The following is a 55,952-nucleotide window of genomic DNA, read 5'->3' on the forward strand; positions in this document are numbered from 1 at the left end:
ATGGCCCAGACCCGCGAGCACGTTCTGCTCGCCCGTCAGGTCGGCGTGCCCACCATCCTCGTCGCCCTGAACAAGGCCGACATGGTTGATGACGAAGAAATGCTGGAGCTCGTTGAGGAAGAGGTCCGTGACCTCCTGTCCTCGCAGGGCTTCGACGGTGAGAACGCTCCCGTCATCCAGGTTTCGGCTCTGAAGGCCCTCGAGGGTGACCCCGAGTGGACCGCCAAGGTCGAAGAGCTCATGGACGCTGTGGACGACTACGTCCCCACCCCCGAGCGCGACATGGACAAGCCCTTCCTCATGCCGATCGAAGACGTCTTCACGATCACCGGTCGTGGCACCGTCGTTACCGGTCGTGTCGAGCGTGGCAAGCTGCCGATCAACTCCGAAGTTGAGATCCTCGGTATCCGCGAGCCCCAGAAGACCACCGTCACCGGCATCGAAATGTTCCACAAGTCGATGGACGAAGCATGGGCAGGCGAGAACTGTGGTCTGCTTCTCCGTGGCACCAAGCGCGACGAGGTCGAGCGTGGCCAGGTTGTGGCCGTTCCCGGCTCCATCACGCCTCACACCGAGTTCGAGGGCCAGGTCTACATCCTGAAGAAGGAAGAAGGCGGACGTCACAACCCGTTCTTCTCCAACTACCGTCCTCAGTTCTACTTCCGTACCACCGACGTGACCGGCGTCATCACCCTCCCCGAGGGCACCGACATGGTCATGCCTGGCGACACCACTGAGATCACCGTTCAGCTGATCCAGCCCATCGCCATGGAGCCCGGCCTCGGCTTCGCAATCCGTGAAGGTGGCCGCACCGTTGGTTCCGGTCGTGTGACCAAGATCCTGAAGTGACTTTGTTGATCGCCTAGCGATCGCTGAATCTTCAGTAGAGCAGGTCCGTTCTTTTGAACGGGCCTGCTCTTTTGTTATTGACCTGTGGGGGAGCGTTGTATGTGAAGGTGACCGATCTGACTTTGCGACACGCCCGAGTGCGGTGTAGTGTAGATATCCGGTGCGCAACGTACCTCCATTGGAGCAATGCATGCGCACGTCTTCTATGTCAGTGGATTCACACGGGTTTCCTTGGCCTCGAGCTTGAGGAAGCCTGCGTATTTCTGCCAAAATAGAAGGGTTGCCCCGCTAGAGGTGGGGCGGTTAGGTAGTGCAATCACTGCTTAATCGGGCAAAATGCCCAAGATCTTTGGACAAGACGCCGGTCCGAACTGGGCGCTCTCGCTAAGAGCGACACGCCCGGATACGGGTACCGGCGCCGAATCTGTACGAGAAGAGGTAAGACGGCATGGCGGGACAAAAGATCCGCATCCGGCTCAAGTCGTATGACCACGAGGTCATCGACAGCTCCGCGCGCAAGATCGTGGACACCGTGCAGCGAGCAGGTGCCACTGTCGTGGGCCCGGTGCCGCTGCCGACCGAAAAGAACGTGTTTGTCGTGATTCGGTCGCCCCATAAGTACAAGGACAGCCGCGAACAGTTTGAAATGCGTACGCATAAGCGGCTCATCGACATCATCGACCCGACTCCGAAGGCCGTCGATTCGCTCATGCGTCTCGATCTGCCCGCGGACGTCAACATCGAGATCAAGCTCTGAGGACATCTGCAATGACAAAGAATAAGCAGCACGCTGCTGCGCCTGTTAAGGCGCTGCTCGGCCGCAAGCTCGGTATGACCCAGGTGTGGGACGCCGACGGCCGCCTCGTGCCCCTGACTGTCGTGCAGGTTGGCACCAACGTTGTTACTCAGCTCCGTACTGAGGAAACCGACGGATACACCGCTATTCAGCTTGGCTTTGGCGATATCGATGCACGCAAGGTGACCAAGCCCCTGGCTGCTCACTTCGCAAAGGCCGGGGTTGCTCCCCGCCGCCATCTCGCCGAGGTCCGCACCTCCGAGGCCGACAACTTCGAGCTCGGCCAGGAACTGGATGCCTCAATCTTTGAAGCTGGACAGAGCGTCGATGTTTCGGGTAACACCAAGGGCAAGGGATTTGCCGGTGTTATGAAGCGTCACGGTTTCGCTGGCGTGTCCGCATCTCACGGTTCTCACCGTAACCACCGTAAGCCCGGTTCGATCGGTGCTTGCGCAACCCCCGGTCGCATCTTCAAGGGTCAGCGTATGGCTGGCCGTATGGGTGGTGTCCGTCGTACCGTCCAGAACCTGCGCGTTCAGGCCGTTGATGTGGAAAAGGGTCTGCTCCTGATCTCGGGTGCGATTCCCGGACCTAAGAACGGCATCGTGCTGGTTCGCTCCGCTGTGAAGGGTGCGTGATCATGTCTGAAATCCGTACCATCGATGTTCTTGACCTGAAGGGTAAGAAGGCCGGCACCGTCGACCTCCCCGCAGAGGTCTTTGACGTTGAGACCAACATCCCGCTGATGCACCAGGTCGTCGTCGCTCAGCTTGCTGCAGGCCGTCAGGGCACGCACGCAACCAAGACGCGCGGCATGGTTTCCGGTGGCGGTAAGAAGCCGTTCCGTCAGAAGGGCACCGGTAACGCTCGTCAGGGCTCCATCCGTGCGCCTCACTTCACTGGCGGTGGCATTGTCCACGGTCCTCAGCCTCGCGATTACTCGCAGCGCACCCCCAAGAAGATGAAGGTTGGCGCTCTGCGTTCGGCTCTTTCTGACCGTGCACGCAATGGTCGCATTCACGTCGTGACCGCTCTGTTCGAAGGCGAGAAGCCCTCGACCAAGCAGGCACTGGCCGCGGTTCGCGCACTCGTTGCTGACCGTCCGGCACTTGTCGTGCTCGAGCGCGGCGATGAGCTTTCGGCTCTGTCGCTCCGCAACGCTCGCGAGGTTCACGTGCTGTGGGCAGATCAGCTCAACACCTATGACGTCCTCGACAACGAAGATGTCATCTTCACCCAGGGCGCCCTCGAGGCATTCCTTGGCACCAAGGAGGAAACGAAGTGAGCTCGATCGAAGCCGCTAAGAACCCCCGCGATATCATTCTGCGTCCGGTTGTCACCGAGAAGTCCTCGATCCTGATGGATCAGGGCAAGTACACCTTCGAAGTTGATCCTCGTTCGAACAAGACCGAGATCAAGATGGCCGTCGAAGCGATCTTCGGCGTGAAGGTTGCCTCCGTGGCTACGCAGAACCGCAAGGGCAAGGTTTACCGCACTCGCAATGGAATCGGTACGCGCAAGGATGTCAAGCGCGCCATCGTGACCCTGCGTGAAGGCACCATCGACATCTTCGGCGAGCAGGCCTGAGCGTCGGAGAACTAGAGGAAAATCATGGGAATTCGCAAGTACAAGCCCACGACCCCGGGTCGTCGCGGTTCGAGCGTCTCCGACTTCGTCGAGATCACTCGTTCCGAGCCCGAAAAGTCGCTGGTGCGTCCGCTGCACAAGACTGGCGGCCGTAACAACAACGGCCGTGTGACTGCTCGCCACCGTGGCGGCGGCCACAAGCGCGCCTACCGCGTGATCGACTTCCGTCGTCACGACAAGGATGGCGTGCCCGCACGGGTCGCTCACATCGAGTACGACCCCAACCGCACCGCTCGTATCGCCCTCCTGCACTACGCAGATGGCGAGAAGCGTTACATCCTGGCACCTGCCAAGCTCAATCAGGGCGATGTTGTCGAGTCCGGCCCCGCGGCCGATATCAAGCCCGGCAACAACCTGCCCCTGCGCAACATCCCCTTGGGTACCGTTGTCCACGCTGTGGAGCTCTACCCCGGTGGCGGCGCAAAGATTGCACGCTCTGCTGGAACCTCGGTTCAGCTCGTCGCAAAGGAAGGCCGCTTCGCTCAGCTGCGTATGCCCTCCGGTGAAATTCGCAACGTCGAAATCACCTGCCGCGCCACCATTGGTGAGGTCGGCAACGCCGAGCAGTCCAACATCAACTGGGGCAAGGCCGGCCGTATGCGCTGGAAGGGCAAGCGCCCGCACGTCCGTGGTGTTGTTATGAACCCGGTTGACCACCCGCACGGTGGTGGTGAAGGCCGTACCTCTGGTGGTCGTCACCCCGTGTCGCCTTGGGGCAAGCCCGAGGGACGCACCCGTCGTCCGAACAAGGCCAGCGACCGCATGATCGTGCGTCGTCGCAAGACCGGCAAGAATCGCTGAGTAGGAGCTGGGAATGCCTCGTAGTTTGAAGAAGGGCCCCTTCGTCGACGATCACCTCATGAAGAAGGTTGACGCCGCGGTCGAATCCGGCTCTAAGAACGTTATCAAGACTTGGTCGCGCCGTTCGGTCATCACCCCGGATTTCCTGGGTCTGACCATTGCCGTGCACGACGGTCGTAAGCACGTGCCCGTTTTCGTCACTGAGTCGATGGTGGGCCACAAGCTCGGAGAGTTCGCTCCCACGCGTACTTTCCGTAGCCACGACAAGGACGATCGCAAGGGACGTCGGCGCTGAGCCGGCCTTGCGTAACGAAGAAAAGGCAGGATTTCATGGAAGCCAAGGCGCAGGCGCGTTTTGTCCGCGTCACGCCCCAGAAGGCACGCCGTGTCGTGAACGAGGTTCGCGGCAAGGCTGCTTTGGAGGCAGCCGACATTCTGCGGTTCGCCCCGCAGGCCGTCGCCACCGATGTCCGCAAGGTGCTCTTGAGCGCAGTCGCTAACGCGAAGGTTAAGGCTGAAGCCGCTAAGGAGACCTTCAATGAGGCGGATCTTTTGATCCTCGAAGCCTACGTTGATGAAGGTCCTACGATGAAGCGCTTCCGCCCCCGCGCTCAGGGCCGTGCAGGACGCATTCTTAAGCGCACCAGCCACATCACCGTTGTGGTTGGCACTAAGGAAGATCAGAAGAAGGGAGACCGGTAAATGGGCCAGAAGGTTAACCCCACCGGGTTCCGCCTGGGAATCACAACTGATCACCGGTCTCGCTGGTTCTCCGATTCGACGACTGCTGGTCAGCGCTACGCCGACTACGTTGCAGAAGACGTCGCAATTCGCAAGAACCTGACTGAGAACCTTGAGCGCGCAGGTATTGCAAAGGTCGATATCGAGCGTACGCGTGACCGCGTTCGCGTTGATCTGCACACCGCTCGCCCCGGTATCGTTATTGGTCGCCGCGGAGCAGAAGCAGATCGTCTTCGTCAGAACCTGGAGAAGCTCACCGGCAAGCAGGTTCAGCTGAACATCCTCGAGGTCAAGAACCCCGATCTGGATGCACAGCTGGTCGCACAGGGAATTGCTGAGCAGCTCGCTGCTCGTGTCTCTTTCCGTCGCGCAATGCGTAAGGGCATTCAGTCCGCACAGCGTGCGGGAGCCAAGGGCATCCGTGTCCAGGTCTCCGGCCGTCTGGGTGGCGCTGAAATGAGCCGTAGCGAGTTCTACCGCGAAGGCCGTGTCCCGTTGCAGACCCTGCGTGCAAACATCGACTTTGGATTCCACGAGGCCCGTACGACCTTTGGTCGTATCGGCGTCAAGGTGTGGATCTACAAGGGCGATATCACCGAGCGTGAGTTTGCCCGCCAGCAGGCTGAGCAGGCCAACCGTGGTGGACGTGGACGCGGCGATCGTCGCAACCCCCGTCGCGGACAGCGTGGCCAGCAGCAGCACGAGAACACTCAGCAGCAGGCAGCTCAGGCTGAAGCACCTGCCGCTACCGAGACCGGAACGGAGGCCTGAGCCCAATGCTCATTCCCCGTCGTACTAAGTGGCGCAAGCAGCACCGCCCGCACCGCACCGGTTTTGCTACCGGCGGCACGGAGCTCGCATTTGGCGATTACGGGATTCAGGCACTCGAGGGTGCCTACGTCACCAACCGTCAGATCGAAGCTGCTCGTATCGCAATGACCCGTCACGTTAAGCGTGGTGGCAAGGTGTGGATCAACATCTTCCCGGATCGCCCGCTGACCAAGAAGCCTGCCGAAACTCGTATGGGTTCCGGTAAGGGCGCCGTCGAGTGGTGGGTTGCTCCCGTTAAGCCGGGACGCATCATGTTCGAGCTGGCCGGTGTGCCCGAGAGCCTTGCTCGCGAGGCAATGCGCCGTGCCCAGCACAAGCTTCCGATGAAGACCCGTTTCGTGGTCCGCGAGGGTGGTGACAACTGATGGCAGATAAGGGTCTGACCACCGCCGATCTCGATGCCATGGACGATGCACAGCTGTCCAAGGAGCTTGAGAAGGCAAAGGCTGAGCTCTTCAACCTCCGCTTCGCGCAGGCAGTTGGCTCCCTTGAAGACAACGGTCGTATGAAGACTGTTCGTCGCAATATTGCCCGCATTTACACCATCGCGCGTGAACGGGAGCTCGGCTACCGCACCGCACCAGGCACTGAGGAGTGACTAACATGGCAGAAACCACTGTGCGCAACGAGCGCAAGGTCCGTCGTGGATACGTCACCAGTGACAAGATGGACAAGACCGTTGTCGTCGAGATCGAGGACCGTGTGAAGCACGCCCTCTACGGCAAGGTTATGCGCAAGAGCAAGAAGGTCAAGGTTCACGACGAGCACAACGAGTGCTCCGTTGGCGACCTCGTCCTGATTATGGAGACTCGTCCGCTCTCCGCCACCAAGCGGTGGCGCGTGGTCGAGATTCTCGAAAAGGCGAAGTAACCTTCGCCTAACAGACCGAAATCCGTTCGGCAAGGCTCGGCCCCGGAGGTAACTCCGGGGCAGAGAACCGGCTCGACGACAGGAGTCAGTAGAAAATGATCCAGCAGGAGTCGCGACTGAAGGTCGCCGACAACACAGGTGCCAAGGAAATCCTCACCATCCGTGTTCTCGGCGGATCTGGTCGGCGTTATGCCGGAATCGGCGACGTGATCGTCGCCACCGTCAAGGATGCAATCCCCGGCGGAAATGTTAAGAAGGGGGACGTCGTTAAGGCGGTCGTCGTGCGTACGCGCAAGGAGACCCGTCGCCCCGACGGTTCCTACATCCGTTTCGATGAAAACGCGGCAGTCATTCTGAAGAATGACGGTGAACCCCGCGGTACGCGTATCTTCGGTCCCGTGGGCCGCGAGCTGCGCGAAAAGAAGTTCATGCGAATCGTTTCTCTCGCACCGGAGGTGATCTGATGGCAGCGAAGATTCGTAAAGGTGACTTGGTCGAGGTCGTTCGCGGACGTACCTCGGACGAAAAGGAACTCGCAAAGCGCAACGCACGCCGTGCCGAGCAGGGCCTCGAGCCCCTCAAGCCTGGCGACAAGGGCAAGCAGGGTCGCGTTATCCGCGTCTTCCCCGCTCAGGAGAAGGTCCTCGTTGAGGGCATTAACCTGAAGACCCGCCACGTGCGTCAGGGACAGACTCAGGGCCAGGCCGGTGGCATCATCACCGTTGAGGCTCCTATCTCGCTGTCGAAGGTTGCTCTGGTTGATCCTGAGACGAAGCAGCGCGTTCGCGTTGGCTTCCGTGAGGACACCGTTGAGCGTGACGGCCGTACGCGCACCGTTCGCGTTCGCGTCACCCGTGGCGGAGCCCGTCGCGGCATCGAGCAGGGCAAGGAGATCTGATTATGGCCCCGCGTTTGAAGGAAAAGTACAACTCCGAAATTCGCGATGCTCTGCGCGCTGAATTCAAGCACGCAAACCCCATGGAGGTGGGCGGTCTGACCAAGATCGTCGTCAACATGGGCGTCGGCGAGGCTGCCCGTGACTCGAAGGCACTTGAGGGCGCGATCCGCGACCTCACCGCCATCACCGGTCAGAAGCCTCAGACGAGCAAGGCGAAGAAGTCCATCGCACAGTTCAAGCTGCGCGAAGGCCAGGTTATTGGCGCATATGTCACCCTCCGCGGCGACCGTATGTGGGAGTTCCTGGACCGCCTTCTCTCGACTGCGCTCCCGCGTATTCGTGACTTCCGCGGTCTGTCCTCGAAGCAGTTCGATGGACACGGCAACTACACCTTTGGCCTGACGGAGCAGTCCATGTTCCACGAGATCGATCAGGATTCCATCGACCGCGTTCGCGGTATGGACATCACGGTCGTTACCTCGGCCTCCACCGACGAAGAAGGCCGTGCTCTTCTGCGTCACCTCGGCTTCCCGTTTAAGGAGGACTGACCATGGCTAAGACGTCACTGAAGATCAAGGCTGCGCGTAAGCCCAAGTTCGGCGTGCGTGGCTACACCCGGTGCAACCGTTGCGGTCGTCCCCGCTCGGTGTACCGCAAGTTCGGACTGTGCCGTGTGTGCCTGCGTGAGCTCGCCCTTCGTGGCGATCTCCCGGGTGTCACCAAGAGCAGCTGGTAAAACTGACGTCGTAGGTCCCGGTTTTCCGGAGAAACCGCGACGAGGAAGGGGAGAATCCCCAAATGACAATGACTGATCCGATCGCAGACATGCTGACGCGTCTGCGTAACGCGAACCACGCGCGCCACGAGTCGGTTTCCATGCCGTACTCGAAGCTCAAGGCCGCGATCGCGAAGATTCTCGTCGAGGAAGGCTACATCGCTTCCATCGACGTCGAGGATGCCAAGGTCGGCCAGACGCTGATTCTTACTCTCAAGTACGGCTCGCACCGCGAGGCCGCTATTGAGGGTCTGCAGCGCGTCTCCAAGCCCGGTCTGCGCGTCTACGCCAAGTCCACCAACCTGCCCAAGGTCCGCGGCGGCCTCGGCGTGGCAATTCTGTCCACGTCTTCCGGCCTGCTTACCGACCGTCAGGCAGCCGAGAAGGGTGTGGGTGGGGAAGTCCTCGCCTACATCTGGTGATGAGGAGGCTGAAGAATGTCGCGTATTGGTAAGAATCCGATCGAAATTCCCGCGGGCGTCGATGTCACTATCAATGGTGCAGACGTTACCGTTAAGGGCCCCAAGGGAACGCTGAGCCACGTTGTGCCTGAACCCATCAGCGCCGCCATCGATGAAGGCAAGGTCGTTGTGACCCGTCCTTCCGATGATCGTGTTGCTCGTTCGCTCCACGGCCTGACTCGCACCCTGATCGCAAACATGATCGAGGGCGTGACGAAGGGCTTCTCGAAGCAGCTTGAAATCGCCGGTACCGGTTACCGTGTCGTTGCAAAGGGCAAGGACCTCGAGTTCTCCCTCGGCTTCTCGCACACCGTGCTCGTTGCGGCGCCCGAAGGCATCGAGTTCTCCGTCGAATCTCAGACGAAGTTCACCGTGTCGGGCATTGACAAGCAGCTCGTTGGAGAGACCGCCGCTCGCATCCGTAAGCTCAAGAAGCCTGAACCCTACAAGGGCAAGGGTATCCACTACGTGGGCGAGACCATCCGTCGCAAGGTCGGAAAGGCTGGTAAGTGATGGCGTACACAGTCAAGGGCAAGGGCAAGTTCGTCGCTCGCAAGCGTCGTCACCTGCGCCTGCGCAAGAAGGTTCAGGGCACCCCTTCGCGTCCGCGTTTGGTTGTCACCCGTTCGAACCGCCACATGGTCGCACAGGTTGTGGACGATACCATCGGTCACACCCTGGTCTCCGCTTCGACCAAGGAAGCAGCACTCGTTGCCGCTGAAGGGACGAAGAAGGACAAGGCCTACCAGGTCGGCACTCTCATTGCAGAGCGCGCAAAGGCCGCAGGCATCACCGCTGTGGTCTTCGACCGCGGTGGCAATAAGTACCACGGCCGCGTTGCGGCAGTCGCAGAAGCCGCCCGTGAGGGCGGACTTGAGCTGTGACTGAGCCTCGAGGAAAGAGAGATCAACTGATGGCTGCATCGCAGCGAGGCAGGAACGGTCAGGAAGGCGCCGAGCGCTCTGGCGACGGCGAACGCCGTGACCGCCGCTCCGGTCGCGAGAACCGCGACACCCGTCGGGGCGAAAGTAAAGATCAGTACATCGAGCGTGTTGTCACCATCAACCGCGTCTCCAAGGTTGTGAAGGGTGGACGTCGTTTCTCCTTCACCGCTCTGGTTGTCGTCGGTGACGGTGAAGGCACCGTCGGTGTCGGCTACGGAAAGGCCAAGGAAGTTCCCCAGGCTATTTCCAAGGGTGTTGAGGAAGCGAAGAAGAACTTCTTCCGCGTCCCGATGATCCGCCGAACCATCACCCACGTTGTTCAGGGCCGCGACGCGGCAGGTGAAGTTCTCCTTCGCCCCGCCGCCCCCGGTACCGGCGTTATCGCCGGCGGCCCCGTCCGTGCAGTCCTCGAGGCTGCAGGCGTCCACGACGTGCTGACGAAGTCGCTCGGTTCTGACAACGCAATCAACATTGTTCACGCAACTGTTGCTGCACTGAAGCTTCTGGAACAGCCTGAAGCAGTCGCAGCTCGCCGCGGTCTTCCGCTCGAGCGCGTTGCTCCCGCATCCATGCTCCGTGCACGCGCAGAAGGCGAAGCTGAAAAGCGCGCTGCCGCAGAGGCAAGCGAAGCTGAGAAGGCTGCTGCGGGGGTGACTGAGTGATGGCAAAGCTGAAGATCACGCAGGTCAAGTCCAGCATCGGCGCAAAGCAGAACATGAAGGACACACTGCGCACCCTCGGGCTGCGCAAGATCGGCCAGAGCGTCGTTCGTGAGGATGCAGAAACCGTTCGCGGTGCCATCCACACCGTTCGTCACCTGGTTACAGTTGAGGAGGTCGACTGACCATGGCGGACTCCACGAAGAACACCGGTGAGGAGCAGGGTCGCGTCGTTCGACTGCACCACCTGCGTCCCGCCGCTGGTGCAAAGACCGCGAAGACCCGCGTCGGTCGCGGTGAAGGTTCAAAGGGTAAGACCGCTGGACGTGGTACCAAGGGCACGAAGGCTCGTTACCAGGTTCCGGCAGGCTTCGAGGGTGGCCAGATGCCCATCCACATGCGCCTTCCCAAGCTGCGCGGCTTCAAGAACCCCTTCCGCGTTGAGTACCAGGTCGTCAACGTCGGTCGTCTGCAGGAGCTCTTCCCCGAAGGTGGAAAGGTGACTGTTGAGGATCTCGTTGCACGTTCCGCAGTGCGCGACGGTTGGGCAGTGAAGGTGCTTGGCACTGGTGAGCTCACCGTTAAGCTCGATATCGAGGTCGACTCCTGGTCGGCTTCGGCAGAAGCGAAGATTACTGCCGCTGGCGGTTCTATCAAGACCCGCTGAGTGGTGATTGCGCCACGGGGGTGGCTCGGTTTCCGGGCTACCCCCGTTTCGCATTCTTGCACGTCGAGGCCGTTCCCCAGCCGCTGAAGCCCCCGATTTCAGTGACTTCCCATCTGGGAGAGGGCCTTTACCCACATCACAGTTTCTCAAGTTCTCTACTTTTGATTCACAGTATCCCTGTCATTTCAGGTAGTCTTTTGAGAGTCGTGCGATCGGAATGGTCGCAATTATTTCGTTACGTAGGAGGAAGCCTTGCTCAGTGCGTTCGCGCAGGCATTCCGTACCCCAGATCTTCGACGGAAACTTCTGTTCACGCTATTTATCATGGCGATGTTCCGTCTGGGTTCTTTCATCCCAACTCCGGGCGTTGATTCGCAGGCAGTAAGCAAGTGTCTTGCTCAACAGAATGACGCTTCGCTGCTGGACTTGGTGAATCTCTTTTCTGGTGGTGCGCTCCTCCAATTGTCGATCTTTGCGCTGGGTATCATGCCCTACATCACCGCGTCGATCATCATTCAGCTTCTGCGCGTCGTAATTCCTCGTTTCGACGATCTGCACAAAGAAGGTCAGACCGGCCAAACGAAGCTCACTCAGTACACGCGTTACCTCACAATCTTCTTGGGTATTCTCCAGTCAACGACGATGATCTCGCTGGCCCGCTCCGGCAACCTTTTTGCCGGATGCGCCGAGAAGGTTATCCCCTCAAACTCCGTGGGGACCTTCCTTCTCATGATGATCGTCATGACGGCCGGTACCGGCGTCATCATGTGGCTGGGTGAATTGATCACCGAACGCGGTATCGGTAACGGTATGTCGCTGTTGATCTTTACTTCTATTACCGCGCGTATGCCTTCACAGCTTCTCACCATCGGACAGAGTGGTAAGTGGGGAGCGGTCTTCGAGATCCTCGGTCTGATGCTTGTTGTCTCGATTGTGGTCGTCTACGTCGAGCAGGCGCAGCGCCGAATTCCGGTTCAGTACGCAAAGCGCATGATCGGCCGACGCCAGTACGGTGGTACTACGACTTACATCCCGCTCAAGATCAACATGTCCGGCGTTATCCCGGTCATCTTCGCATCTTCTCTTCTTGCATTCCCCCCGATGCTCGCACAGTTTGGTCGCCAGGATTCCGAGTGGGTCCAATGGATCGGTGCTAACTTCCGCCAGGACGCGTGGCCATACTTGGCCACCTACGCCCTGCTCACGCTCTTCTTCACCTTCTTCTACACCGCGATCACCTTCGATCCCGATGAAGTTGCGGACAACATGAAGCGCTACGGCGGCTTCATTCCCGGATACCGCGCAGGTCGTCCGACGGCCGAATATCTGCGCTACGTGATCAACCGAATCACCACCGCCGGTGCTCTCTACCTGGTGATCGTCGCGCTCATTCCTTCGTTGGCGATCATTCCGCTGCATATTTCTCAAGGACAAATGCCCTTCGGTGGTACAACCCTTCTGATTATCATCGGCGTCGGCCTGCAGACGGTGAAGGAAATTAATACACAGCTTCAACAGCACCACTACGAAGGATTCTTGCGATGACCGCTATCGTTCTCCTCGGCCCTCCCGGAGCGGGCAAGGGCACACAGGCAGCACGTATCGCTGAGCGTTTGGGTATTCCTGCGATCTCGACCGGAGAGATCTTCCGCGCCAACATGTCCGAGGGTACCGAGCTGGGCAAGCGTGCCAAGGAGTACATGGAACGCGGCGAGTTCGTTCCCGACTCTGTCACGAACCCCATGGTGAAGGTGCGTCTTTCGGCACCGGATACCGCCAACGGTTTCCTCCTCGACGGCTACCCCCGTACCCTGGACCAGGCGCATGTTCTGCGTGACATGCTTGCTGAACTTGGTGTGAGCCTGGATGTCGTCATGGAGATTCAGGTTGATGAAGATGAGGTCGTGGCGCGCATGCTCAAGCGTGCAACCGAGCAGAACCGCTCGGATGATACTGAGCCAGTGATTCGTCACCGCCTTGAGATCTACCACGAGCTGACTGAGCCCATGGCAACCTACTACGCCGATCAAGACCTCCTTCAGGTCGTTGACGGACGCGGTTCGATCGACGAAGTGAGCGAGCGTATCTTCGCCCTTCTCGACGGTCTCAACAAGTAAGCAACACGTACCCTGGCGCTGCTCAGCGCTGATACGGAACCGGGGCGCGGTGGTGAAAGCCATCGCGCCCCGGAGTTTCATCCAAAGGAAGCACAATGTCCCACATTGAATACAAGACCCTTGATCAGATCAAGTGGATGCGAGAAGCCGGGCTGGTTGTTGCAGAAATTCACCGAAGCCTGCGAGAGGCGGCTCGTCCCGGCGTAACAACCGCTGAGCTGGACGAGGTAAGCGCAGATGCGATCCGTCGATGCGGTGCGCGCTCGAACTTCCTCAATTACTACGGCTATCCCGCAACTGTGTGTATTTCCCCCAATGACGTGATCGTTCACGGCATCCCCGGGAAGCGCAAGCTTGCTGTCGGTGACATTGTGACCTTCGACTGCGGGGCATGGCTTGAGCGCAGTGGTCAACAGTGGCACGGAGATGCGGCATTCTCAATGATCGTTGGAGATGAATTCACTTCCGACGAAGAGTTTGCGCGTTCATGGGTTCGTCGTCACCAAGGTCCGGGCGCAGGAAAACGCTGGGGGAATGCAATCCCTTCAGCCCCTCAGGGAGAGGCGGGGGAAACCAACGCGGCCTCGGCAGGGGAAGTTTCAAAGCAGGGGAGCGTTGCGCGCAGGCGCGAGCTCGACCTCGTAACTCGTGAGGCGCTGTGGGCGGCGCTTGCCTCGGTTGCTCATGGAAAGCGCGTGAGCGCAGTTGGCGAGGCCGTCGAGCGCGTCGTTGCCGAGCGCGCGGAAGACCTTGGCTGGGAAGCGGGAATTATCGAGGACTTCACCGGACACGGGATTGGCACCGCGATGCACCAGGACCCGGAAGTCCTCAACTATCGCGTGCGTGGCTTGATGCCTAAGCTGCGTCCCGGAATGGTTCTGGCCGTTGAGCCGATGCTGACCAGCGGGGATATTGAGAATGTCACTGAGAATGATGACTGGACAGTTCGCACCGTTGATGGCTCGGATGCCGCTCAATGGGAGCACACCATCGCAATTTTGGATGATGGTGTCGCAATCTTGAGTGCAGTTGACGGGGGAGTAGCAGGGCTCGCACCCTTTGGTGTCACGCCTGTTTTGCTGGATTGATTGCGTCACTGCAAAGGATGGGGTGCATGGCTGAGTGAAGGCTGTGTACCCCATTTTGTGAGTTGGGGTACAGCGTGCTATTCTCAAAACAACTTAATTCGGAGTCCGAAGAAAGTGTGTGACGGTGCGCAAAAAAGATCTTTCTTCCCTTAGACAGGCAAATCGGCGCCTGATTCTGAGCCATTTGGCTCAGGGGCAGCCTTTATCTCGCACCGAACTCGCCGAACGAACCGGACTTTCAGCTTCAACCGTTTCTGCGATTGTTAGCGGACTGGTAGCGGATTGTATTGTCCACGAAACCGGAGATACAGCATCGACAGGAGGAAGAGGACGGCGCCTTTTAGATATCGACCCAACAAGTGGAGCGATCCTGATTGTCGAAGTCCGCGGATGCAGCGCTGTTCTTACCTTTAACGATATGAGCCTGGCCCCAAGGCGACAGCTTTCGATAGAGCTAAGTATGCTTCCCGACGCCGGAGAAAAACTCTTCAATGCAATTTCGCGAGCTATTGAGCAATATACGAGTGCTGAAGATGCTGAACCACTAGTGGGCATTGGACTTCTAGTGGACGACCAGACTGTTGCTTCTTTCCTGACCCTTCTGTATTCAACGGGGTTCGACGAGGCATCGATCGGACTGCGTCAAGCACTTATGACGCGATTTAAAGTTCCCGTTCTTGAGGAATCGATTCAAGAGTGTTCAGCACGTGAACTTGTCGCCCGACACGTTGAAGACGCGCATTCCTGGGCACACATTGCAATTGGATCGCGAATCACACTATCGATAGCCGCCAACGATAAGAGCATACTGAGCGGCGATCATAACTGGGCCGATCTCACGGAATCGGTGATGCCCGGAGTTGAACACCCGGAGGCAGTGCTCTCCAAACTCACCGAAGAATCTGGCCGAACGCAACCCGTGTGGACACGCTTCCTCAGTCGCCTTGGAGACACACTGACCACTGTCATCTCGCTGATCCCACTAGATGTCCTACTGGTTTCCGGAGAAATCGCGCAAACAACTGGATTTACTGAACTTCTGGCAAATTGTCTGAAGCCTCGCCTGCATGAGAAAGTCCCGCAAGTAATTCCCGTGACAAGCCATGACTCGAAGGCAGTCGCCCAACTAGCAAACAACCTACGAACCGCAGTGCTTACTGCATAAACAATCCCGCGGCAATGCTGCCGCACCAAACCCTGAGAGGAAAAGAAATGGTTCAAGGAATCTTGATCCTCTTGACCTTCGTCGTGATTGCCGCACTGATGATGGCCAAGAAAATGCCGACTTTGCTCGCACTGCCGCTGATGGCAGTAATCATTGGCATTATTGCCCGAGTCCCGTTGATTGCAACGAATGACAACGGCGTCGCTACCGGCCTGCTGAACGGTATTTTTGAGGCAGGTACTGTGCGCATGAGTTCGGCGATCATCGCCGTGATCTTCGGTGCATGGCTTGGACAGCTTATGAATCGAACAGGTGTCACTGAAACGATTATCAAGAAGAGTGCCGAGCTGGGTGGTGGACGTCCCTTGGTCGTTACCCTGATCATGGCCGTTGCAACAGCCCTATTGTTCACCACTCTGTCAGGCTTGGGCTCGATCATTATGGTTGGATCGATCGTCCTGCCAATCTTGATCTCTGTCGGAATCCCAGCGGCATCAGCAGCCTGTATCTTCTTGATGTCCTTTACGACCGGTTTAGCGTTGAACGTTGCAAACTGGCAAATCTTCTCTAAGCTTTTCTCGCTGGATATTGCCGTGATTCAACGCTTCGAACTCTATTTGGCTGCAGCGACTGCAGTTGCAACCATCATCTTCATCGTCGTTGAGTTCGCGCGAAACGGAATTAGGTTCGGCTTTTCTGCTCCTGCTGCCCCTGCTGCGAACACGTCTTCGGAGACTCGCGCACTTAAAGGCGTTACCGGTGCCCTTGCCATGCTGACCCCAATCATCCCGATTGTTCTGGTCGCCTTGGTGAAGCTCCCCGTTACTGTCGCATTCACTATTGGCATCGCATGGTGCTTAATCTTCACTGCGCGCGGTTTCGGGCGGGCAATGAACACTCTCACAAAGACCTGCTATGACGGAATCACTGACGCTGGACCGGCAATCATTCTGATGGTCGGTATTGGTATCCTCTACCTGTCTGTAACCCATGCGCAGGTTAAAGCCGTTCTTGACCCGATTTTGCTGGCGGTTGTCCCGTCAAGTCGCTGGGCATACATCCTGTTCTTCATTTTGCTGGCGCCGCTTGCCCTGTACCGCGGCCCCATGAACATGTTCGGTCTTGGTTCTGGCATTGCAGCACTGATCACCGGTCTTGGAACGATGAACCCGCTGGCTGTTATGGCAGCGTTCCTCTCTGCAGAGCGTATTCAGGCTGGTGCAGACCCGACGAATACTCAGAACGTGTGGACCGCGAACTTCTGTGAGGTCGATGTCAACACCTGCACCAAGAAGATCCTGCCCTACCTGTGGGGCGTATCCGCGGTTGGTGTCCTGTTGGGCAGCGTCCTCTACTTCTGATTGGTTGCGTAGCCGTCGCCGTTACCTGCATCGCGCTTTAAGGCAGCGTTACAGCTGAGTCGACAGTGAAGACCAGAATCCAGAGTGCCCAAAAGAAAAGGATTGAGAAATTAGAATGTCTGTTCGAATTGGAATTGACGTCGGCGGAACTTTCACGGATGCAGTTGCAATTGATAACGACAGCTTTGAGCTGATCGGCAGTGCCAAAGTTCCCACGACTCACAATGCTCCAGAAGGTGTTGCGGCGGGAATTGTCCAGGCGCTTCATCAAGTGCTGGAAACGCAGAACATCGCGCCCGAGGATGTTGTCTTCATTGCTCACGGGACGACTCAGGCAACGAATGCTCTTCTTGAAGGCGATGTCGCAACCGTCGGCATCCTTACACTGGGTTCTGGTCTTCAAGGCGCGAAAAGTCGTTCGGACACAACCATGGGCGATATTGAACTAGCCGAAGGAAAGAAGCTTCCCTCTGTTAATCAATATACCGATGCTGGCGAAGAAGGCTTGGAGAGCCGCATTGAGGCGTGCTTGGACGAACTGAAAAACCAAGGCGCGCAGGCAGTCGTCGCCGCCGAGGCATTTAGCGTTGACGATCCAAGAAACGAATCAATGGTTGTTGAGGTCTGCTCGACGCGTAATATCCCCGCCACGGCAACGAATGAAATTTCGAAGCTCTATGGTCTCAAGGTTCGCACGCGCACGGCTGTCATCAACGCCTCGATCATGCCAAAAATGCTGGAAGCTGCGACCATGACCGAGCGTTCAATTCGCCAAGCGAAGATCGCGAGCCCGCTGATGGTCATGCGCTGCGATGGTGGCGTTATGACCGTCGATGAGGTCCGCAAGCGCCCTATTCTGACGATTTTATCCGGTCCGGCTGCTGGCGTTGCGGGTGCGCTTCGCTATGAGCGTCTAACCGATGGCCTCTTCTTTGAGGTGGGCGGGACATCAACGGATATCTCGTGTGTCAAAGACGGTCAGGTTATGGTGACCTACGCCGAGGTCGGTGGACACAAAACCTACCTGAATTCGCTGGATGTCCGTACGGTGGGCATTGGCGGTGGCTCAATGGTTCAGCTTCGCGATGGTAAAGCCGTTGCGACCGGACCGCGAAGCGCGCATATTGCGGGTGTGGATTACGAGGTCTATACCGATCCAGAAAAAATTGTTAATCCGCGCCTGGTTGCGCTTCGTCCTTTGGCAGGTGATCCTGAGTACGCCGTCATCGAGTGCGATGGGGGAGTGCGTGTGTGCCTGACTATGGCTGGGGCTGCGAACATTGCCGGTTTCGTCCACGATGGTGACTATGCGCGCGGTAACGTCGAGGCCGCGCGTCGAGCCTGGGAACCCCTAGCACAGTCCATGGGATGTTCCGTTGATGAGGCTGCGCAGAAGGTTTTGGGATTCGCGAACCAAAAGAATGCTGCGGTTGCTGCTCAATTGATGAAGGATTACCACCTTGACCCGCGCACTACCGTCTTTGTAGGGGGCGGTGGAGGTGCTGCTGCGGTCGTCCCTCACCTTGCGAAGACCATGGGGCATCAACATCGAATTGCCCGTAATGCGGCTGTGATCTCAACGATTGGTGTGGCCATGGCAATGGTGCGGGATATGATCGAGCGTTCCGTTGTGAATCCAACGCAAGATGATGTGATCGCGATTCGCAGGGAAGCCGAGCTCAAGGCGATTGAGTCGGGCGCGGCTCCTGGAACTGTTGAAGTGACCGTTGAAGTTGACTCGCAGCGTAATGTTGTACGCGCGATTGCTGTTGGTGCGACAGAGATGCGCACCAAGAGTGGTAGAGGGGGAACGCTTGGTGACGATGATCTATTGAAGATTGTTGCCGAAAACTTGGACGTTCCCGCGGATACTTTGAGCCTTGCGGCTCGCACGGATCAGATGCTCGCAGTGACCGCGCAGGTCAAACAGAAGCGCTTTTTTGGTTTGCTCTCAACAACGAAGAATCCGCTTCGCTTGATTGATACGACGGGAGTTATTCGACTGCAGAAGGCGCAGGCTAAGGTGTGGCCCTCAACGGTTGCTTCCGCGGTCAATACGATTAACGAGGCCATTGATCAGTTGACCGTTTACAACGATGGTGGTGCGAATTACCCGAACCTGCATCTGGTTGTGGGCGGAAAGATCATCAATCTTTCGGGGCTTTCCAGTGAGGAACAGATTCGTTCACTGGCGGCTGTAGAACTTCAAGGTTATGACGCTCAGACCTCGCTGATCGTCGTTGGAACCGAAAGGCTTGAAGGGTAGCAGTGTGAGCGGTGACCACATGCGGGCTCTGTCTGATCAATTCCCATTCCCCAGTCTTGAGTGTGCTCGTAACGAGTTATTGCGGGATCCTTCCGTGAGACGGATCCCTCATGATGAACAAGAACGCATCCTCAAAATGGTATGGGAGCGAGGGCGGGAAGTGGCCCGTGATTTTTTCCCGCGTGTGGTTGCTGCCGACTTCTTTTCAGTGTGTTCACATGCGGGGTTGAGAGTAGTGCAGGAGGACAGCAAACCTGTTGCCGGGCGACGCTTCTTTGCGCACTATCAGCCCAAACATTCATTGATCACCCTAAATACACCATCGCTACAGCTGTGGGCAGATTACTATTCGATGGAGCTTCAGCAGGCCAGCAATATGGCACTGTGCCATGAGTATTTTCATTTTTTGGAGTGGACACGGATTGGACTGATGTCAAGGGAGCTGGATATTCCATTGTTTCGTTGTGGTGCACTGCGAATCGGTCGTGTCCGTTTTCCCTCACTGAGTGAAATCGGTGCCTACGGTTTCACTTATCAATGTTTCTATTCCTCCGCGCAAGGAGAGGAAAACTAATGACGACAACTATTAACTACGCGGGGCATGATGTTCCGGTTCTCGGAAGCTACGATGTCGCAATCGTCGGTGGCGGCTCATCGGGTGCTGCTTGTGCGATCCGATGTGCTCAGCTGGGGCTTTCAGTCATCATCATTGATCGCTTCACTATGCTGGGAGGAACCGCGACGAATGCAACCGTGTGCCCGATGATGCCAACGTACGTGGCTCACCGGCAAGTCTTCGCGCAGGTTGAGGAGGGACTCAAGGCCTCGGGAGAAGTAACACGTGATGGAACCACGACGATGGTGTGGTTTGCGCCGGAGCGTCTGGGGCGGGTCTATGAAGACCTTGTAACCTGCTCGGGCGGCACTATCCTCTATGACGCGACGCTGGTTGATGTGCTTGATGACCGAGCTCAAGATGGCCCTCGAACTCTTCAATCGCTGATCGTCATGACTGCACAGGGGTTGGTTGCCATTGATGCGCAAACTATGGTCGATGCTTCAGGTGACGCGGTACTTGCGCGCGCCGCAGGTGTTTCTACCGAAAGTGGAGATGAAACAGGAGCAAACCAGGTGTGCTCGCTACGTTTCATCATGGGTGGAATTGATGTTGACGCCTACAGAGATTACTGTCTGTCGCTTGGAGATGACTTTTCCCCTCTTAAAACCGGATATTTCTGGGAATCGGCCATGGTTGCCGGGCGTGATTTTGTCCTTGAGTCGATCTTCCGCGAGGGCGTTGCAGATGGACTTCTTGAAGAAGGAGACCTGAGGTACTACCAGACTTTCTCAGTTCCCGGGAAGCCGGGAGCCTTGGCCTTCAATTGCCCGCACATCCCCAGCCTGGTCACGAATACCTCAGCGATGGGGCGCTCAGAGGCGATTATCGAAGCGCACGCGACCATTGATAGGCTCACTCGATTCCTGCAGACAAAAATGCCGGGATTTGAGCATTCATATCTCATAGGAATCGCCCCCATGCTTGGCGTTCGTGAATCGTGGAGAATCAATGGGGTCTACCGGCTCACGGAAGAAGATTATGTGAACCAGGCCCGATTCGAGGATGGGCTGGTTCGGGGCGATTGGTTTATCGATGTCCACTCGCAGTCAAAGGGACTGTTCCATAAGAAGGGATATCAACACGGTGACTATTACGAGATTCCGTATCGCTCACTGATTAACCCTCAGGTTTCTAACCTTTTGACGGTTGGAAGGTGTATCTCGACTACTTTCTTGATGCAGGCCTCGGTACGTATTACTCCGACCGTGATTGATATGGGCGATGCAGCCGGATGTGCCTGTGCTCTGTCAAAGTCTGAGCACATACCGGTCCTTGAGCTGTCAGGGGCAAAGGTTCGGTCTTATGCCGATGAGGTCTCACCTTTATCCTGAAGCTGCGGTGCCTATCAGCAAGTGAGGCGATAGACACCGCATCCAGCTTTCCAAGAGGGGCCAAAATAGCGTAGGCTCAACCCTTGGACGTGTCTTTGGGGGCAGTATGCCTGTTTCCGAGGACAATCCCGAGCGGCCTCAGGCCGTTCGAATCCGAAAAAGTAGTAGAGGATAGACGGAGGATATGGCGAAGAAGGACGGCGTCATCGAAATCGAAGGCACGGTTATCGAAGCCTTGCCGAATGCGATGTTCCGCGTGGAATTGAGCAATGGACACATCGTGCTTGGCCACATTGCCGGCAAGATGCGTCAGCACTACATTCGCATTCTGCCCGAGGACCGAGTGGTCGTCGAGCTGAGCCCCTACGACCTCTCTCGAGGCCGCATCGTCTACCGCTACAAGTGAACACACCGACACAAGCTACCTGCGGGTAGCGGAGGTACACACCATGAAGGTCAAGCCGAGTGTCAAGAAGATCTGTGACAAGTGCAAGGTGATTCGTCGCCACGGCAACGTCATGGTCATCTGTGACAACCCCAGGCACAAGCAGCGTCAGGGCTGAACCCTCGCTGCGATAACGCCGGAGTAATCCGGCAGCATCATTCCACACGCGCTTGCGCGACCCTCGGTTCGGAGGCCGGGGCCGGGTGGCTCACCCGGGAGGAGTGGTGACGACCTCCGATGAACAATTTGGAGCATAAACATGGCACGTATTTCCGGCGTCGACCTCCCTCGCGAAAAGCGTATGGAGATCGCGCTCACGTACATTTATGGAGTTGGACGCACCCGCGCCAAGGAGACCCTCGAGGCCACCGGCGTGAGCCCCGATCTTCGCGTGAAGGATGCCACCGAGGAAGACCTCGTCAAGCTTCGCGAATACATCGAGAACACCTTTAAGGTGGAAGGCGATTTGCGTCGTGAGGTCCAGGCAGATATCCGTCGCAAGATTGAGATCGGATCCTACCAGGGACTTCGTCACCGTCGTGGCCTGCCGGTCCACGGTCAGCGCACCAAGACCAATGCGCGTACCCGTAAGGGCCCCAAGCGCACCGTTGCAGGTAAGAAGAAGGCCAAGTAAGGCCGCTAAGTCCAGCGTGGACTTTTAACACACGACTTCGAAGGAACTGAAACACATGGCTGCAAAGACCACTCGTTCCGGCGCGGGACGCAAGCCGCGCCGCAGGATTTCAAAGAACGTCACTCACGGACACGCGTACATCAAGTCGACGTTCAACAACACTATCGTTTCCATTACCGACCCTACCGGTGCGGTGATCTCCTGGGCCTCCTCCGGCCAGGTGGGCTTCAAGGGTTCGCGTAAGTCGACCCCCTTCGCTGCTCAGCTTGCTGCCGAGGCCGCCGCGCGTCGCGCACAGGAACACGGCATGAAGAAGGTCGACGTCTTCGTGAAGGGTCCCGGCTCCGGCCGTGAGACCGCGATCCGTTCGCTTCAGGCTGCTGGCCTGGAGGTCGGCTCGATTCAGGACGTGACGCCCCAGGCATTCAACGGCGCTCGTCCCCCGAAGCGTCGTCGCGTCTGAGCCCCGGAGGGTGGAGATCCCACGGAAATCCACCCCCCACGTCTGGGCGGGATCACACAAGAATACGTGGCCTCGTCCTTACCTTTTCCCCGCAATGCGGGACCCCGATCCGGCGTCATATGGCGGGCGCCGGGAAGAAAGGACTAAGACGTGCTCATTGCAGAGCGACCCATCCTGACCGAAGAGAAGGTCAGCGAACTGCGCTCCCGTTTCATCCTGGAGCCCCTTGAGCCCGGTTTCGGCTACACGCTGGGTAACTCCCTGCGCCGAACCCTGCTCTCGTCGATCCCCGGCGCTGCCGTGACCTCCATCCGCATTGATGGTGTGCCCCACGAGTTCCGGACGATCGAGGGCGTGAAGGAAGACGTTGCCGAGATCATCCTGAACATCAAGCAGATCGTTCTCTCCTCCGAGAACGACGAGCCTGTTGTTATGTACCTGCGTAAGGCAGGCCCGGGAGAGGTCGTCGCAGGGGACATCACCCCTCCGGCCGGCGTTGAGATTCACAACCCCGATCTGCATCTGGCGACCCTCAATGAAAAGGGCAAGCTTGAGATCGAACTGACCGTCGAGCGTGGCCGCGGCTACGTATCGGCTGCTCAGAACAAGGATCCCCAGGCTGAAATTTCCCGCATCCCGATCGATTCGATCTACTCTCCCGTTGTCAAGGTGACCTACAAGGTTGAGGCAACTCGTGTTGAGCAGCGCACCGACTTCGATCGCCTGATCATTGATGTTGAGACCAAGCCGGCAATCACCCCGCGTGACGCCGTTGCCTCCGCTGGCAAGACCTTGGTTGAGCTCTTTGGCTTGATGCGTGAACTGAACGAGGAAGCCGAAGGCATTGAAGTCGGTCCCTCGACCACGGATGCCACCCTCGCTGCCGACCTCGCGCTGCCCATTGAGAACCTCGGCCTGCAGTCGCGTTCCTACAACGCACTGCGTCGTCGTGGAATCCTCACTGTTGGCGAGCTCGTGGCTCACTCCGAGGCGGATCTGCTTGACATTCGCAACTTCGGTACGAAGTCGATTGAAGAAATCAAGGAAGCTCTTGCAACCCTTGGGATGACCCTGAAGGATTCTGTGCTGCCCTCCGGCGAGGCTAGCGAATCCGGTTCCATCCACTTCAGCGACGATCAGTCCATCTGACATGCTGCGTCCGATGGACGCATAAATTCCTAGGAGACAAAATGCCCACCCCCAAGAAGGGTGCTCGTCTGGGCGGAAGCCCGGCACACCAGAAGCTGATCCTCAAGAACCTTGCGACTCAGCTCATCGAACACCGCTCGCTCACCACGACCGAGGCCAAGGCTAAGGCCCTGCGCCCCTTCGTTGAGAAGCTCGTGACCAAGGCAAAGCGTGGCGATATGCACGCTCGCCGTACCGTGGCTCGCGTCATCACCGACAAGAACGCCCTGTACACCCTGTTCGACGTGATCGCTCCCGCGCTTGATCCCGAGCGTCAGGGCGGCTACACCCGCCTGACCCGCGTGGGTAACCGCAAGGGCGACAACGCTCCTCTCATGCAGATTGAGTTCTGCATGGAGGCCGTCGAGAAGAAGGCAGTCGTGAAGTCTGCTGAGAAGACCGCCGAAAAGGCCGCTGCAGCTGAGGTTGCAGCAGAGGCTGAGGAAGCTGCAGAGGCCGCTTCTGAGCGCGCCGAAGAGGCTCGCGAAGAGGGCGATCTCGCCAAGGCTAACGAGGCTGAGGAAATCGCAGCCGAGGCCGGCGAAGAGGCTGACGCCGCTGAGCAGGTCGAAGAAGAGAAGTGATCTCTTTCGCGTAAGCGACTTGAAAGGGGCCGGTACCACACGTGGTACCGGCCCCTTTGTCGTGTCAATCGTCGCCTTCATATTTCTTGCTTTTTCAGGATGAAAGTCATCGGTGGCGGTAGCCTGTACCTATGACTCGCGAGATGACACTGGCAGTGGATTGTGGCGGTGGCGGAATTAAAGCGTCCGTCCTTGATGGGCAGGGGACAATGGTTGCCCCGCCAAAACGGACGCCCACGCCCTACCCTCTTCCCCCTGAATTGCTGGTTCAGACAATCGCCGATCTTGCAGCTCAGCTTCCAGAAGCTCATCGCGTGACCGTTGGTATGCCGGGGATGATTCGCCATGGGGTTGTGATCGCAACTCCGCACTACATCACGAAGGATGGCCCGCGATCGCGTGCTCTTCCCGAACTCGTAGAGAAGTGGGATCACTTTGACATGGGGCAGGCGGTTGAGAGCGCTCTTGGCATTCCGACCAAAGTTCTCAATGATGCTGAAGTTGCGGGAGCCGGTGTGATCACCGGACGTGGCCTAGAAATGATCATCACGCTGGGCACGGGGCTTGGAAACGCGGTCTTCGATGGTGGGCATCTTTCTCCACACGTCGAGGTCTCACAGGGGCCGATTCGTTGGGGCCTGACCTACGATGACTATATCGGCGAGCATGAGCGACTTCGCCTCGGTGACGTCCATTGGTCTCGCCGCGTTCGCCGAGTCGTGGATGGCCTGCGTCCCATGTACATGTGGGATCGTCTGTATCTGGGCGGTGGCAATTCAAAACGAATTGTCCCAACCTCCCGCGATCGTCTTGGGGAGGACGTGATCATTGTCCCCAATGATGCTGGCATTATCGGAGGGGTGCGCTCGTGGGAGCTCTAAGTACTTCCCAGCTACGGATCCGTCTGGATCTTGCCTACGATGGCACTTTCTTCCACGGATGGGCTGCACAAGATGGCCTTCGCACTGTTCAGGGCGTTCTCACCCAAGCGCTTTCGACAATTTTGCGCCGTCCTGTGATCCTGACCGTCGCTGGGCGAACTGATGCCGGAGTTCACGCTCGCCATCAAGTCGCCCATTTTGATTGCGCTTCTGATGTCTTCCACTCTTTGATACGAGAATCCGACCGCCCCGAAAACGACGAGGACCTCAACCAGGCCTGCTGTCGCGCGCTGTTGCGACGGGTGAATTCGCTTCTTGGTCGCGAATACATCGAACATATGGCGACAACAGGTATCAAAGTGCCCCGGGGGACTGCTGATGCCCGTCTTTCCGAAGTACGCGTGGTATCCGCAGACTTTGATGCGCGTTTCGCAGCGCTTGAGCGTTCCTATACCTATCGCCTGGCCCCCGAGGGGCAACTGCCACTGGCGCGGCGTTGGGATGTGTACGAGGTCGCCCACGCCCTTGACGTCGAGGCTATGAACCGATCAGCGCAGCCTCTACTGGGTGAGCACGAATTCCTTGCCTTCTGCCGCCCGCGCGAGGGTGCGACGACGATTCGTGAACTGCGTGAGTTACGTATTATTCCCGAGGCCGGGGGGACTGGGGTCCTCGAGTGTCATGTGCGCGCTGATGCCTTCTGCCATTCCATGGTTCGTTCTCTTGTTGGCGCTTTAATTGAGGTGGGTAGGGGAGCGCGTGAGGAAAGTTGGCCTACGCAGCTGCTTGAGAAGGCCTCGCGCCAAGAGGCGGCACCGATTGCCCCCGCGCATGGGCTGACCCTGGAATCCGTGAGTTATCCCGACGAGGCCGAGTGGAGCGATCAGGTTCACCGAGCACGCCGTATGCGTGGTTTTGCCTTTGACGGAAGCCTTGAAGAATGGGCGATGGGCGGCAATTGCTGCGCTGGTTGATTCAGAAACGATATGAGGAATAAGCCACACTCTGGTCTGTGCTTTGACCCCGCTGCCTTTTGGCGCATAAACTAGCAGGTGCTGTGTGTCAGCTGGACCTTCGGTGCCTTCCCACTCGCCGGAGAAGAAATTCGGCTGATGCCTCGCGGAACCGTTTCATAGCGGGCCGGTGCGTCGAATACTCGATGCTAGGCCCCATGACAGAAAGAATTGAAGGTTACGCCCGTGCGCACCTATTCACCTAAGCCGGCGGATGCCGACAAGCAGTGGTACGTCATCGACGCCACTGACGTCGTCCTCGGCCGCCTGGCGGCTCAAGTTGCCGCTATCCTTCGTGGGAAGCACAAGCCGACGTTTGCCCCTCACCTCGATATGGGCGATTACGTCATCATCATCAATGCGGACAAGGTTGCCCTCACCGGTAAGAAGCTTGACCAGAAGATGGCCTACCGCCACTCCGGTCGCCCCGGTGGTCTGAGTGCAACACGCTATCGCGATCTCATGGCTGAGCGTCCTGAACGTGCAGTCGAGAAGGCAGTCCGCGGCATGCTTCCTCACACCAGCCTCGGCCGCGCGCAGTTCAAGAAGCTGCACGTCTACGCCGGAGCTGAGCACCCGCACATCGGCCAGCAGCCGATTCCCTACGAAATCACCCAGGTCGCCCAGTGAGCGCGTCGCGCTTCTGAGCCCAACGAACTGCACTGAGGAGAACTGTGGCTGAGACCACCGAGATTCTTGAGCTGGATGAGGAAGTTGTCCCCAGCTCCTACACCACAGAGACTGAGTCAGCGCCTGCTGGTGCTGGTCAGTCCATCACCGCGCCCGGCGCGGGCCTTGGCCGCCGTAAGGAAGCCGTTGCCCGTGTTCGCCTGGTTCCCGGCAACGGCCAGTGGACCATTAACGGACGCACTCTTGAAGATTACTTCCCGAACAAGCTGCACCAGCAGCTCGTGAAGTCTCCCTTCACCCTGCTTGATATCGACGGTCGCTTCGATGTGATCGCTCGTATCAATGGCGGCGGCATCTCCGGCCAGGCCGGTGCGCTGCGCCTGGGCATCTCTCGCGCACTGAACGAGATCGATCGTGACGCGAACCGCCCCGCACTGAAGAAGGCTGGCTTCCTGACCCGCGATGCCCGCGCTGTTGAGCGTAAGAAGGCAGGCCTCAAGAAGGCACGCAAGGCTTCGCAGTTCTCGAAGCGCTGATCTTCGCCTTTACTTCGACTCGTGGCTCCACCTTTTGGTTGGAGCCACGAGTCATTTCTATGCAAGCCGGGTAAACTTGGAGAGTTCGATATCGAATTTGGGAGGAACCCCGATGACCAGGTTGTTCGGAACTGACGGCGTACGCGGACTGGCAAATGTTGATTTGACTGCGCCCCTCGCACTGGAACTGGGTGAAGCGGCAGCTCGCCTGACAATTCAAGGACGGCCGGCCTCGGGACACAAACCGAAAGCTATCATCGGTCGCGATACACGAATCTCCGGCGAGTTCCTCGACCACGCGCTGGCGGCAGGTCTTGCAAGCGCGGGAATGGACGTTGTCCGCGTCGGTGTCGTCACGACCCCGACCGTTGCTCACTTGACGGCCTCGTCCTCAGTTGATCTGGGCGTCATGATCTCCGCGTCGCACAATCCCATGCCTGACAATGGCATCAAGTTTTTTGCGCACGGCGGCTACAAGCTCCCTGACCAGGTCGAGGACCAGATCCAAGAGCTCCTCAATACCTCTTGGGATCGTCCCACGGGCGCCGCTGTTGGTGAGGTCGAATACGACGATGACTGGGCAGAAAAGTCCTACATTGAGCACCTCATGACCTCTTTGGGAACAGACCTGCGCGGCTTGCGTATTGCGGTTGACTGCGCGAACGGCGGTGCTTCTTTCCTTGCCCCTGAAGCTTTCCGTCAGGCCGGTGCTGACGCTGTCGTGATCAATGCTGCCCCCGATGGTCGCAACATCAATGACAAAGCCGGCTCGACGCACCCCGAACAGCTTCAGGCGCTGACCGTTGCCTCCGGGGCTGATTTCGGTGTGGCTTACGATGGTGACGCGGACCGTTGCCTTGCGGTCGACCGCCACGGAAATCTTGTTGATGGTGACAAGATCATGGGTGCGCTGGCTGTCCACATGCGCGATGAGGGGCAGCTTGCCAAGGACACACTGGTTGTCACGGTGATGTCGAACCTCGGGTTGATTCTTGCCATGCAAGAGGCCGGTATTCAGACGATTCAGACCGGCGTCGGTGACCGCTACGTCCTTGAAGCCATGCTCGAGGGTGGATACTCCCTGGGCGGCGAACAGTCCGGACACATCATTGCGAAAAAGTATGCGACTACCGGCGACGGTATTCTCTCCTCGCTCCTGCTCGCGCGCATGGTGAAGGAATCTGGACGCGATCTTGCAGACCTTACCGGCTTCATCAAGCGCCTCCCGCAGACCCTGATCAACGTTGGGGGAGTGGACCGTACTCGCGCAGCAACCGATCCAACCGTGGCAGAGGCAGTTGCTGCTGCCGAGGCCGTGCTGGGCAATACCGGACGCGTCCTGCTCCGCCCCTCCGGTACCGAGCCCTTGGTTCGCGTCATGGTCGAGGCGGCGACGCAGGCGCAAGCCGATGGCGTAGCCTCGCGCCTGGCTGACGTGGTGAAGGAAAGCCTGTCGCTCTAAGGACGAGCGACAGAAGAGCGCCAAACCGCGCGAGTGGGGACGATGAGCCGCTCAGCTTTCTTTGCTTTGCGCGGCTTTTCGATCGCCGAAATCATCGCCTCAACGGCGCCCTGTGTCATTTCCCGCAGCGGCCACTCGACGGTTGTGAGGCCAAGGGCTTGGCTGCTCGCGGGTTCTTGATTACCAAATCCCAGGATGGAAAGGTCGTGTGGAACGCGGAGATCGAGATCGGCGGCGGCTTGGAACACGCCCGGTGCCTGCGAGTCATCGGCGACGGCGATCAGGGTGATATCCGGGTTGTCTGAGAGAAGGCGCAGGGCTGCTTGGTATGCGGTCGAGGCATCCCAATCGGGAAGCGAAAGCAAAGTGAAACCCGTGCCGAAGGTGGCTTCAAGGGGGAGCTGGCGTGAGTGATTGGTATTCGGTCCTGCAAGAAAAACTGCCTGTCCGCGTCTTTGTGCGCTCAGATGCTCGCTGAGGATTTCTTTCACTCCCGCGCATTCGTCAATGCTCACCAGAGCGCTGGCCCCTTGGGTGTCTTCCGTATTAATCATCGACATTGCAACGATGGGAATACCGAGGTTTGCCAGAAACATGGAGGTAAAACTCTCGGCGGAGGTCGTTTCGCGGATGACCCCGGCTAATTGCGTGTCCCCTAAGACTGAGCGAATTGTCTGCGCATCTGAGGGGTCATTACTTGATTGGAAGAGCGGAAGAAGCAAATATCCGCGCTTTTGGATTTCGATCATGGCGGTTGTGAGAACCGTGTGAACGACCGGAACGAAGGGATTATCTGGGAGTTCTGCCATGAGCAGCGCGATCAGTCGAGAACTGCCGCGCCGAAGTGAACGTGCAGCAGCATTAGGAATATAGTTCAGGTCTCGCGCTGCATCTTGGACTCTCTGAATTGTTGCGGGCGCGATCTTCACTTCTGGTCCGCGGCCGTTCAGTACCAAAGAAACCGTCGAAGGAGCAACTCCTGCTGCTCGGGCGACGTCGGCCCGCGTTGCTCGTTCCATTCTTGCTGCTCCTGATCTGCCATGGAAAAAGCGTGTTAACACAACAACTATAACGTGTTAGTCTTTGTGTACTGCAAGGAGATTCAATGTTGACTCACCTGAAAGGCTCATCATGAAAATTATGCCCTCATACGCGCCCTGTGTGGGAGCACTTTCTCCTGCTCGCGCGTATCTCGCTGATGATCCAGGGCAGATGAGCCTAGATGGCCTCTGGGCCTTCACCTATCACCGCGTTGATCCCAATCCCGGTGCAAATCCCGAAGAGGCATGTCCCTCTCCTCGCGTATCAAGCGAAGAGACGATCGATGTCCCAAGCCACTGGGTTCTGAGAGGAGATGGACGCTGGGGTGCCCCCGCCTATACCAATGTTGACTTCCCCTTCCCTGTGGATCCGCCTTTCCCCCCGGAAGATAATCCTGTCGGTGACTATTCTCGGCACTTCACATGCCCCAAGTCGTGGCTATCATCGGGAGGCCAGGTCCGCCTGCGCTTCGAAGGCGTTGAATCCCAGATCATTGTCTGGATCAATGGCCAATGGATCGGAATGGCTCGCGGTTCACGTCTCGCCCACGAATTCGACGTCACCAAGATGCTTGTCCCCGGTGAAAATACGGTGACTCTTCGCGTTCATCAGTTCAGCGCAGGATCCTATCTTGAAGATCAGGATCAGTGGTGGCTCCCGGGAGTTTTCCGCTCAGTTTCACTGCGATACCTTCCCGATTTCTCCATTGAGGATCTGTGGATCAATACCGATTACAAGGCCGGGCAAGGATTTGCGACCCTAGAGCTGAGAGTGCGTGGGGCGCAAAGCGAAACGCTTGAAGCGAGTCTGTATATCGAAGGGCTCGGTGCCTCGCTGCTCACGCTCTCGCGCGGGGAGGACGGGCGCTACCGCAGCGATAGCATTGGCCTCGGCAATGTCGAGCCGTGGAGCCCGCAATCGCCAAAACTTTACGCCGCACGCGTGCACGTGGTGGGGGAGAGTGGCCGTAAAACGGAAGAACGTCACCTGCGCCTCGGCTTCCGTCGCGTGTGCATCGAGGACGGCGTTCTCATGGCCAACGGCGAGCCCCTGACGCTTAATGGTGTCAATCGCCATGAAATTCGCGCCGACGAAGGGCGAGTATTCAGCGAAGAATTTGCGCGCGCCGATCTTGAACTCATGAAGTCGATGGGAATCAACGCGATCCGAACTTCCCATTACCCGCCTCACCCGCGCCTTCTCGATCTGGCCGATGAAATTGGGCTGTGGGTCATGCTCGAGGGGGATATTGAAACCCACGGTTTTGAGGGGAATCGTACGTGGATCGATAATCCCTCCGATGATCCGCGGTGGGAAGCCTCCTACCTCGACCGCACCGAACGAGCATTTGAACGCGACAAGAATCATGCCAGCATTTTCTGCTGGAGCCTGGGGAACGAATCCGGAACGGGACGTAACTTGGCAGGGGCCGCACGTTGGCTCCGCGAACGCACCCACGGACGCGCCCTCGTCCACTACGAGGGCGACCATGCCATGGAGTACGTCGATATCTACTCACGGATGTACCCGACACTTGAAGAAGTTGCTGCGGTGCTTGACGATGCGGACATGCACGCGCCGGTTGCTGTCCCGAGCCATGCAAGTGCGGCTGTGGATGACGGAGCGAAAGAACGCATTCGCAGCGCTCCCTACATCATGTGTGAGTACCTCCACGCGATGGGGACCGGCCCCGGTGGAGCGGCCGCTTATGCCGAGCAAATGAGCCATCCTCGCCATGCTGGAGGCTTCGTGTGGGAGTGGCGTGACCACGCGCTGTGGCACACCCTTCCTGATGGGCGTCGCTGTCTTGCCTACGGCGGTGATTTCGGAGAGGAAGTGCACGACGGAAATTTCGTCTGCGATGGCTTGGTTGATGCGCTTTCGCGTCCCTATGCAGGGACATGGGCATGGATTCGCTCGCTCGCGCCTGACGCACCGATCCTTCAGGGTCGCTCGCAACAATCGGGTGGCGAGGCCGAGGAGCGCTTGCGTGCACTGGCTTGTGCAGCTTCTTCCCGGCTCTCCTCTGACGAGGCCGAGTGCGGCACCGTGTTTGATGATCGTGGGCGCGTGGAGTCCGTGGGCGGGCTTCCGATCGTGGCGGAGATCAGTGTTTACCGCGCACCGACGGACAATGATCGCGGTCGTGGTCCCGTCGATTATTGGGGGATTTCCACTTTCGATCTGGGGCCACTGGGAACAGGGACCGGGCAATGGGGAGTTTCTCACGCCCAGCGATGGGAAATGGCACGTTTGCATCTCCTGCGCAGAACCTGGCATGGAAGCGCCCGTGAGAAGGGAACGCGGGTGCTTGTCGAACGCTGGGCGCCACCTGCTGCACAGTTCGGACTTGAGACTCGCTGGAGTTTTGCTCCCGTAGACGGAAAAAGCGGAGGCGCATCTGCGGGTGCTCCACTGCCGGGAAACTGCCTCGCCGTAAAGGTTGAAATGACTCCCTATGGGCACTGGCCCGAGCGCATCCCTCGCGCAGGGGTTCGTCTGTGCATCCCGGGAACGGGGTGGACGGCCTCCTGGGTGGGGGAGACGGATATCGCTTATGCGGATATGCCCGGCGTCAATCCAGATGGGTTTGGATGCGCTGAACTTGAAGATCTGTGGGATGTGGGCGTTAAGCCTCAAGAAGGTGGGCACCGACCGGGACTGAAGGTTCTTGAGCTGCGTGGGGAAGACTGCGCGTTCACGATCGTTCCTCGAAGCGAAGTGGGGTGGAGCGCCTCGCCGTGGAGTGAGCAAGAGCTTGCCCGGGCGGGACACTGGGAAGACTTGCCGCATTCGAATCGGACTTTTGTTTGGCTTGACGCCATTCAAGATGGCATCGGGACTCGCTCGTGTGGCCCGGATGCGCGCCCCGAATTCGATGCACGGATCAATCCACTGAGCATTGAATTCGTTGTTTGTGTAACGGATCTATAACAATTGTCTGCTATGCAACGTAAAGCTAGGTTCTCAACGGTAGCCTAGGCTTATCGACTAACACGAGATAGTTAGTGATTCGGTATTCATATCGATCTACGACACGAACCAATGGAGGTTTCGCATGTTGAAGAAAAAGATGGCCGCTGGCGTCGTCGCCCTGGCCATGGTAAGCACTCTAGGATTGAGCGCCTGCTCGAACGGCAGCAGCGACTCTTCTTCAAACTCAGCAAGCGGCGGATCCGCTTCGGGCTCGATCCCCAAGCCTGATGTTGCATGCGACATTCCCGCAACGAATCTCGACGATTCGAAGATTGACACCTCGAAGGTCGAAGGGGAAATCACCTTCCAGACCCAGGGCCTCAAGACCGACTTCGGCGACTTCTTCACCGCGAAGATCAAGGAATTCGAAGACGCAAACCCCGGTGTCAAGATCAAGTGGACTGACCAGGCAGGTGGCGCTGAATTCGACCAGACCATTACCGCCCAAGCAACGAACTGCCAGATGGCAGACGTTGTCAACGTTCCCTCTTCGACGATCCTTGCCCTGTCAAAGTCCAACCTCCTCATGGACTTTGATGTGAAGGCTCCCGGTATTGGTGACAAGTTTGTCGAGACCATTTGGGATTCGACCGCACTGGGGGCCAATAACCACCACACCGCGCTTCCCTGGTACTTCGGCCCCTACATCACCACCTACAACAAGGAAGTTTTCAAGCGCACAGGCTTGGATGAAAACACCTCTCCTAAGACCATGGAAGAGATGTTTGACTACGCTGCAAAGGTCGGAGCGAATGGCAAGGGCGACTACGGCATCTACGGCTCTCCGCAGTGGTACATGACCGCGCAGCTGCACGGCATGGGCGTCAGCCTCATGAACGCTGATAAGACCGAGTTCAACTTTGCTGACAATGAGCAGGCAATCAAGTACGTGACCCGCCTCGCCGAGCTCTACAAGAGTGGCGCGATCCCGAAGGACTCGTTGACCGGCGAACCCGATCCGGGCAAGGCATACGCCGATGGAAACTTGGCATTCGGTACCCCGAATGCGTCCTTCCTCAAGTCCGTCAAGGCAAACAACGCGACCGTCTACAACAACACCGGTGTCGGTCCCTTCCCGACCAACCCCGGAATCAAGCCGGTCTTCGAAGGCCAGTACATCGGCGTGTCTGTCTCGACCAAGAACGCTCCTCTGGCAATGAAGTTCGCCGAGTGGATCACCAATGCTGAGAACCAATACGCATGGACCCACGACGGTGGTGCGATCATCTTCCCGGCAGTAACAAGCGCTCTTGACAAGCTTGTTGCAAACCCGCCGGAGATCGCGGATGATCCGGTCTTCAAGGCTGCCTACGAAGAAGCCGCAAAGGCTGCAAAGGAAGCCGAGGCATACACCGACGTCTTCTACACCACCGGTGCCGTTCAGGACAGCCTCGTCGAAAACGTGAACAAGGCAATCCGCGGAGAGGTCGATGCAAAGACCGCTCTGAAGACTGCACAAGATCAGATGAACAAGAAGCTCAAGGCTCTGACTGAATGATCTGCCCTTGCCGGGGGTAAAACAATCGCGTTTTACCCCCGGCAAAACCCTTGAACAGCACTGAAGGACCTGACAATGTCGTCGCGTACAGGACGTGCCCCAAGCCGATCTCTTAATGGGGCCGCGCGTTTCCGCCCAGGATGGATGCCGTGGATCTGGATTACACTCCCGGTCTTGGCAATTATTACTTTTTACATTTATCCCTTCATCACAACGGTTTTCGTCTCTTTCACGAAAACAAAACCGCTGCGAAAAATTGGTCCCTTCATCGGGATCGAGAACTACACCTACGTTCTGAACGACGCGGAATTTTGGGGTTCTCTTCGTAACTCGCTGATCTACGCGGTGTGCGTTGTCCCTCTTATGGTGCTTCTCCCTCTTCTCCTTGCCCTCCTGGTCAAGTCCTATGTTCCGGGCATCGGATTCTTCCGTGCGCTTTACTACTTGCCTGCGGTTTCTTCGCTCGTCGTCATTTCCTTGGCTTGGCGCTACCTGCTCAATGAAAGAGGACCAGTAAACAATCTTTTGACCTCATGGGGATTGGATACGGTCCCATTCCTCTCGAACCAATGGCTCATCCTCTTTTGTGCCATGCTCATTACCTTGTGGCAGGGCTTGCCCTACTACATGATTCTCTACTTGTCCGCTCTTGCGAACGTCGATAAGTCCCTCTACGAGGCCGCAGAACTCGACGGAGCGGGAAGCGTCCGTCGTTTCTTCACCGTCACTGTTCCGGGCGTCAAAGTCATGATGTTCTTGGTCGCGACACTCACAACCATCGGATGCCTCAAAATCTTCACCGAGGTCTATCTCCTTGGCGGAAGTGCCTCCCCGACAAAGACTTTGACCATGTACATCCGAGACTGGACCGATCCGACATACGGGTCTCTGGGCAAGGGCAATGCAGCCTCGGTCTGCCTCTTCCTCATCACTTTCGGATTTATCATTGCCTCCCAGAAGCTGCAGAGGAAGGCTGAAGACCAATGAGTACCGCAGTTTCTTCAAGCAGCTCAGCCACGGCCTCGTCAAAGTTCGCGAGCTGGCGCAAAGCTCGCAAGCTTGAGAACCAATCGCGCAACGTCGCATCACGCCAGCTCAAAGGATCTCGCCTGGTCCTGCGGTACATCACGCTGGTCGTCGTCGCGATCCTTATGGTGGGACCGCTTCTGCTTCCTCTCCTCGCGGCATTCAAAGCTCCTGGGGAGTCGGTTTTCGGCCAAGGCGCCACGATCTTCCCGCAGACGTGGTCGCTTGCAGCGTTCAGCACACTGTTTAAACAAACCGCGATCCTGCGTGCGATTGGCAACTCGGTCATCGTTGCAACGCTGACGGTCATTTCAAATATCGTCTTGTCCTGCTTGGGTGGATACATGCTCTCGCGACGGGGATGGACCGGTCGTAACATCATGTACTTCGTCGTGCTCTCGGCGATGATCTTCCCCTTCGAATCAATCATGCTGTCCCTGTACTCGATGATGGTGTCCATCGGCACGTACAAGACACTGACTAGCGTGTGGATGGTTGCCATGATTGGCCCCTTCCAGATCCTGATGATGCGCGCAGCTTTCCTTGGAATCCCCGAAGAAATTGAAGATGCCGCGCTGATTGACGGGGCGGGCGAATGGGCGCGTTTTTGGAGGATCTTCCTTCCTCAGGTTCGCGGAACTCTCACGGTCGTTGGACTGACCTCCTTCATCGGCGCTTGGTCCGATTTCCTCTTCCCGCTACTCATGCTGGTCGACAACGACAAGCACACTTTGATGCTGGAACTGACAGCCATTCAAAATTCCGCTCAGGGAACGACTTATCAACTGGTCTTGGCCGGAGCGGTCGTTGCACTGGTTCCTGTCGTTGTTGTCTTCGCCTTCTCGCAGAAGTACTTCTTCCGTGGAATCGAAGATGGCGGATTGAAGTTCTAGATCGATAAAGGCACATACCAATGAGTGATGAACTGAGCGAGGACTTCGCTCCCGATGCACTAGAAGCTGCGGGTGCGCTGCGTCAATACCCGGATCCGGGGTACATCTGGCCAACGAACCCGCGCACCCTCGCCGCACTCGAGCAGTGGAGGGACCACAAGGTCGGTGTCATCATCCATTGGGGGATCTTCTCTCACATTGGCCAAGATGGCTCCTGGTCCCTGCATCGCCAGCGTTTGGGTGGCTTTACTGACCCACCTGAGGACTGGAAGGGAACCGACGAGGAGTATCACTCGTGGTATTGCGACCAAGCGCGTTCCTTTACAGGGGACGATTTCAATGCCGAGGAATGGGCCTCCGCGTGCGCCGATGCTGGAATGCGTTACGTCGTCTTTACGACAAAGCATCACGACGGCTACGCCATGTACGACACGGACTTCTCGAACTTCAAGTCGACCAGTGAAGAATCCGGACTTGGTCGCGACATCGTCCGCGAAATCTTCGAGGCCTTCCGTACTCACGATATGGAAACGGGTGTCTATTTCTCCAAGGCTGATTGGAACCACCCGGGATATTGGGATCGCGCCCGCACCATCACTGATCGCTACCACAACTTCGACATCGAGAAGCACCGCGCAAAGTGGGATTCCTTTGTTCGCTACACCCACAATCAAATTGATGAGCTCTTGCGTAATTACGGGCGTATCAACGTGCTATGGCTCGATGCCGGTTGGGTTCGCGAACCAGATGAACCGATTGATATCGATGAGATCGCCGAGAATGCACGTCGCCTCCAACCCGATATTTTGGTCGTTGACCGAGAAGTCCATGGGGTGAACGAAAACTACCGAACCCCCGAGCAGGAAGTTCCGGACGATATTCGACGCTACCCCTGGGAATCGTGCATCACCATGACTCGCGGCTGGTGCTCGATGGGCCCCGAAGAGCCGATCAAGCCTATGCGCCACATCATCTCCAATCTATTGGCGATCGTGTCGCGAGGCGGGAACTATCTCATTGGGATCGGTCCTGACGCGCGCGGAGGCATGTCCACGTGGATTCGGCGAGGCCTCGAGCAGCTGGGTGACTTCTTGCGCGTCAACGGTGAGGGGATCTACGCGACTCGCCCGTGGGAGAAGATCGCTTCCCTGCGCGCGCAAGAGGGCTGGTCCTGGTACGCAACACAGGCCAAGGACAGTGAGTCTCGAGTTTTCTTCTTCGGGATGCCTCCGGCGCCATCGACTGATGAGGCCGAGGAGCGTTCTTACGAAGAAAGAACCTTTGCCCCCTCCGGTCTTGCATCGACGTGGCTTGAGGTCCCCGGGAAGGTACGCGGTGCCCGGATTCTTGGAAGCGAGGACAGGGTCATCGTCGAGGCGCGTGAAAGCTCATCACGCCTCGTGATTCCGCAGACCGATCTGCGCTATGCGGTGGGAGTAGAGCTCACCTTCTGAGCCGCAGTGACTCGACACGGTGATCCGCACCCTTGGTGAAAATCATCGTTGCGCGCTCGCGGGTGGGAGCAATGTTCTCCAAAAGGTTTGGGAGGTTGATTTCCTCCCAAATCGAGCGAGCTGTGGCCTCGGCCTGCGCATCCGTTAAGGAGGCGTAGGTGCGGAAGAAAGAATCCTCGCGAGTGAACGCGGTCTGACGCAGGGTGAGGAAACGATCAACGTACCACTGTTGGATGTGCTCGGCGTCGGCATCCACGTAGATGCTGAAGTCAAAAAAGTCTGAGACTGCGGTCGGCATGACGCCGGGTCCCCACTTGGGAGGTTGGAGGACATTGAGTCCTTCAACGATGAGAATGTCTGGGCAGTCTACGACGACGCTTTCGCCCTCGACGATGTCGTAAACGACATGTGAATAGACGGGGGCCTGAACATTGCGCATCCCTGACTTAACTGCCGAAAGGAAGGAAATGAGTGCTGGGCGGTCATAGGACTCGGGAAAACCTTTTCGCCCGAGCAGGCCTTTGGAACGGAGAACCGCATTGGGGAAGAGGAAACCATCTGTCGTGATTAAGTCGACTCGCGGGGTCTTTTCCCATCGGGACAAGAGAAAACGCAAGAGGCGGGCGACAGTAGATTTTCCAACGGCAACCGAGCCGCCGATTCCGATGATGAAGGGGACAGGAGCCCGGTGAGAGCGTGTAAGGAAATCTGAACGCTCTTGCTCAACGCGTCGATGTCCCTCAACGTAGAGCTGCAACAGTGCGGTCAACGGTCGGTAGATTGCGTCGACTTCGGCAATATCAATGGGATCGCCAAGGGATGCTAAACGCGAAAGGTCAGTGTGTGTGAGTGGAAGGGGTGACCTGTCGGCAAGCCGATCCCACTGGTCGCGGGAGAAGTAATCAAAGGGTGATTCTTCGGTGTTGTTGATATCACTCACAGTGCTAATTGTGGCAACTTCGTGGACTTGACACGCAATCAGAGGTCCCATGCGTCTCAAAATGTTATCTATCGCGCAGCCCAGATAGGGATCTTTCCCCTTGTATTTGCTTGGTTGTCCACTAGCCTAAAAACATCATTCCTTGGTTGCACTCATTGACGCACAAGAAAGTGAGTATGTCGTGATCGACTACTTCGTCGCTTTGCTCCCGTCCCTTTTCCTTGGCTTTATGTCCATCGTCCTTGTCGCTCAAGGTGGCGATGATCGACAAAAGACCCTGGGAACTTTGGGAGGTGCCTTCCTCTTCTCGGCGCTGGCAACTCCCTTCATTGATGTGCATTGGACAACCAAGACCCTGCTCATTTCCTTCCTTTCGGGCCTGATCCTTGGATTTGGGCAGTATCTCCAAATTCTCTGCCTGAAGGTGCTCGGTGTTTCACGCACCATGCCGCTGACGACTGCGGGCCAGATTATCTTCATGTGCCTGGGTGGGATCATTCTCTTCGGTGAGATGAACCACGGTCTTGCACTTGTCTTTGCGCTGAGCTCTATCGTGCTCCTCACCTTGGGCGTGGTCTTTATCTCCAAGACTGAAAAGACAGAGGAAGCTGCCGACGAAAACGTTGATTGGAAGCGCGGGACAATTCTGCTGGTCGTGTCAACCTCCTGCCTTGTCGCCTACCTGCTGATTGTTCAAGGCTTTGGTTTGGATGGTCGCTCTGTGATCCTTCCGCAATCGGTCGGTTACTTCCTTGTCGGCCTCATCGCAACGATCCCTGCGCTTTCGCCTCAACTTGGCAAGGAAGACAATCGCTGGAGTCTTCTCACTCTTCGCCAACTGATCCCCGGCCTGATGTGGGGTGCGGCTATTCTCCTGACTCAAGTTTCGTCCTCGCGCCTTGGCGTCGCGGTTGCCTTCCCCCTGTCGCAGATGGGCGTCATTATTCAGACTTTCGGTGGAATCTTGATCCTCCACGAGACGCGCACGCGTCGTGAGATGCGGTGGACCATCATTGGCGTTGTCATCATGGTTATCGGCGTCATCATGGTGGGCGTTGCTCGCTCCTTCAGTTAGACCAGGCTTGCGCCGGATGTCCCCCTTGATTGCGTGAAACAATGGGGATATGGCTGAGCAGATCCCTCTCTTCAATCCCCAAAGCGCGCGCGAGTTTCTTTTCGCGCCTTCCGCTGATGAGGATAAATATCGCCGAGGCGTCGTGGGCGTTGTCGCAGGTTCTGACACTTACCCGGGTGCCGGGCTGCTGGCAGCCTTCGCCGCTTCGAACACCGGCGTGGGCATGGTTCGCCTGAATTCGACCCGTCGGGTAGAAGATCTGGTTCTTCACTACGCTCCTGGTGTCGTGACAGTGGGCGGTCGCATCCAAAGCGGAGTAATTGGTCCTGGCTGTACGAATGAGCGCTACGACGATTGCCGTGAGCTTGCGCAATTCTGTATTGATTCCAAGCTTCCTCTGATTATTGATGCGGGCGCGCTTGACTTAGTCAGAGGCCTTGTCGACTATGCAGACACGCGTTCGCGTTCCCTTTCGCGCACTATCCTCACCCCTCATCACGGCGAGGCCGCGCGCCTTCTTACTCAGTTGGGAAGTTCGCAATCTCGCGCAGGCGTTGATGCTGATCCCGCCGCTTCTGCCAAGGAACTTGCCTCGCTCACGGGCGCCATTATCCTTCTGAAAAGTGCGACTACTGTGTGCTCGTATCTCAAACATGAGCAGGGGAGCCGGACGCAAGAAATCGTCTCGATTCCTCAAGAAACCCCCTGGGCTGGGGTTGCGGGTAGCGGTGATGTGCTTGCCGGGACCGTCGCGGGGATCACTGCGGGCTTCCAGGCGAGAGCTGAACGCCGACAGGGGAACCCGTTGATTTCCGAGGCCGAATGCGCAACCCTTGCGAGCCTTGGAGCGTGGGCACATGCCCAAGCAGCTCTTCGGGCAAGCGTGGGTTCGGAAGGGGCGCGCCCTATCCAGGCCATTGATATTGCCCGCGCTCTTCCAGGAATCATCGGTGGACTGTGTTCCTAGTCGCCGAGGGTGCGATACTTGGGGAGTGGAAACTTCCAAACGTGGATGCGGATACCCTTCGGTAGCATCCGTTGATCTTGCAGCATTCGCGCGTAATCTTGCCCATTTGCGAACCTGCGCCCCCTCTGCTCTGCAAATGGCGATCATTAAGGCCGATGCCTATGGACATGGTTTGCTTCCCGTTGCCCAAGCCGCCCTCAACGCTGGAGCCGATTGGTTGGGTGTTGCTCAATTAGCCGAGGCCTTCGAGCTTCGTGAAGGACTCGATAGCGCGGGGATCGCGCGTGATAGCGCACCGATCTTGGCATGGATTTCCACCAGTGGAAGTGATTTCGAATCCGCGATCCGTGCAGATATTGACCTGTCTGTGTCTTGGACGTGGGTTCTTGATGAGGTCTGTGCGGCGGCACGTCGCTGCGGGCGCCCCGCCAGAATTCACGTCAAGATCGACACGGGGATGTCACGTGCGGGTTCAACTTTGGCTGATCTGCCAGAGCTTGCCCAGGCCGTGCGAGCCGCAGAAGATGCCGGCCTTGTTCAGGTAGTTGGCGTGTGGAGTCACCTTTCACGAGCAGATGATCCCAGCGCGGCCGGCAAGGAATCTACGCGCCGGCACCGTCAGATTTTTGAAGAGGGCATACGCATTCTTGCCGAAGCAGGAGTGCGTCCGCAGATTCGTCACCTTGCTGCAACCTCGGGAATTTTGTGGCACCCGGAGACCCACTACGACATGGTTCGTGCGGGGATCGGAATGTATGGACTTTCCCCTGATCCTTCAGTCGCAAGTGCTCAGGAACTGGGACTGACACCCGTGATGACGCTGAGCGCTCCACTCACGTCAGTGAAGGTCATCGAAGAAGGGACCCCGGCCTCGTACGGAGGAACTTGGCAGGCTCCGAGCCGTCGTTGGGTGGGTTTGGTCCCGCTGGGATACGGAGACGGGATCCTACGCGCGGCCTCCAATGGCGCGCCGGTTGCCGTCGAGACTGATTCAGGTCTGGTGAAGGCACAGATCGTTGGCCGAATTTGCATGGACCAATTCATCATTGATCTGGGGCCCGCTGAAGGGCAGAAAGACACAGCTACCCAGAACAGTGGCAATGCACCCGCCCAGGTAGGCGATCGAGCCATTCTTTTCGGTGATCCAGCCAAGGGGTACCCGATCGCAGACGAATGGGCCGCGCATGCGGGAACAATCAACTATGAGGTCATTACTCGTTTGGGAGAGCGCATCCCCAGGCAGTACGCGAACGAAGAGGAATAATGACGCAGATACAAGCGAAGCAGTACAGCTATCGTGTGAGCGATGCAGAGCAGACTCGCGAGTTAGGTGAAGAGCTTGCGCGTCACTTACGCGCGGGCGACCTCATCATGCTCCGAGGCGGCTTGGGCGCCGGTAAGACTACCTTCACTCAGGGAATTGGCCGCGGGCTTCAAGTTCGAGGGACAGTTGCCTCCCCGACATTTATCGTCGCGCGCGTTCACCCTTCGTTGGCCGGAGGACCTGACCTCATCCATGCCGATGCCTATCGAATTCGTGACCTCGATGATCTGGAGACCCTCGATCTGGATTCGACTATTGATCAGGCTGTGACAGTTGTTGAATGGGGTGAGGGCAAGACCGAAGCCATGAGTGATGCGCGCCTTGAAATCGAAGTGCGGCGCGCGAGCGGGGGAGAAGCCGCACGTGACGGTGATGTTGTTGACCTCGAGAGCATGGATGACGGTCAACGTATCATCACATTTACGCCCTACTCGCATCGCTGGGACGGTGTCTTTGATGGCCTTGCACCACAGTTACGTGTGAGCGTGGAATAGGATCGACTTATGACCGAATTGTGCATTGATACCTCCGGAGCAACTGCAGTAACCGTTGTCGATGGCGGAAAGATACTGGGGAGCTCGAGGAACGAGTCGGGTCGCCATCACGCAGAATCGATTACCCCCTGCGTCCTCGAAGCCCTTGAAGAGGCCGGTTTGCCGACCGAGGCCGCAAAGGCCGGACTTGACGCCGTGTGCGTAGGCACAGGTCCTGCTCCCTTCACCGGTCTGCGAGCCGGACTTGTTTCAGCACGTGTCTTCGCGAAGGCTGCGGGGATTCCGGTCTACGGTGTCTGCTCTTTGGACGTGATCGCCCGCGCTGCTTTGGATCACCTGTCTCCGGACACTCATGTGTATGCGCTGACCGATGCGCGCCGTAAAGAACTGTATTGGGGACATTACCTTGCAGAAGGCCCCGATGATGTTCGCTTGCTTGGGCGTCTTGAGGTTGGCTACGCGCGTACCTTGAGCAGTGCCTTGCGTGAGCAAGAAGGACTGCTGGTTTCTGATGCGCCTATCCCGGCGCACAGTGTCGATGAACTTGCCGGCGCAGAAATGGGGCCGGTTCTTCCCCTCGACCCTTCAGTCATGGTTCGCATTGTCCGCGCGCGCCTGGCTCGCGGTGGAGAGGACCGTTTGGGTACCGAACCCTTGTATCTGCGTCGCCCCGATATTCATGGGCAAGCGCCGGAGCGTATGTGAGCACAGCAGATCCCAGTGCTGCCCCCACCCAAGGTACTCAGGAAACGCTAAGCGCGTGCGCACACAGGCTCGCCCAGGCCTCGGGAGGAAAGCTTGTCGTGTTGGGGCCACAGGACTGGCGCGCGGTTATTGCGCTGGAACAGGCGATCTTCCCCGAGGACCCGTGGACGCCTGGGATGGTTGCCGAGGAGCTTTCCTCGGGACTGAGCGTCTACTTTGGCGTGTGTGCTGATGCTCCCCAGGGTGAACTTCCTGTGTTATGTGGCTATGCGGGTGTCAAGGTTGGCCTCGATAGCGACGTGATGACCATGGGGGTTCTTCCCGATTTTCGAGGCCGCGGCTTGGGTCGCGCGCTGATGGACGCCTTGCTTGAACTCGCGCGGCAGCGGGGGAGCGAACGAGTTTTCCTGGAAGTGCGAGCCTCCAATACCCCAGCGATCACGCTGTACGAGCAATCGGGTTTTGAACGTGTCGGTGTCACCAAAGCATATTTCCGGAACCCGCGCGAAGATGCGGTAAACATGCGTCTTGTTTTCGGCGCATGAAAATACGAAAAATTATGTTGCCCTAATACGGTGTTTTCTGACAGATTTTGTCGACTTTGTGACGCATTTTTACTGGGCTTCTCCGCGCTGTTATTTCCCTGGAAAATCAGGGTTTTAGGGAAGACTGATCTGACGCTGTGAGCAGATACGGAGCGTGCGGGCCAGCAGTCCTACGGAAATGACACTCCTTCAGCTTAGGCTTGAGTCATGGCCACAAAAACTGTCGCAACTCGCAAGCGTCGCGCATGGACTACGACCGTTTTCGTCAAGCAACTTATGGCGATCTCCGGCATCGTGTTCGTGCTCTTCCTTCTTTTCCACTCCTACGGCAACCTCAAGATGTTCTTGGGGCAAGAAGCCTACGATCACTACGCACACTGGCTGAAAGAAGATGCCTTTGTGCCGATCTTCCCTCACGGTGGGTTTATCTGGGTATTCCGCGCAGCCATGCTTCTTATGCTGGTGATCCACATTTGGGCAGCAGCAGTGACGTGGAAGCGCTCACGCCGCGCACGTCGCAGTGCGTACGTCGTCAAGCGCAGTGCAGCTGACGCTTATGCAGCACGCACCATGCGTATGACCGGTGTTCTGCTCTTCTTCCTCATCGTCTTCCACATCCTGCACTTCACCACGGGAACCATCCGTACCGGATTTGTCGCAGACTCCACTCCTTATGAGCGCATGGTCGCGACCTTCCAGAATCCCCTGATGGTTGTTGTCTACCTGATCTTCGTTGGTCTTGCAGCGCTCCACGTTTCTCACGGTTTCTGGTCGGCATTCCAATCTCTGGGTTGGGTCCGCGGTGGAACCCGCAAGTTCATGGAAGTTCTCTCCGGCTTGGTCGGTGCGCTGATCTTCCTGATGTTCGCGCTTCCCCCGCTGGCGATCGTCGCCGGTTACATCTCCTGACAAGGATATTGAGACATGACTGATACTTTGATTCACGGGCTGTACCGCGAAGGCGACGATATCGCCGATACCAAGGCCCCGCTGGATGTTCCCCTCGCAGACGCTTGGGAAAAGCGAAAGTTCACTGCGGCTCTGGTGAACCCCGCAAACCGTCGTAAGCTCCACGTCATCATCGTGGGCACCGGCCTTGCCGGTGGTGCAGCTGCCGCCTCGCTGGGCGAGATGGGCTACAACATCGACGTGTTCTTCTACCAGGATTCCGCTCGTCGTGCGCACTCCATTGCAGCACAGGGTGGTATCAACGCCGCGAAGAACTACCGCAACGACAATGACTCCGTCTACCGCCTCTTCTACGACACCGTTAAGGGCGGCGACTACCGCGCACGTGAGACCAACGTCTACCGTCTGGCTGAGGTCAGCGCGAATATCATCGACCAGTGCGTCGCACAGGGCGTGCCCTTCGCGCGTGAATACGGCGGCCTGCTCGATAACCGTTCCTTCGGTGGCGTCCAGGTGTCGCGTACCTTCTACGCACGTGGCCAGACAGGTCAGCAGCTGCTGATTGGCGCCTACCAGGCGCTCGAGCGTCAGGTTGCTGCCGGTACTGTTACCGAGCACTCCCGCCACGAAATGGTCGAACTCATCGTTTCTGATGGCCGCGCTCGCGGTATCGTCGCGCGCGATATGACCACCGGCAAGCTTGAAACCCACATTGCGGATGCGGTTGTTCTGGCAACCGGTGGCTACGGAAACGTCTTCTTCCTGTCGACGAACGCCATGGGCTGCAACGCCACCGCAATTTGGCGTGCATACCGCAAGGGTGCGTACTTCGCGAACCCCTGCTTCACCCAGATTCACCCGACCTGTATTCCGCAGCACGGAGATCAGCAGTCCAAGCTGACGCTGATGTCCGAATCCCTGCGTAACGACGGTCGTATTTGGGTTCCTAAGAAGGCAGAAGATTGCGAGAAGGATCCTCGTGACATTCCCGAGGAAGATCGCGACTACTACTTGGAGCGTATCTACCCCTCCTTCGGCAACCTTGTTCCTCGTGATATCGCAAGCCGTCAGGCAAAGAACATGTGCGATGAGGGTCGCGGTGTGGGTCCGAAGATCGACGGCGTGGCACGCGGCGTCTACTTGGACTTCTCCGAGGCAATTTCCCGTATGGGCCGCGCAGCGGTGTCCGCTAAGTACGGCAACCTCTTCGATATGTACGAGCGCATCACGGGTGACAACCCTTACGAAGTGCCCATGCGTATCTACCCGGCTGTCCACTACACGATGGGTGGCCTGTGGGTTGACTACGATCTGGAATCAAACCTCCCCGGCCTCTACGTTGCCGGTGAAGCGAACTTCTCTGATCACGGCGCGAACCGCCTGGGTGCATCCGCACTGATGCAGGGCCTGTCCGATGGTTACTTCGTTCTTCCGAACACCATCAACGACTACCTGGCACACTGCTTCAACCTCCCCAAGCTGGATGAGTCCTCCGAGGATGTTGTTGAAGCTCTGAACTCTGCTCAGGGTCGCATTGACAAGCTCATGTCGATCAACGGTTCCCGTTCGGTGGATTCCTTCCACAAGGAACTGGGCCAGATCATGTGGGAATACTGCGGTATGGAGCGTCGCGAAGAGGGCCTGAAGAAGGCCATCGAGATGATCCGCAAGCTTCGCGCCGACTATTGGCGTGACGTTCGCGTTCCCGGCAAGTCGATTGGTGAACTCAACCAGTCCCTTGAAAAGGCTGGCCGCGTTGCAGACTTCATGGAGCTGGGCGAGCTCATGTGCATCGATGCCCTGCACCGTGAAGAGTCCTGTGGCGGTCACTTCCGTGCGGAGTCGCAGACCCCCGAAGGCGAAGCCCTTCGCCACGATGACAAGTACCTCTATGTTGCAGCTTGGCAGTGGGGTGGCGAGGATCAGCCTCCGATCCTCCACAAGGAAGCCTTGATCTACAACAACATCGAGCTTAAGCAGCGGAGTTACAAGTGAACCTGACACTGAAGATTTGGCGCCAAAACGGACCCGAGGATCCGGGTGCCATGCACGAATACCAAGTCCGCGGCATCTCTGAGGAATCCTCGTTCCTAGAAATGCTCGACGTGTTGAACGAAGAGCTCTTTGCTCGCGGCGAAGAACCGATCGCATTTGACTCTGACTGCCGTGAAGGCATCTGTGGTCAGTGTGGCATTGTCATTAACGGTATTGCCCACGGCCCTGAGGTCACCACGACCTGCCAGCTGCACATGCGCTCCTTCAACGATGGTGATGTCATCACCATCGAACCCTGGCGTGCGGAAGCATTCCCGATCATCAAGGACCTGGTTGTTAACCGCAGCGCCTTGGACCGTATCGTCCAGGCTGGTGGCTACATCTCGGTGAACACCGGTGCCGCACCGGATGCCAACGGCACACCCGTTCCCAAGCAGGATGCGGACCGCGCCTTCGAAGCCGCTGCTTGCATCGGCTGTGGTGCTTGCGTGGCTGCCTGCCCGAACGCCTCGGCAATGCTCTTCACCTCGGCGAAGGTCACTCACCTGCACCTGCTCCCGCAGGGCAAGCCTGAGAACTACCGTCGCGTTGTCAACATGCTCAACCAGATGGACGAAGAAGGATTCGGTTCCTGCACGAACATCGGCGAGTGTGCGGCCGTCTGCCCCAAGCAGATTCCGCTTGATGTCATTTCCACGCTGAACCGTCAGCTGGGCAAGGCAGCGCTCAAGGGCGTGTGATCCTTTAAAGGAATCTTTGCAACACCGGTGTGGGGACGATCCATTGGGGTCGTCCCCACACCTTTTTGTAGGAAGGCGGGGGCGAATGCACCAAGCACTGCAGCGGACTAAACTGAACCGGGTGAGTGAAAAAGAGCCTTTAGTGCTGGGTATCGAATCAACCTGCGATGAAACGGGCGTTGCGCTGGTGCGCGGCTGCGACCTTCTGGTCGATCGCACAGCTACATCAATGGATCAATACGCCCGTTATGGCGGAATTATCCCCGAAATCGCTTCGCGCGCTCACCTTGAGTCTTTCCTTCCCACGCTTGATAGCGCCCTTGATGAAGCCGGCGTGACTCTTGATGATGTCGATGCAGTGGCCGTTGCTGCCGGTCCCGGCTTGGTGGGCTCGCTCACGGTTGGTATCTGTGCGGCTAAGGCACTGGCCTCGTCAATTGGAAAACCGCTGTACGGGGTCAATCACGTGATTGGTCACCTTGCGGTCGATAAGCTCGCTGAAGGACCTCTGCCCGAGCGCTTTATCGGTCTAGTTGTTTCCGGTGGCCACTCGAATCTTCTGCTCATTAATGACATCGCAACGGATGTCCGTGAGCTTGGCGGAACCCTTGATGACGCTGCTGGCGAGGCCTTCGATAAGGTCGGGCGTCTCCTTGACCTTCCCTACCCGGGTGGACCGCACGTCGACCGCCTCTCGCAAAAGGGCGATCCCACTGCGATCCGTTTCCCGCGAGGTCTGGCCGCAGGCAAGGATCAGGAACGCCACAAGTACAACTTCTCTTTCTCCGGGCTCAAGACCGCGGTTGCTCGGTATGTTGAAGGCCTTAAGGAACGTGGTGAGGAGATTCCCGCTGAGGATATTTGCGCGGGCTTTTCCGAGGCCGTCAACGATTCCTTAACGGCGAAAGCGGTTCGCGCCGCGCTCGATCACGGATGTTCGACGATCGTTGTGGGCGGTGGCTTCTCTGCGAATTCTCGGCTTCGTGCGTTGCTGGCTGAGCGTGGCGAGGCTGCTGGCTTAGAAGTACGCATGCCTCCGCTGCGTTTTTGCACGGACAATGGGGCACAGATTGCCGCCATGGGCTCAGAGCTGGTGCGTGCAGGGGTTGAACCTTCAGATTGGGATTTCTCTCCCGATTCCGGTATGCCCTTGACGCAAACCTCTATGCTTCCCCGGCACTGATTCGTCGGGCAATAATCGCCCGATGTGATTCGCCGATTCGAGTGGCGATAACGACACCCGGCTGGCTCCCCGTGAGTTTGAGGGATTTGCGCAGCGCATCGGGTTGAATGTCGACGCCGCGTTTCTTGACCTCGACACGTCCAATATCGTGTGCTCGAAGTGCCTGCTGAATATTTTTTGCGCGGAGGTTCACCTGGTCGATGACTTCGAATATTGCAGCGAAGGGAGTGGGGGTCGCGTTTGATGCGCTGAGGTAGGCAATTGATTTGCTGATCAGATGTGCGTTGAGATCTTCACTGAGCCTTGCAACCATACCCGCGCGAATAACCGCAGAATCCGGCTCGTAGAGGTAGCTCTCCAGCTGCCCAACTATTGCCTGCCGGGCAGGTGAATCGGCGAAAGGTGTTTGAGGGTCCTCAAGGGTATGGACCTCATCGTGGGTGATGACGCATGCTGAGCGCCCCGCCCCTTCGCTGGCCAGGGAAGGAGACCATAGCGCGGCCTCGAGAAGATCTCCATCAACACTGGTCCAGCGCGCGTGGAACTGGGAAGGAATAAGTTCGTAGGGGATGCCCGGCGCAACTTTTACCCCTAAATGCGGGACATACTGTGCCCAAGACAGGACGCGGTCCAAAGAAGGGGACCAATCCGAGGGCGAAGAAATGCGCTTGGAACCACCCTGTTTGCCTGTTCGACGCGCTGGGTCAGCGAATAGCGCGTCGAAACCTTCCTCCTCGAAATCTTTGGGACCCAGCGTGCTCACATCGCGTTTCTCAACGCGAGCGGAGGGGAAAGGGGAAAGGTTTTCGCGAGCGGCGGAAAGCGCCTCGTCATTGATGTCGTACGAGGTAACCCGCATGCCTGCACGCGCGAAAGCAAGGGAATCTGCGCCGATCCCGCATCCGAGGTCTCCGATATGCGTTGCGCCGGCATTGACGAAGCGTGCGGCGTGCTCGCGGGCAAGAACCCATCGCGTTGCTTGTTCGTAGCCGTCGCGCGTCCACAGCATTGTGCGCGCAAGAGAGCCGAATTTTCCTTCCGCTTGGGTGCGTAACTGCAGTTGAGAGGCGATTGCCGAGGCCGTGTCCGGGTCATCCGTTTGTGTGCGGATTGCCAAACTGAGCTCCATGGGTGAGAGGTGGCGGTATTCCTCGTTTTCTTCCCACTGGGCAAGAAGTTCACGTCCGGGGGAGCAGCAGAGTGGATCAATGGAGGACATGGTCTCTATTGTTGCGGAATTTCAGGGAATTAGAGAAAAGATATGGGGCGTGTGGGAGGCTGAGTGGAGGCGGTAGACAGCGTTGGCACTCAGCTTGCTAGAGTGCCAATCGAGCCCTAGACTGAGTGGGTAAGCACACATGCGATCCCAAACCTGACCCCCGCGACGGCAGGGACGGGATGACATTAATCGTTATGAGAAGAAAGGGAGTGCTGAAATGGCTATCACCATCAAGCCCCTCGAAGATCGTATTGTCATCCGTCAGGTTGACAGCGAAGAGAAGACCGCTTCCGGTCTGTACATTCCCGATGCCGCTAAGGAAAAGCCGCAGGAAGGCGAAGTTCTGGCAGTGGGCCCCGGACGTGTTGACGACAACGGCAACCGCGTCCCCGTGGACGTCAAGGTCGGCGACCACGTGATCTTCAGCCGTTACGGTGGCACCGAAGTCAAGTATGATGGCGAAGAACTGCAGATCCTGTCTGCACGCGACGTGCTGGCAATTGTCGAGCGCTGAATAGACGTTCTAGCATCCGCGTGATGCATGAAGTGGTGAGCCCGGAGTGAACCTCCGGGCTCACCACTTTTTTGCGTTCTGAGTGCAGATGCGCACTGTTAGTTACTGCATTGGCGCTACTGCTGGCGATGTTAGTCCTGCTACTGATGCTGTTAGCGCTGTTACTGATGCTGTTAGCGCTGCTACTGATGCTGTTAGCGCTGCTGCTCGTCGCGACTGCGCTAGTGGCAATCGCGCTAGTCCTGCTGATCTTTCGAAGGCGTGGAAGAGGGAAGAGAAGCAGAGCGCGGTTTCCAGAGCAAGGCAACAATAGCGCCGATAATGAGTGCTCCTGCAAGGGTGATCACCCATGCGGGTAGTGCCCCAAAAAGTCCCATGATGGATTCTTCCCACGAAGCAAGAGTGTCAATGGAGACGATCCCGCCAAGAGGGTTACTCAAGTCGATTGTGAAAATTGTGAAACCCAAAATGATGAGAACCAGTCCAGAGACGACATTTGTCCACGTCGTCTGACGCTTGAGCAGAGTTAAGGGCTTCGGTCGCACGATCGCTTGGATACGCCCCGCGGAATGCTGCCAAAGTAGTGCGAGCACCAAGAGGGGAAATGCCATTCCTGCGGAATAGAAAATGACTGCGATGATGCCTTCTACGATTGAACCGCCCAAAGAGGAAGTTGCCAGTACTGCTCCAAGGATCGGGCCTGCGCAACCAACCCCTGCAATTCCATAGGTAATACCCAAGAGGTAGACCGCCCATGCGGTATCACGTGACTGAGAAGCAGTTTCTAGGGAACGTACGCGGAAAACAGGAACATCCAAGGAGAAGAGCGTGATCAGTCCAGCAATAATCACCAAAAGGGCGATGATGTGGGTAATGAAGGCGGAGTGTTCTCTAATCAACGCGACAACGCTTGATAAGGCTGCACCCAGCGGGATCAGCGGAGTAAGTAAGCCCAGCCAAAATATCCCGCAGCGAGCGATCAATTTTTGCGGAGATTGAAACGCGTAGGAAAAGAAGGCGGGCAAAAGCATGACAGAGCACGGTGCAAGCAGCGTCAATACTCCACCGAGGAAGGCAATAAGAGGATTCACTTCTTGAGGTGTTCTGCCTGGTTCTGGATGGTTGCCCGCACGTAGTCGGCATCGCGGAAGCCTGAGATAAAGCTATCGCCAATGAACATGAAGGGTGTGCCCTGGATGCCGATCTTGTAGGCGTCGTTTTGCGCCTGTTTCACTTCTGCTGCCGTTTCGGGATCGCTGGTATCGGCTTGGAAGCGCGAGATATCGGGAACGCCCGCCTTCTGGGCCAAAGCAGTCAAAGAATCCATTGTGTACTCGGGGTGGCCGGATGGATCGGCCTCGCCATAGGCTGCGCTCACGAACTCCCAGAAACGTCCCTGGTTGGCTGCGGCAATGCCAGCCTGAGCGGCAAGAGGGGAAGACTGCGAAATTTGTGCCAGATCGCGCCACTCAATTCGCAAGGTCCCGTTATCGACCAGATCCTGCAATTGCGGTTCTACTTGCTGCGCGAAACGCGTGCAGTAGGGGCAAGAGAAATCAGAGTAGAGCACCATCACGACGGGAGCGTCGATCGAACCCTTTGCTCGCGCGTCATTGGCGTCACGACGCTGCTGAGAGTGGATGATGTCGAGTCCCTGTTGATCGGTAACAGTCGGCGCGTAGGATGCTTGGGCTTGCTGTGGGGAAGCGGTACTTTCCTGTGCTTGCTGCGTCGGAGTTGCGCTAGCCGAGGCCGTCGCTTGGGAGTGAGAAGTTGACGGCCGGCTGGTCCACCAGACCGCACCGGCAACAAGAACAACAGCACATGCAAGAAGAAGAATGGCGATGACTCTCTGCTTGCCAAGGCCTCGAGATTCCATGGGGCACCTTTCGCATTTCGCGCGGGGATGGGGATGGGTTTCAGTCTATTCCATAGAGAGCGGGGAATAAGGGAAGAGAGCGGGAATAGGGAAGCGGTTGACACAGGTAAAAGAAACTCGCTCGGGACACCGACCCGAGCGAGTTCGAGATGACGTAGTGAGTGTGTCAGGAGACTCGACGAATACGACGACGCTGAATTTCTTCGCGACGTTCTTCTTCAGTCATGCCGCCCCAGATTCCATAGGGTTCCTGAGCTCGCAGAGCATACTCGCGGCACTGCTCGATGACAGGGCAAGTTGCGCAAATGGCTTTTGCGTTGGCGGCACGGCGACGACGGGTTGAACCGCGTTCACCTTCGGGGTGGAAGAAAAGTTCCGTATCGAGGTCGCGACAGGCGCCCTGGTACTGCCATTCCCACGCGTCAATCGACGGGCCTGGCAGTCGAGAGACGTCAGACATGAGTACCTCCATTCATTGCACTTCCCTGCGCGAGACGTTCTCGGCGAGAAGGACTGCAAGAAGGGTACCGAATTGTGCAAGAGTTATTCAAGGCCCCTTCAGAGAATCATAGTTGTTTCACAGGAAACTTGAGACGGCCGAAGTAACGCTGAAAACCGCATTATTACGGGAGATAACGAAATGCTGTAGAAACGCTGAATGGGTAATTTTGTTGCCTGTTACATAGTCGTTCTTAGCTGTCAGCGGACAAAATCTGACCGCTCGACTGGAAAACGCAAGAAGGAAAGCTGACAATCAATTAGGTAGCATTCACTTAGGTATCCTTCATCACGTCAGGAGTGGCCATGCCCCGTGCACAGCTCGTGCTTCCCGCTGCTCACGATGCGCCGCTGACCGTCACTGCGGTTTCTGCCAAACTCGGTGTTTCGGCCTCGACACTACGAACCTGGGAAAGGCGCTACGGTCTGGGTCCCGGAGAGCGCTCTGCTGGTAGTCACCGTCGTTACCTTCCGGAAGACGTTGCCAGACTGACGCATATGATCGAGCTTATCCAAAGCGGAGTCACCCCCTCTGATGCTGCTGCGATCGTCCTCGCACAAGATAAGGGAGAGCTGGAGGAAGTCCGCCCCCCGCGTACGGCAGACGAACTGGTTGTTGCCGCACGAGCAGGTGATCGGGACCGCCTTATTCATCTCATCGAAGCAAGTGTCAGTGAAAAAGGCCTGCTTCATACATGGATGCTTTTGGTTGAACCCGCTTTTGAAATAATGGCTACTGATTATCACGGTGAAATTCCGGGTATCGCGGGTTCGTCAATGCTCAGCCAAGCGATGTATGACGTTCTTCGCGTCATGTCAGAACAACGGCCCGAACCTAAGTTCCCGTCTTCGCCCAGCATCATCATTTTGGGCGATCGTGCGCATCTACTTCCTGCGCATGTCATTGGAGTCGCCCTGCGGTGGTACGGCCCGAATGTCGTGGTGCTGGGAGCATGTAGCCGTGGCTGGATTGGTGGCCGCGAAAAACTTGATGCTTTTGTTGAAAATATCGATTCACACGTCGCTGCTCTTATCACCATGGGACAGGGTGAGGACTGCAAGAACTTCGTATCTGCGGCAGTTCACAACCACGGAATCGATGTCATCGAGGTGGGAACTCAATCCCCGCGCGTTCTGGACGACCATGTTCTTCGTGTTCGTACGGTCTCAGCCTGCGTTGAAGAGACATTGGCCTTGCTGAGTGCGAAGGTCCCCGCAGCCTCCGTTCGCTGAATCCTTTCGCGTTACCTCGTTCAATTACTGCATGTTCTTGCAACGTGTTAGCGTAGACGCGTATCTATTAGGTCGCGTAGGTGCGGCATGCACAGAGGATTAAAGATGACCCCGTGGGAAGATCGCCAGCTTATCGAAGCTTTCGATGAAGAATTCGAAGAACTTGTTCATTTTGCGGCGGGCTCGGTTGTAGATTGCGGTTTCGGATACATGGATCGCAATGGGGTAGTGGATCCTTCAAAGCCAGTTGAACTGTGGATTACTGGGCGTATGACCTATGTTTTCGCGCTCGCGGCGCTTAAGGGGTACGACTGGGCGATCCCCTTGGTCGATCATGGTATTCGTTGTCTGACTGAAGGCCCTATCTACGATGCCGAAAATGGTGGGTGGTTCTCCGGGCTCGTAACAGAGATTGTTCAGCGCGAGGATGGCCCGCATTGGAAGGCGATCGAACCAGCGAATGACGGTCTGAAGCAGGCATACGCGCATGCATTTGTCATCCTCTGCTCAAGCGCTGCAACAGTGCTTGGGCGTCCGGGTGCCCGCGAGCTTCTTGATCGCGCGCTGGCTGACCAAGAGCTCCATTGGTGGGAGCCTCAGTTTGGACGCGTCTGTGAATCCTGGAACCGTGATTACACTCGTGGCGAGAGCTACCGTGGTGTCAATGCAAATATGCACACCGTCGAGGCTTACCTAGCTGCTTATGATGCGACGGGAGAGCGTATCTGGTTGGATCGCGCACGCGGAATCTGTCGTTTCGTTGCCGAGGTCGCTCAGCAGCTGCATTGGCGCATTCCCGAACACTTCGATGTCGAGTGGAACATGCTTCCCGACCACAATATCGATCGTCCTTCGGATCCTTTCCGTCCCTACGGCGCAACCCCCGGACATGGGATGGAATGGGCACGACTGATCCTCCATACTCGTGCGGCCCTCTTGGCTTTGGGGGAGAGCGAAGATTGGATGCTTGAAGCTGCTGAGCAGCTTTTCAACCGTGCCTGCTCTGATGGCTGGGATAAACATGGCGTGGAAGGTTTCGTTTACACCACTGACTGGGATGGGCGCGCGGTTGTGGATACTCGCATGCACTGGGTTTTGTGCGAGGCTGTCAACTCTGCATGTGTCTTAGGTCGCGTTCATGAAGAGGCCGGAGACGACGCGCGTGTTGCGGAGCTGAGTTCTTTGTATGCGCAGTGGGCCGATTGGGCGGACCGCTACCTTCGCGAGGCCTCCGGCCGCTGGATCCACGAAGTTGACGCCTCGGGTGTGGAGTCTGGGACGACCTGGGAGGGGAAGGCAGACGCCTACCACGTCGCGCAGATGCTGCTTCTGCCACAGGTTGGTAATACCCCGTGCTTTGCTCTGGCCTTGAAGGAGAAGGCAGAAGAAGAGGTCTAGTCCGCTTCCACTCTCACTTTTCTGGGGTGAGCTTAGCCACGCATACTGGGTTTTAGGTCAAACCCAGTATGCTCTGGCCCACGTTCGGGCCTAAACTCTGTTCATGGCAGACATTCACAATGATCCTTTTGCTTTGACCGGACTGACCTACGATGACGTTCTGCTTCTTCCTGAGCTGACCGATGTTGTTCCCTCTGAGGTTGATACATCTGCACAGCTGACGAAGAAGATCCGCCTGCGTATTCCTCTGCTTTCTGCAGCGATGGATACGGTGACCGAAGCGCGCATGGCGATTGCAATGGCTCGCCAGGGCGGTATCGGAATCTTGCACCGAAACCTCTCGATTGAAGAGCAAGCCTCCCAAGTTCGTCAGGTGAAGCGTTCTGAATCGGGAATGGTTGAGGACCCGGTGACCATCGGTCCCGATGCAACCATTGAGGAACTGGATCGTTTGTGTGGCCACTACCGAGTTTCAGGTCTTCCCGTTGTTGACGATCAGCAGCAGCTCATTGGCATTATTACGAACCGCGATCTGCGTTTTGTTCCTACCGATCAGTGGGCAACACTGAAGGTGCGTGACTGCATGACTCCTCGCGAACGTCTGGTGACGGGCAAGGTTGGGACCAGTCGTGAGGAAGCGAAGGCACTGCTTGCGACGAACCGCGTTGAAAAGCTGCCGATTATCGATGAGGACGGGCGTCTGACCGGTCTGATCACGGTGAAG

66 protein-coding genes (1 of these 66 running past the window's edge) are annotated in these 55,952 nt (G+C 57.5%); 60 read left to right on the plus strand and 6 right to left on the minus strand.

From position 1 onward, the window contains the following. From RW023_RS03730 to glmM, 41 genes are all read left to right on the plus strand, one after another. Positions 1-849, plus strand: an 849-nt coding sequence (locus RW023_RS03730; RefSeq protein ID WP_315579958.1) for an elongation factor Tu, incomplete at its 5' end; no start/stop codon positions are given. 448 nt (positions 850-1,297) lie between these two features. Beyond that, positions 1,298-1,606: a 30S ribosomal protein S10 gene (gene rpsJ / locus RW023_RS03735; RefSeq protein WP_009408775.1), complete on the plus strand. Its 309-nt coding sequence runs from the start codon at positions 1,298-1,300 to the stop codon at positions 1,604-1,606. An 11-nt stretch (positions 1,607-1,617) separates the two neighbouring features. Next, positions 1,618-2,283 carry a 50S ribosomal protein L3 gene (rplC, locus tag RW023_RS03740; RefSeq protein ID WP_315579959.1) on the plus strand — a complete coding sequence of 222 codons (666 nt, stop codon included), beginning with the start codon at positions 1,618-1,620 and terminating at the stop codon, positions 2,281-2,283. Positions 2,284-2,285: 2 nt separating this feature from the next. Then, the gene (rplD, locus tag RW023_RS03745) at positions 2,286-2,930 is read left to right on the plus strand and encodes a 50S ribosomal protein L4 (protein WP_026066606.1); all 645 of its coding nucleotides are present in this window, start codon (positions 2,286-2,288) and stop codon (positions 2,928-2,930) included. After that, on the plus strand, positions 2,927-3,232 hold the full coding sequence (rplW, locus tag RW023_RS03750) for a 50S ribosomal protein L23 (RefSeq protein ID WP_009408778.1): 306 nt from the start codon (positions 2,927-2,929) through the stop codon (positions 3,230-3,232). Before rplD ends, rplW begins: the two co-directional genes overlap by 4 nt. 24 nt (positions 3,233-3,256) lie before the next feature. Then, a complete protein-coding gene (rplB, locus tag RW023_RS03755; protein ID WP_315579960.1) occupies positions 3,257-4,093 on the plus strand; it encodes a 50S ribosomal protein L2 in 837 nt (278 codons plus the stop codon). Between the two features lie 13 nt (positions 4,094-4,106). Next, positions 4,107-4,388, plus strand: coding sequence for a 30S ribosomal protein S19 (gene rpsS, locus RW023_RS03760; protein ID WP_009408780.1), 282 nt, complete (start codon positions 4,107-4,109; stop codon positions 4,386-4,388). A gap of 35 nt (positions 4,389-4,423) precedes the next feature. Further along, the gene (gene rplV, locus RW023_RS03765) at positions 4,424-4,795 is read left to right on the plus strand and encodes a 50S ribosomal protein L22 (RefSeq protein WP_009408781.1); all 372 of its coding nucleotides are present in this window, start codon (positions 4,424-4,426) and stop codon (positions 4,793-4,795) included. After that, entirely contained in the window at positions 4,796-5,605 is an 810-nt protein-coding gene (gene rpsC, locus RW023_RS03770) for a 30S ribosomal protein S3 (protein ID WP_291458531.1), read from the plus strand. A gap of 5 nt (positions 5,606-5,610) precedes the next feature. After that, positions 5,611-6,030 carry a 50S ribosomal protein L16 gene (rplP, locus tag RW023_RS03775; protein WP_009408783.1) on the plus strand — a complete coding sequence of 140 codons (420 nt, stop codon included), beginning with the start codon at positions 5,611-5,613 and terminating at the stop codon, positions 6,028-6,030. After that, entirely contained in the window at positions 6,030-6,263 is a 234-nt protein-coding gene (gene rpmC / locus RW023_RS03780; protein WP_009408784.1) for a 50S ribosomal protein L29, read from the plus strand. The genes rplP and rpmC overlap by 1 nt, the downstream gene beginning before the upstream one ends. A gap of 5 nt (positions 6,264-6,268) precedes the next feature. After that, complete coding sequence (rpsQ, locus tag RW023_RS03785; protein WP_009408785.1) at positions 6,269-6,535, plus strand: 30S ribosomal protein S17; 267 nt, start codon at positions 6,269-6,271, stop codon at positions 6,533-6,535. A 95-nt stretch (positions 6,536-6,630) separates the two neighbouring features. Further along, positions 6,631-6,999, plus strand: a complete 369-nt coding sequence (gene rplN, locus RW023_RS03790; protein WP_009408786.1) for a 50S ribosomal protein L14 — start codon at positions 6,631-6,633, stop codon at positions 6,997-6,999. Beyond that, positions 6,999-7,433 carry a 50S ribosomal protein L24 gene (gene rplX, locus RW023_RS03795; RefSeq protein ID WP_009408787.1) on the plus strand — a complete coding sequence of 145 codons (435 nt, stop codon included), beginning with the start codon at positions 6,999-7,001 and terminating at the stop codon, positions 7,431-7,433. Before rplN ends, rplX begins: the two co-directional genes overlap by 1 nt. Before the next feature lie 2 nt (positions 7,434-7,435). Next, the gene (rplE, locus tag RW023_RS03800) at positions 7,436-7,981 is read left to right on the plus strand and encodes a 50S ribosomal protein L5 (RefSeq protein ID WP_009408788.1); all 546 of its coding nucleotides are present in this window, start codon (positions 7,436-7,438) and stop codon (positions 7,979-7,981) included. A gap of 2 nt (positions 7,982-7,983) precedes the next feature. After that, positions 7,984-8,169: a type Z 30S ribosomal protein S14 gene (locus RW023_RS03805; protein ID WP_009408789.1), complete on the plus strand. Its 186-nt coding sequence runs from the start codon at positions 7,984-7,986 to the stop codon at positions 8,167-8,169. A gap of 62 nt (positions 8,170-8,231) precedes the next feature. Beyond that, positions 8,232-8,630: a 30S ribosomal protein S8 gene (gene rpsH, locus RW023_RS03810; RefSeq protein WP_315579961.1), complete on the plus strand. Its 399-nt coding sequence runs from the start codon at positions 8,232-8,234 to the stop codon at positions 8,628-8,630. A gap of 15 nt (positions 8,631-8,645) precedes the next feature. Continuing rightward, positions 8,646-9,182, plus strand: a complete 537-nt coding sequence (gene rplF / locus RW023_RS03815) for a 50S ribosomal protein L6 (RefSeq protein ID WP_315579962.1) — start codon at positions 8,646-8,648, stop codon at positions 9,180-9,182. Continuing rightward, positions 9,182-9,553, plus strand: coding sequence for a 50S ribosomal protein L18 (rplR, locus tag RW023_RS03820; RefSeq protein WP_009408792.1), 372 nt, complete (start codon positions 9,182-9,184; stop codon positions 9,551-9,553). The genes rplF and rplR overlap by 1 nt, the downstream gene beginning before the upstream one ends. 29 nt (positions 9,554-9,582) lie before the next feature. After that, a complete protein-coding gene (gene rpsE, locus RW023_RS03825; protein WP_315579963.1) occupies positions 9,583-10,275 on the plus strand; it encodes a 30S ribosomal protein S5 in 693 nt (230 codons plus the stop codon). Beyond that, a complete protein-coding gene (rpmD, locus tag RW023_RS03830) occupies positions 10,275-10,457 on the plus strand; it encodes a 50S ribosomal protein L30 (RefSeq protein WP_009408795.1) in 183 nt (60 codons plus the stop codon). The genes rpsE and rpmD overlap by 1 nt, the downstream gene beginning before the upstream one ends. Before the next feature lie 2 nt (positions 10,458-10,459). Further along, positions 10,460-10,939: a 50S ribosomal protein L15 gene (rplO, locus tag RW023_RS03835; protein ID WP_009408796.1), complete on the plus strand. Its 480-nt coding sequence runs from the start codon at positions 10,460-10,462 to the stop codon at positions 10,937-10,939. A gap of 252 nt (positions 10,940-11,191) precedes the next feature. Further along, positions 11,192-12,484, plus strand: coding sequence for a preprotein translocase subunit SecY (gene secY / locus RW023_RS03840; RefSeq protein WP_315579964.1), 1,293 nt, complete (start codon positions 11,192-11,194; stop codon positions 12,482-12,484). After that, positions 12,481-13,056 carry an adenylate kinase gene (locus tag RW023_RS03845; RefSeq protein ID WP_315579965.1) on the plus strand — a complete coding sequence of 192 codons (576 nt, stop codon included), beginning with the start codon at positions 12,481-12,483 and terminating at the stop codon, positions 13,054-13,056. Before secY ends, RW023_RS03845 begins: the two co-directional genes overlap by 4 nt. 95 nt (positions 13,057-13,151) lie before the next feature. Further along, complete coding sequence (locus RW023_RS03850; protein ID WP_315579966.1) at positions 13,152-14,144, plus strand: methionyl aminopeptidase; 993 nt, start codon at positions 13,152-13,154, stop codon at positions 14,142-14,144. Positions 14,145-14,262: 118 nt separating this feature from the next. Further along, positions 14,263-15,309, plus strand: a complete 1,047-nt coding sequence (locus RW023_RS03855; protein ID WP_315579967.1) for a winged helix-turn-helix domain-containing protein — start codon at positions 14,263-14,265, stop codon at positions 15,307-15,309. Between the two features lie 47 nt (positions 15,310-15,356). Continuing rightward, positions 15,357-16,670 (plus strand): C4-dicarboxylate ABC transporter, encoded by a 1,314-nt coding sequence (locus RW023_RS03860; protein WP_315579968.1) that lies wholly within the window; start codon positions 15,357-15,359, stop codon positions 16,668-16,670. A gap of 115 nt (positions 16,671-16,785) precedes the next feature. Beyond that, entirely contained in the window at positions 16,786-18,936 is a 2,151-nt protein-coding gene (locus tag RW023_RS03865; protein ID WP_315579969.1) for a hydantoinase/oxoprolinase family protein, read from the plus strand. Positions 18,937-18,940: 4 nt separating this feature from the next. Beyond that, a complete protein-coding gene (locus RW023_RS03870; RefSeq protein ID WP_315579970.1) occupies positions 18,941-19,510 on the plus strand; it encodes a hypothetical protein in 570 nt (189 codons plus the stop codon). Beyond that, a complete protein-coding gene (locus RW023_RS03875) occupies positions 19,510-20,886 on the plus strand; it encodes an FAD-dependent oxidoreductase (RefSeq protein ID WP_315579971.1) in 1,377 nt (458 codons plus the stop codon). Before RW023_RS03870 ends, RW023_RS03875 begins: the two co-directional genes overlap by 1 nt. A gap of 184 nt (positions 20,887-21,070) precedes the next feature. Continuing rightward, complete coding sequence (gene infA, locus RW023_RS03880; RefSeq protein ID WP_009408800.1) at positions 21,071-21,292, plus strand: translation initiation factor IF-1; 222 nt, start codon at positions 21,071-21,073, stop codon at positions 21,290-21,292. Positions 21,293-21,335: 43 nt separating this feature from the next. Beyond that, positions 21,336-21,449, plus strand: a complete 114-nt coding sequence (gene rpmJ / locus RW023_RS03885) for a 50S ribosomal protein L36 (protein ID WP_003790577.1) — start codon at positions 21,336-21,338, stop codon at positions 21,447-21,449. A gap of 141 nt (positions 21,450-21,590) precedes the next feature. Continuing rightward, the gene (rpsM, locus tag RW023_RS03890) at positions 21,591-21,965 is read left to right on the plus strand and encodes a 30S ribosomal protein S13 (protein WP_315579972.1); all 375 of its coding nucleotides are present in this window, start codon (positions 21,591-21,593) and stop codon (positions 21,963-21,965) included. 55 nt (positions 21,966-22,020) lie between these two features. Beyond that, entirely contained in the window at positions 22,021-22,428 is a 408-nt protein-coding gene (gene rpsK, locus RW023_RS03895) for a 30S ribosomal protein S11 (RefSeq protein ID WP_009408802.1), read from the plus strand. A 150-nt stretch (positions 22,429-22,578) separates the two neighbouring features. Then, on the plus strand, positions 22,579-23,577 hold the full coding sequence (locus RW023_RS03900) for a DNA-directed RNA polymerase subunit alpha (protein WP_009408803.1): 999 nt from the start codon (positions 22,579-22,581) through the stop codon (positions 23,575-23,577). Between the two features lie 41 nt (positions 23,578-23,618). Next, positions 23,619-24,200, plus strand: coding sequence for a 50S ribosomal protein L17 (gene rplQ / locus RW023_RS03905; protein ID WP_291457907.1), 582 nt, complete (start codon positions 23,619-23,621; stop codon positions 24,198-24,200). 131 nt (positions 24,201-24,331) lie between these two features. Continuing rightward, on the plus strand, positions 24,332-25,081 hold the full coding sequence (locus RW023_RS03910) for an ROK family protein (protein ID WP_315579973.1): 750 nt from the start codon (positions 24,332-24,334) through the stop codon (positions 25,079-25,081). Further along, positions 25,069-26,055: a tRNA pseudouridine(38-40) synthase TruA gene (gene truA / locus RW023_RS03915; RefSeq protein ID WP_315579974.1), complete on the plus strand. Its 987-nt coding sequence runs from the start codon at positions 25,069-25,071 to the stop codon at positions 26,053-26,055. Before RW023_RS03910 ends, truA begins: the two co-directional genes overlap by 13 nt. A gap of 225 nt (positions 26,056-26,280) precedes the next feature. Next, on the plus strand, positions 26,281-26,724 hold the full coding sequence (gene rplM / locus RW023_RS03920) for a 50S ribosomal protein L13 (RefSeq protein ID WP_019126481.1): 444 nt from the start codon (positions 26,281-26,283) through the stop codon (positions 26,722-26,724). Between the two features lie 44 nt (positions 26,725-26,768). Then, entirely contained in the window at positions 26,769-27,260 is a 492-nt protein-coding gene (gene rpsI, locus RW023_RS03925) for a 30S ribosomal protein S9 (protein ID WP_009408809.1), read from the plus strand. 112 nt (positions 27,261-27,372) lie between these two features. Then, positions 27,373-28,722 carry a phosphoglucosamine mutase gene (glmM, locus tag RW023_RS03930; protein ID WP_315579975.1) on the plus strand — a complete coding sequence of 450 codons (1,350 nt, stop codon included), beginning with the start codon at positions 27,373-27,375 and terminating at the stop codon, positions 28,720-28,722. Here glmM and RW023_RS03935 read toward each other — a convergent pair. After that, positions 28,719-29,741 (minus strand): LacI family DNA-binding transcriptional regulator, encoded by a 1,023-nt coding sequence (locus RW023_RS03935; RefSeq protein WP_315579976.1) that lies wholly within the window; start codon positions 29,739-29,741, stop codon positions 28,719-28,721. The genes glmM and RW023_RS03935 overlap by 4 nt on opposite strands. Before the next feature lie 112 nt (positions 29,742-29,853). Between RW023_RS03935 and RW023_RS03940 the strand changes: the two genes are divergently transcribed. From RW023_RS03940 to RW023_RS03960, 5 genes are all read left to right on the plus strand, one after another. Beyond that, a complete protein-coding gene (locus tag RW023_RS03940; RefSeq protein ID WP_315579977.1) occupies positions 29,854-32,697 on the plus strand; it encodes a glycoside hydrolase family 2 TIM barrel-domain containing protein in 2,844 nt (947 codons plus the stop codon). Positions 32,698-32,821: 124 nt separating this feature from the next. Then, positions 32,822-34,237 carry an extracellular solute-binding protein gene (locus RW023_RS03945; RefSeq protein WP_315579978.1) on the plus strand — a complete coding sequence of 472 codons (1,416 nt, stop codon included), beginning with the start codon at positions 32,822-32,824 and terminating at the stop codon, positions 34,235-34,237. Positions 34,238-34,312: 75 nt separating this feature from the next. Then, positions 34,313-35,224 (plus strand): sugar ABC transporter permease, encoded by a 912-nt coding sequence (locus tag RW023_RS03950; protein ID WP_315579979.1) that lies wholly within the window; start codon positions 34,313-34,315, stop codon positions 35,222-35,224. Then, positions 35,221-36,156: a carbohydrate ABC transporter permease gene (locus RW023_RS03955; RefSeq protein ID WP_315579980.1), complete on the plus strand. Its 936-nt coding sequence runs from the start codon at positions 35,221-35,223 to the stop codon at positions 36,154-36,156. Before RW023_RS03950 ends, RW023_RS03955 begins: the two co-directional genes overlap by 4 nt. 20 nt (positions 36,157-36,176) lie before the next feature. Beyond that, the gene (locus RW023_RS03960) at positions 36,177-37,610 is read left to right on the plus strand and encodes an alpha-L-fucosidase (RefSeq protein WP_315579981.1); all 1,434 of its coding nucleotides are present in this window, start codon (positions 36,177-36,179) and stop codon (positions 37,608-37,610) included. Here the strand turns inward: RW023_RS03960 and coaA are convergent. Then, entirely contained in the window at positions 37,600-38,601 is a 1,002-nt protein-coding gene (gene coaA / locus RW023_RS03965; protein ID WP_399499323.1) for a type I pantothenate kinase, read from the minus strand. The genes RW023_RS03960 and coaA overlap by 11 nt on opposite strands. 91 nt (positions 38,602-38,692) lie before the next feature. Between coaA and RW023_RS03970 the strand changes: the two genes are divergently transcribed. From RW023_RS03970 to tsaD, 10 genes are all read left to right on the plus strand, one after another. Then, positions 38,693-39,625 carry a GRP family sugar transporter gene (locus RW023_RS03970; protein ID WP_315579982.1) on the plus strand — a complete coding sequence of 311 codons (933 nt, stop codon included), beginning with the start codon at positions 38,693-38,695 and terminating at the stop codon, positions 39,623-39,625. A 49-nt stretch (positions 39,626-39,674) separates the two neighbouring features. Further along, positions 39,675-40,592 (plus strand): ADP/ATP-dependent (S)-NAD(P)H-hydrate dehydratase, encoded by a 918-nt coding sequence (locus RW023_RS03975; RefSeq protein WP_315579983.1) that lies wholly within the window; start codon positions 39,675-39,677, stop codon positions 40,590-40,592. A gap of 25 nt (positions 40,593-40,617) precedes the next feature. Further along, on the plus strand, positions 40,618-41,856 hold the full coding sequence (gene alr / locus RW023_RS03980) for an alanine racemase (protein WP_315579984.1): 1,239 nt from the start codon (positions 40,618-40,620) through the stop codon (positions 41,854-41,856). Then, positions 41,856-42,410, plus strand: coding sequence for a tRNA (adenosine(37)-N6)-threonylcarbamoyltransferase complex ATPase subunit type 1 TsaE (tsaE, locus tag RW023_RS03985; protein WP_315579985.1), 555 nt, complete (start codon positions 41,856-41,858; stop codon positions 42,408-42,410). The genes alr and tsaE overlap by 1 nt, the downstream gene beginning before the upstream one ends. Before the next feature lie 9 nt (positions 42,411-42,419). After that, positions 42,420-43,115: a tRNA (adenosine(37)-N6)-threonylcarbamoyltransferase complex dimerization subunit type 1 TsaB gene (tsaB, locus tag RW023_RS03990; protein ID WP_315579986.1), complete on the plus strand. Its 696-nt coding sequence runs from the start codon at positions 42,420-42,422 to the stop codon at positions 43,113-43,115. Beyond that, positions 43,112-43,660, plus strand: a complete 549-nt coding sequence (gene rimI, locus RW023_RS03995; protein WP_315579987.1) for a ribosomal protein S18-alanine N-acetyltransferase — start codon at positions 43,112-43,114, stop codon at positions 43,658-43,660. The genes tsaB and rimI overlap by 4 nt, the downstream gene beginning before the upstream one ends. A 207-nt stretch (positions 43,661-43,867) precedes the next feature. Further along, entirely contained in the window at positions 43,868-44,569 is a 702-nt protein-coding gene (locus RW023_RS04000; protein ID WP_315579988.1) for a succinate dehydrogenase cytochrome b subunit, read from the plus strand. 15 nt (positions 44,570-44,584) lie between these two features. Further along, on the plus strand, positions 44,585-46,564 hold the full coding sequence (locus RW023_RS04005; RefSeq protein ID WP_009408830.1) for a fumarate reductase/succinate dehydrogenase flavoprotein subunit: 1,980 nt from the start codon (positions 44,585-44,587) through the stop codon (positions 46,562-46,564). After that, complete coding sequence (locus RW023_RS04010; protein ID WP_314501355.1) at positions 46,561-47,304, plus strand: succinate dehydrogenase/fumarate reductase iron-sulfur subunit; 744 nt, start codon at positions 46,561-46,563, stop codon at positions 47,302-47,304. Before RW023_RS04005 ends, RW023_RS04010 begins: the two co-directional genes overlap by 4 nt. 85 nt (positions 47,305-47,389) lie before the next feature. Next, the gene (gene tsaD / locus RW023_RS04015) at positions 47,390-48,487 is read left to right on the plus strand and encodes a tRNA (adenosine(37)-N6)-threonylcarbamoyltransferase complex transferase subunit TsaD (protein WP_315579989.1); all 1,098 of its coding nucleotides are present in this window, start codon (positions 47,390-47,392) and stop codon (positions 48,485-48,487) included. On the opposite strand, the gene RW023_RS04020 is transcribed toward tsaD, so the two are convergent. Then, a complete protein-coding gene (locus tag RW023_RS04020) occupies positions 48,468-49,706 on the minus strand; it encodes a THUMP-like domain-containing protein (protein ID WP_315579990.1) in 1,239 nt (412 codons plus the stop codon). The two genes, tsaD and RW023_RS04020, sit on opposite strands and share 20 nt — an antisense overlap. A 217-nt stretch (positions 49,707-49,923) precedes the next feature. Between RW023_RS04020 and groES the strand changes: the two genes are divergently transcribed. Next, on the plus strand, positions 49,924-50,220 hold the full coding sequence (groES, locus tag RW023_RS04025; protein ID WP_009408834.1) for a co-chaperone GroES: 297 nt from the start codon (positions 49,924-49,926) through the stop codon (positions 50,218-50,220). Positions 50,221-50,456: 236 nt separating this feature from the next. Here the strand turns inward: groES and RW023_RS04030 are convergent, their stop codons facing one another. From RW023_RS04030 to RW023_RS04040, 3 genes are all read right to left on the minus strand, one after another. After that, positions 50,457-51,311: a cytochrome c biogenesis CcdA family protein gene (locus RW023_RS04030; protein ID WP_315579991.1), complete on the minus strand. Its 855-nt coding sequence runs from the start codon at positions 51,309-51,311 to the stop codon at positions 50,457-50,459. Further along, positions 51,308-52,099: a thioredoxin domain-containing protein gene (locus RW023_RS04035; protein ID WP_315579992.1), complete on the minus strand. Its 792-nt coding sequence runs from the start codon at positions 52,097-52,099 to the stop codon at positions 51,308-51,310. The genes RW023_RS04030 and RW023_RS04035 overlap by 4 nt, the downstream gene beginning before the upstream one ends. Positions 52,100-52,265: 166 nt before the next feature. Continuing rightward, positions 52,266-52,559, minus strand: coding sequence for a WhiB family transcriptional regulator (locus RW023_RS04040; protein WP_009408838.1), 294 nt, complete (start codon positions 52,557-52,559; stop codon positions 52,266-52,268). Positions 52,560-52,903: 344 nt separating this feature from the next. Between RW023_RS04040 and RW023_RS04045 the strand changes: the two genes are divergently transcribed. The 3 genes from RW023_RS04045 to guaB all read left to right on the plus strand — a co-directional run. After that, on the plus strand, positions 52,904-53,830 hold the full coding sequence (locus tag RW023_RS04045; protein WP_315579993.1) for a MerR family transcriptional regulator: 927 nt from the start codon (positions 52,904-52,906) through the stop codon (positions 53,828-53,830). Positions 53,831-53,935: 105 nt separating this feature from the next. Beyond that, positions 53,936-55,228, plus strand: a complete 1,293-nt coding sequence (locus tag RW023_RS04050) for an AGE family epimerase/isomerase (RefSeq protein WP_315579994.1) — start codon at positions 53,936-53,938, stop codon at positions 55,226-55,228. A gap of 103 nt (positions 55,229-55,331) precedes the next feature. After that, positions 55,332-55,952, plus strand: partial view of an IMP dehydrogenase gene (gene guaB, locus RW023_RS04055; RefSeq protein WP_009408854.1) — the start only. Its footprint extends 897 nt past the window's final position; the window shows 621 of its 1,518 coding nt (coding positions 1-621); its start codon is at positions 55,332-55,334; its stop codon lies beyond the right edge, outside the window.

The sequence above is a fragment of the uncultured Actinomyces sp. genome (genome assembly GCF_963542285.1).
GTDB lineage: Bacteria > Actinomycetota > Actinomycetes > Actinomycetales > Actinomycetaceae > Pauljensenia.

Coding starts and splice junctions, on each gene's coding strand:
- rplV (WP_009408781.1), top strand. CDS start 4,424: ATGGAAGCCAAGGCGCAGGCGCGTTTTGTCCGCGTCACGCCCCAGAAG.
- rplO (WP_009408796.1), top strand. CDS start 10,460: ATGGCGGACTCCACGAAGAACACCGGTGAGGAGCAGGGTCGCGTCGTT.
- RW023_RS04020 (WP_315579990.1), bottom strand. CDS start 49,706: ATGTCCTCCATTGATCCACTCTGCTGCTCCCCCGGACGTGAACTTCTT.
- RW023_RS03950 (WP_315579979.1), top strand. CDS start 34,313: ATGTCGTCGCGTACAGGACGTGCCCCAAGCCGATCTCTTAATGGGGCC.
- RW023_RS03860 (WP_315579968.1), top strand. CDS start 15,357: ATGGTTCAAGGAATCTTGATCCTCTTGACCTTCGTCGTGATTGCCGCA.
- rplQ (WP_291457907.1), top strand. CDS start 23,619: ATGCCCACCCCCAAGAAGGGTGCTCGTCTGGGCGGAAGCCCGGCACAC.
- rplF (WP_315579962.1), top strand. CDS start 8,646: ATGTCGCGTATTGGTAAGAATCCGATCGAAATTCCCGCGGGCGTCGAT.
- RW023_RS03910 (WP_315579973.1), top strand. CDS start 24,332: ATGACTCGCGAGATGACACTGGCAGTGGATTGTGGCGGTGGCGGAATT.
- RW023_RS03955 (WP_315579980.1), top strand. CDS start 35,221: ATGAGTACCGCAGTTTCTTCAAGCAGCTCAGCCACGGCCTCGTCAAAG.
- RW023_RS03945 (WP_315579978.1), top strand. CDS start 32,822: ATGTTGAAGAAAAAGATGGCCGCTGGCGTCGTCGCCCTGGCCATGGTA.
- rpsC (WP_291458531.1), top strand. CDS start 4,796: ATGGGCCAGAAGGTTAACCCCACCGGGTTCCGCCTGGGAATCACAACT.
- RW023_RS04040 (WP_009408838.1), bottom strand. CDS start 52,559: ATGTCTGACGTCTCTCGACTGCCAGGCCCGTCGATTGACGCGTGGGAA.
- RW023_RS03940 (WP_315579977.1), top strand. CDS start 29,854: ATGAAAATTATGCCCTCATACGCGCCCTGTGTGGGAGCACTTTCTCCT.
- rpsE (WP_315579963.1), top strand. CDS start 9,583: ATGGCTGCATCGCAGCGAGGCAGGAACGGTCAGGAAGGCGCCGAGCGC.
- RW023_RS03850 (WP_315579966.1), top strand. CDS start 13,152: ATGTCCCACATTGAATACAAGACCCTTGATCAGATCAAGTGGATGCGA.
- rpsM (WP_315579972.1), top strand. CDS start 21,591: ATGGCACGTATTTCCGGCGTCGACCTCCCTCGCGAAAAGCGTATGGAG.
- RW023_RS04050 (WP_315579994.1), top strand. CDS start 53,936: ATGACCCCGTGGGAAGATCGCCAGCTTATCGAAGCTTTCGATGAAGAA.
- rpsQ (WP_009408785.1), top strand. CDS start 6,269: ATGGCAGAAACCACTGTGCGCAACGAGCGCAAGGTCCGTCGTGGATAC.
- groES (WP_009408834.1), top strand. CDS start 49,924: ATGGCTATCACCATCAAGCCCCTCGAAGATCGTATTGTCATCCGTCAG.
- rpsH (WP_315579961.1), top strand. CDS start 8,232: ATGACAATGACTGATCCGATCGCAGACATGCTGACGCGTCTGCGTAAC.
- glmM (WP_315579975.1), top strand. CDS start 27,373: ATGACCAGGTTGTTCGGAACTGACGGCGTACGCGGACTGGCAAATGTT.
- RW023_RS03805 (WP_009408789.1), top strand. CDS start 7,984: ATGGCTAAGACGTCACTGAAGATCAAGGCTGCGCGTAAGCCCAAGTTC.
- RW023_RS04045 (WP_315579993.1), top strand. CDS start 52,904: ATGCCCCGTGCACAGCTCGTGCTTCCCGCTGCTCACGATGCGCCGCTG.
- rpmC (WP_009408784.1), top strand. CDS start 6,030: ATGGCAGATAAGGGTCTGACCACCGCCGATCTCGATGCCATGGACGAT.
- RW023_RS03875 (WP_315579971.1), top strand. CDS start 19,510: ATGACGACAACTATTAACTACGCGGGGCATGATGTTCCGGTTCTCGGA.
- RW023_RS03960 (WP_315579981.1), top strand. CDS start 36,177: ATGAGTGATGAACTGAGCGAGGACTTCGCTCCCGATGCACTAGAAGCT.
- rplC (WP_315579959.1), top strand. CDS start 1,618: ATGACAAAGAATAAGCAGCACGCTGCTGCGCCTGTTAAGGCGCTGCTC.
- coaA (WP_399499323.1), bottom strand. CDS start 38,601: ATGGGACCTCTGATTGCGTGTCAAGTCCACGAAGTTGCCACAATTAGC.
- RW023_RS04000 (WP_315579988.1), top strand. CDS start 43,868: ATGGCCACAAAAACTGTCGCAACTCGCAAGCGTCGCGCATGGACTACG.
- rplP (WP_009408783.1), top strand. CDS start 5,611: ATGCTCATTCCCCGTCGTACTAAGTGGCGCAAGCAGCACCGCCCGCAC.
- rpmJ (WP_003790577.1), top strand. CDS start 21,336: ATGAAGGTCAAGCCGAGTGTCAAGAAGATCTGTGACAAGTGCAAGGTG.
- RW023_RS03975 (WP_315579983.1), top strand. CDS start 39,675: ATGGCTGAGCAGATCCCTCTCTTCAATCCCCAAAGCGCGCGCGAGTTT.
- rpmD (WP_009408795.1), top strand. CDS start 10,275: ATGGCAAAGCTGAAGATCACGCAGGTCAAGTCCAGCATCGGCGCAAAG.
- RW023_RS04035 (WP_315579992.1), bottom strand. CDS start 52,099: ATGGAATCTCGAGGCCTTGGCAAGCAGAGAGTCATCGCCATTCTTCTT.
- rpsJ (WP_009408775.1), top strand. CDS start 1,298: ATGGCGGGACAAAAGATCCGCATCCGGCTCAAGTCGTATGACCACGAG.
- infA (WP_009408800.1), top strand. CDS start 21,071: ATGGCGAAGAAGGACGGCGTCATCGAAATCGAAGGCACGGTTATCGAA.
- rplR (WP_009408792.1), top strand. CDS start 9,182: ATGGCGTACACAGTCAAGGGCAAGGGCAAGTTCGTCGCTCGCAAGCGT.
- rplD (WP_026066606.1), top strand. CDS start 2,286: ATGTCTGAAATCCGTACCATCGATGTTCTTGACCTGAAGGGTAAGAAG.
- RW023_RS03845 (WP_315579965.1), top strand. CDS start 12,481: ATGACCGCTATCGTTCTCCTCGGCCCTCCCGGAGCGGGCAAGGGCACA.
- tsaB (WP_315579986.1), top strand. CDS start 42,420: ATGACCGAATTGTGCATTGATACCTCCGGAGCAACTGCAGTAACCGTT.
- rpsS (WP_009408780.1), top strand. CDS start 4,107: ATGCCTCGTAGTTTGAAGAAGGGCCCCTTCGTCGACGATCACCTCATG.
- rpsK (WP_009408802.1), top strand. CDS start 22,021: ATGGCTGCAAAGACCACTCGTTCCGGCGCGGGACGCAAGCCGCGCCGC.
- tsaE (WP_315579985.1), top strand. CDS start 41,856: ATGACGCAGATACAAGCGAAGCAGTACAGCTATCGTGTGAGCGATGCA.
- RW023_RS03865 (WP_315579969.1), top strand. CDS start 16,786: ATGTCTGTTCGAATTGGAATTGACGTCGGCGGAACTTTCACGGATGCA.
- tsaD (WP_315579989.1), top strand. CDS start 47,390: ATGCACCAAGCACTGCAGCGGACTAAACTGAACCGGGTGAGTGAAAAA.
- rplX (WP_009408787.1), top strand. CDS start 6,999: ATGGCAGCGAAGATTCGTAAAGGTGACTTGGTCGAGGTCGTTCGCGGA.
- RW023_RS03935 (WP_315579976.1), bottom strand. CDS start 29,741: ATGGAACGAGCAACGCGGGCCGACGTCGCCCGAGCAGCAGGAGTTGCT.
- rplE (WP_009408788.1), top strand. CDS start 7,436: ATGGCCCCGCGTTTGAAGGAAAAGTACAACTCCGAAATTCGCGATGCT.
- rplN (WP_009408786.1), top strand. CDS start 6,631: ATGATCCAGCAGGAGTCGCGACTGAAGGTCGCCGACAACACAGGTGCC.
- RW023_RS04005 (WP_009408830.1), top strand. CDS start 44,585: ATGACTGATACTTTGATTCACGGGCTGTACCGCGAAGGCGACGATATC.
- rplB (WP_315579960.1), top strand. CDS start 3,257: ATGGGAATTCGCAAGTACAAGCCCACGACCCCGGGTCGTCGCGGTTCG.